This is a genomic window from Thiomonas sp. (assembly GCF_034007205.1).
Lineage (GTDB): Bacteria > Pseudomonadota > Gammaproteobacteria > Burkholderiales > Burkholderiaceae_C > Thiomonas.
This window is the reverse complement of the sequence record NZ_JAVERI010000019.1, coordinates 1-43,084: the sequence shown is the minus strand read 5'-3', so window position 1 is coordinate 43,084 and position 43,084 is coordinate 1. Positions and strand designations below refer to the sequence as shown.

Genomic DNA, 43,084 nt, shown 5'->3' with positions numbered 1-43,084 from the left:
CTGATCGTGGACGATTGAGATACAGTAAACCCATCGCTTGCGCGCACCCCCGGCGCGTCCACGATCAGCCTGAAACGCCGTCCACGATCAGAATGAAACAGGCGTCCACGATCGCTGAAATGCGCAGGATTTCTGGCGCAACACGGCCATGCGTTTCAGATTCCACGCCAGGCAGTCCAGGGTCCACTCACCCTTCACCTGCTCCAAGCCGCGCAGCAGGAACTGGCGAAATCCCATGACCGACTTGATGATGCCAAACACCGTCTCCACGGTCTGCTTGCGCAGCGCGTACAGCTTGCGGCCCGTGCGGGTCTTGAGTTTATGCGCCATCTTCTGCAGGGGCGTGGCGTGGGCGTCCAGCGGCTCAGGCTCGGCGAAGCGTTCACGCCAGCCCGGGTGGTGGTCTTCCCGTGCCACCGCGATGTAGGGCTCGATCCCGGCTTGCTCGCAGGCGGTGATATGGCCTTGGCTGCAAAAGCCGGTGTCCGCGAGCAGGTCGGTGACTTGGCCCAGGGGGGCGGGCAGCGTGGTGATCGTTTGGAGCATCGGCTTGACCTGCTCCATGTCGTTGCCGGCCTGGGTGAGGCCCGTGGCCACGACCAGCAGGCTCTGGGCGGCCACCGCAGCCTGGGCGTTATAGCACTGCTCGAAGCCGCCCCCGGCCACCTTCATAATGCGCGATGCTTCGTCCGTCAGATTGATCTGGTCGGACGGGCACGGGCCCGCCACCGGGGGCTGGGGCGGTTTGCCCCCCGGCTTCCTGCCGGTTTCCCGTTCTCGCGCCTCGCGTCTGGCCAGCTTCTCCTGGTAGTCGGCCTGCTCGCGATCGAAGCGCTCGCGGGCGCGGGCCTCGATCTTGGCTTTGGCTTGTTCCATCGCGGCCAGCCGGTCTTGCCGGCGCTTGATCTCGTCGGGCAGATCGATGCCGTCTGGCAGGTCGGATTGGTCGGACTTCTCGGCCTGCTCGAGCAGGTCTTGCACTTCGGCCTTGAGTTGCACTTCGAGTTGCAGGGTGTGGCCGTGCGAGAGGGCGCTGTGGCGCGAGGCGTTGGCGTGGATCTTGGTGCCGTCCAGGGCGACCGTGGCCAGCTTCTGCCCGCGATAGAGCACGTCGCACTGGTACTCGGCAATGATCAGCGCCAGGCGGTCGATCTCGGCCGGAAAGTCGCGCAGCTCGATGCCGCGAAAGTTGGTGAGCGGGATATCCGACGCCCGGTCCGGCTCGCCGCGCCGCTTGTTGATCTCGGCCTCGATGGCGCGCATCTCCTTGTAGGCGATGACCAGGAAATTGCCGGAGCCGCATGCCGGATCGAAAACCCTGATCTTCGCCATACGCTTGCGCAGATTCAGCAGCATGCGTGCGTTGTCGCCCGCTTCGGCAAGCTTCGCGCGCAGCTCATCGAGGAACAGCGGGTTCAGCACCTTGAGGATGTTGGGAACGCTGGTGTAGTGCATCCCCAGCTCGCCGCGTTCCTCGTCTTCGGCGATGGCCTGGATCATTGAACCGAAAATATCCGGGTTGATTTTGGTCCAGTCCAATCCGCCGACATGCAGCAGATAGGAACGTGCGATCCGGCTGAATCGCGGCACCTCGCTGCTGCCCGCGAACAAAGCGCCGTTGACGTAGGGGAAGTCTTCGGCCCAGCGGGGAATCTTGGCGGCCGCCCGGTCCTCGGGCTTGGTGTTCATGGCGCGAAAGAGCGTGGCGATGACCTCGTGCGTGTTGGATGAGTCCCTGGCGCTCATCTGCGCGACGGTTTCGGTAAAACGCCCCTTGCCGACGAAGATATCGGTGTCCTCGGCGAAAAAGCAGAAGATCAGCCGCGCCATGAAGTGATTCATGTCGTGACGGCGCTCCGCCGTGCCCCATGCGGGGTTGTCTTTCAAGAGTTCGACATACAGCCGGTTCAGGCGGCTGGTGGCCCGGATGTCGAAGGCGTTTTCGCTGATCTGGCGGACGGTGCTGATGCCCGCCAGCGGCAGGAAGAAGCCGAAGTGGTCTGGGAAGTCCTTAGTAGGCGCAGGCGCTGGATGGTCGTGGCTTTGTTCCCGAAGGCTTCAAGGAAGGCGTAGGGGAACTCTGCGGGGTCGAAAGGCTGCTCCGCGAGGTCGGTGATGGCTTGTTCGATTTCTACGGCGTTCATGGACGGGGGCGCGTTATGCACCCTTCCAAGGGTTGATGACCGTCACGCCGGCCGCTTCAAAGGGCGATGTGTCGCGCGATGCCACGATGAAGCCCCGCGATGCGGCAATGGCCGCGATGTAGCCATCTGGGGTCGGGAAGCCACGCCCGCCGCTCTTGGCCGTCACGGCCAGGTCGGCGTAGTGGCGCGCTGCATCCGTATCGAATGGCAGCACCCGATCCTTGAACAGTTCCAGCAGTTCGTTCAGGGCGCGATCGAGCAGGTTCTTGCGCTTGCCTGCCGGCAGCGCCCGGATGCCAAACAGCAACTCGGCCAGCGTCACGCTCGACAGATACAAGGTTTCCGCCGCCTGCTCGTTCAGCCAGTCCCTTACGGCCGTGTCTGGCTCCGGCTTCATCGCCTCGGAAACAACGTTGGTATCCAGGACGATCATTCAGTCGAAACGCAGCGGTTCGGCCGGCGTCTTGTCGCGCACACTCTCGAAGACGGCGAAATCTTCATTGCTCAGTGCGATCTTGCGGCCGATGGCGGCCAGGGCGTCGCCTACACGGACGCGGCTCGAAGGTTTGACCGCGGCCGCCAGAATCTCACGCACCTCCGCTTCCGTGCTGCGGCCGTGCTGGGCCGCACGCACGCGCAAAGCGCGATGCACGTCATCGGGCACATTCCTTACCGTCAGGATGGCCATGATTCAAAACTCCTCATTTGCTTTCCATGACTGCAATCATAGATAAATGCAGTCACCCGCGCAAGCGTCAAGCTCCGCGCCCCTTCCTGCCCTGGCGTCCCGTCCTCTTGGCTTCCATCTGCGCCCGTATCCGGGTCTCGCGCAGCTCCAGCTCGGACGGTGCCGACTTCTGGGCCCTGGCCGGCGTCGGGGCCGAGGTTGTCGGCACTTGCGAAAAGGGCGGTGTGGATGCCATGCGGCGGCGGGTTTGCCGCCCCATAGCCGAAGCTATGGGGCAAAAAGACGCTGCCGCAGGGCGCCGCACCGCCCTTTTGCAGCCCGCGATCCTCAAGTCCGACAGACTCCTAGCGGCCTCCGAAGGAGGCGCGAAGCGCTGTTCTCACTTTTCCCGCCTTGGCGCGCGAACCCTCACCCCAACCCTCTCCCGCAGGGAGAGGGAGCCGATCTGCGCCTTCGCGGACTTGTTGGAAAGTCGGCAGGGGCCTCCGAAAGGGACGCGAGGCGCAGTTCTCACCTCGCCCACTTGCTGGGGGAGGTTGGGAAGGGCGCGCACCTGCCTACAGGCGCAGGCGTCATATTCCTTGCGCTGCCTTTACTCTCGCAACGTCAAGTAGCGCAATGCGCTCTTGGGCAAGCTGCCGCCGCCCTTGGCGCCTTCGCACGGCACCGCAAATTCCACCCGTTTGCGTCCGGCCCGCTTGGCCTGCAGCAGCGCGGCGTCGACGCGCTGATAGACCGCAGCGAAGTCTTCGCCCGGACGCAGCTCGGCCAACCCGGCGCTGAAGCCCAGGGGAATGCGCCGCCCTGCGTCATCCTGCACCAGGGTCTGTTCGCTGAACGCCCGCAGCAAGCGCTGCACCACGACGAGCGACTGCTGCACCGGGGTGTCGGGCAGCAGCAGCATGAATTCCTCGCCGCCCATGCGTGCCACGCGGTCGCTCGGCCGCACCAGTCGCTTGGCTAAAGCAACCAATGCCTTGAGCACGGCGTCGCCGGTGTCGTGGCCGTGGGTATCGTTGACCGCCTTGAAGTGATCGAGGTCGAGCAGCGCCACGGTGAGCGGCTGCCCCTGGCGCGCCAGGCGCGCTTGCATGCGGCTGAACTCGGCGTCCAGCCCGCGGCGGTTGAGCGCGCCGGTGAGCGGGTCTTCCTGCAATTGCTGGCTGACCTGCTCCAGTTCGCCTTCGAGCGAGCGGATGCGTTCCTGCGCCGCCTGCGCCTGCCGCTGCGCCTCGGCCAGATGCACGCCAAGCTCGCCGCTGCGCTGCTGCATATGGCGGCTGTCGTCGAGCACCTCCTGCACCAGCACGCGGATTTCGTTCCATTCCTGGCTGTGCTGCAGCTTTTCCAGGCGATCCTCCATGCGCGCGTTGTATTCGCCGCCCTCTGCAGCGTAATCGCCCAGCTTGCGCACCAGCAGGTCGATCAGCGCCTTGGCGGTGTGGTGCGCGTCTTCCTCGCTCTTGCGCAGCACGCTGTGGCGCACCAGCAGATCGCGCACGGCGTTCTGCGCCTGCTCGATGCGCTCGGGTGCGAGCGGCGGCTGCAATTCCTCGCGGATGGCCGCGGCCTGCACCCCGACCCAGGCCTGCGGCGCCAGATCGCCGAGATGTTCCAGCAACAGTCGCACCAGATCGGCCAGACCGTCGCGCACCGCGTCCTCGGTGGTTTGCTCCCGGTCGATGGCGAGCCAGACTTCACGCGCCCGCTGGCTCAGGTCGGTGGCCTGCGCGTCGGTTTGCGCCGCCGCCATCAGCCCGTGCAGCAGGCGTTGCGCGGGGCCTTGCGCGCAAAACGGCTGCACGCCGAATTTGAGGGTCTGCAACCAGAGTTCGCGCCACGCGTTGCCATCAATTGGCGTTTCGGTATCGCGGATTTCGATGGGGGCGGAGCCGCTTCGACTGCCACTGCGAGCGGGCAGCGCGCTCCAGCGATCGAGCAGTTGCTCCAGCTCGCGCCACTGCGCCTGCGGCGTGGGCAGGGCGGCGAGGTGTTCGATCTGCTGGCGCTTGTGCAATTGCGACAGCCCGCTTTGCGAGCGCTCCCATTGTTCGAGCAGCCGCGGCAGCACACGGCCCCAATCCGGGGTTGGCGGCTGCAGGGACGGGGACGCCTCGCCGCGGTGCAGACTGTCGAAAACGCGGCGGTAATTGTCCGGGGTGGGGGGCAGATTGAGTTCGAGCAAGCGCTTGAGGGTGGCGCGCGCCTGATCGGCGATGGTCGACATGAACAGGAGGACGAAGAGAGTTTGACCGCAATCGTATTGCAGGCGGATCAAGGCAAATGTAAAGACGGCGGCTCCAATAATGGGGGGGACTCATTCGCCCCGGCCCCGGCCTCCAGCCGCCATAGCCAGGCGAGCAGCTCGGCCACGGCGGTGTAGAGCGCCGGGGGAATCTGGCTGTCGAGGTCGACCGCCATGAGGAGCTGCACCAGTTGCGGCGATTCGTGCACATACACCCCCGCCTCCTTTGCCCGATCGATGATGGCTTCGGCCACCCACCCCTGGCCCTTGGCGACGACTTGCGGCGCCCCGGCGGCGTCGGCGTCGTAGCGCAGCGCCACGGCCTGCGGCAACGCGGCGGGACGGGGCACCTTGGGAGTCTGTTCGGCGCTCAAGTGGGCTCTCCAGCGCCAGTCTGGCCAAGCTGCACCCGGCCGACCTCCAGCCCGGCCGATTGCAGCGCCGCGCGCAACTGCGGCAGCGCGGCGTCGATGCGCTGCTGCGCCTGCGGGCTGCGCCGCAACCACAGATCGAGCCGGTTGCCATTGAGCCGCAACCGGGCCTGCACCGGGCCGAGCTGCGGCAGTTCGAGTTCGACCTGGGTGCTCCATGCGCGCTCGGCGACGGGGCCTGGTGTCGCGTGGCCTTCGGGGTCGGGCCGCAGGCTCCAGCGCGCGCTCTGACCCGGCCACAACAGCCCCTCCCAGACGATCTGCCCCTGCATCAGGGTCTGCAACTGTTGCTGCACCACGCCATGCAGTTCGGCGGGCAGGCGCGCGGCCAGTGTGGCCGGATCGCTCGCCGCCTGTGGCCCGGTCTGCACCGCGTTGTAGGCCGCCAGCGCCGCATGGCGCACGGCGGTTGCGGCCTCGGCGGGGGGCGTTGTCATCAAAGTCGCGGCTGCCGCGCCGGTCGGCGCCGTGCCCGGCTGGGCACCGTGCCCGGGGCCGGGGCCACGCGCCGCCGCATCGGCAGTGGCCGCTGCGGTCTGCGGCGTGGCGGCGGTTTGGGCTGCGGTTTGCAGCAGGGGCGAGAGCCTGCCCTGCGGCTGCGTCAGCAAGGCCGACAGCGGCTGCTGCCCCTGTGCCCAGGCGCCCAGATGGCTTTCGTAGAACAACCCGCTTTGCTGCAGCGCGCTGGCAAGCTGTTGCGCGGCCTGCTGGAGCGGCTGGGCGGGATTGGGCCAGACCGGCGTGGCCGCAGACGTTGCGGCGCGGGCGTCGGCGCCCGCGACGCCGGGATTCGCGGACGAGGCGCTTGCGGTTGCCTGCATCTGTTGCAGCAGACCGAGCAACTGCCCCGGACCCGACAACTGCGACTGCGCGGACGTCTGCGCCGCCTGCTGTGGCGCAAGCAGAAACTGCGGCTGGCCGTTCCGCGATCCGAGGTAAATGAGCGGCAGGCGCGCGCCCGGCTGCGGCGCGGCGCCGGGCAGGGTCGCGCTGACCAAGGCATTGCCCAGCCGCAGCAGCACCTGGGTTTGCAGCCGTCCATCGGCGGCAGCCGTCAGGCTTGCTGCACCGGGCTGCGCGGTCTGCACCTGCACCACCTCGGCCTCGAAGGTTGTGCCCGGCGCGGCGGCAAACGCGGTCGGTTCGGCACGTGCCGCGCCTGCACTCCCTGCGGGGTTGACCGAGGCAGCGCCGCTGAGGATTTGCGCCGGGTTCATGGTTTCAAACGGGTCTCGACGAGCGTTCAAACGGGCTTCAAACGGGCTCCTGCCGCAGGTGGATGATGAGCTCGGCCTCGGCCTCGCTCAAACCGCAGCGCTCGGCAATCTCGCGCACCGGCAGGCCCTGACGCGCCAGCGCGCGCACCTGCTCGCCGACGGCCTCTGCAGACGGCATGGCGGGCGGTTCGTGCAGCACGGGCAGATCGGCGGGCTCGGCCTGTTCAGGCGCCGGTGCGGAGGGGTGTTCGGTCAGCGGCGGTTGAGCAGCAGGCGCAGGGGCGGCTTCTGCGCGCACCGGCAGGGTGAACAACGCCGAAGGGGGCGGTCTGGCGGCGTCGCGTTCGTGCTCCAGGGTCTGGATGCGCAGTTGCAGACCGTGAACCTGATCGCGCGTGGCCGCCAGCAGGTCGAGCAGGCGCTTGAGGGTGAGGGTCAGCGCGATCTGCAGCGCCACGATCAGCGCAGCGAAAACCAGAAGGATCAGGGTCATGATGTCGGCAGCGGCAATGGAAGAAGGTCAGAGGGTGTGAATGAATCCGGCGTGGCCGAGCAGCGCGTCCAAACGCCCCCGATCAAGGCGCAAAGCACAGCCGTGCCCGTCGGCACGGCGCGCATTTGCAACGCCGAGCAGGGGTGTTTGAGCGCGATGAGCGGACATGGCGGATTTGTTCACACCTTCTTAAGCACGGTCGTCGATGTGTCGCCCGCGGGTGGCATCGGGATCGGGCGCTTGGGCCGGCTGCGTTTCTGGTGTTGCGGCAGGCGCCGAGCCGGAGGAAGGGCGACTGGCAGAGGGCTGACGCCCACCAGGGGAGTCGCGCCGCCCCCGCCCACCGCCGTCGGGCAGGCGCGGAACCGGATCGTAGGGGCCCACCGGGTTGATCGTCGCATCAATCATCTTCACCTCCTGCCAGACTGTGCCGGATGCAGATCGAGCCAACCCGCCTCAAGACTCCCCACCCCAACCCTCCCCACGAGTGGGGAGGGAGAGAACACTCCTCCCCCACGCCGTGGGGGAGGCTGGGAGGGGGAGACGCCCACCCCAACCCGTCCAAGGGCTGGCTTGCAAGCCAGCCCCGTTGCGGCGGGGCAAAGCCAAGCAGTTGGCTTTGCCTTTTCCGCCTCCACCCCCACGAGTGGGGAGGGAGAGAACACTCCTCCCCCACCTCGTGGGGGAGGCTGGGAGGGGGATTCGTTCGGCATTTCCCTCAGTGCGCGAAGTAGCTCTGCAGCCGACCTTCGATGATGCGGGGGTTCTCGCCCTCGGCAATCGCCACCAGGCCGGCCACCTGCATTTCCTGCAACAAGGCACGATTGTGCACGATGGACTTGAGCTTGTTGGCCACCGGCAGAAAAAACAGGTTGGCCGAGCCCACGCCGTACACCGTGGCGACGAAGGCCACGGCAATGCCGCCGCCGAGCTTGCTCGGATCGGCCAGGTTTTCCATGACGTGAATCAGGCCGAGCACCGCGCCCAGAATGCCCACCGTCGGGGCGTAGCCGCCGGATGATTCGTACACCTTCGCGGCCTGGGTGTCGTGATGCTCGATGGCGCCGATTTCCTGCTCCAGGGTGGAGCGGATTTTTTCCGGGTCGGTGCCGTCCACCAGCATCTGCAGACCTTTTTTCACGAACGGATCGGGCACCGAATCCACCGTGGCCTCCAGCGACAGCAGGCCGTTCTTGCGCGCCGTGTCGCTCCATTCGAGGATTTGCCGGATCGCCGCCTGCGGATCGCCCTTGGGCGGCAGCACGATCCACGGCAGAATCTTGAGCGATTGGATGAACACCTTGAGCGGATACTGCAGCATGACCGCGCCCGTGGTGCCGCCGATCACGATGAGAAAGGCCGTGCCCTGGATGATGGAGCTGACATGGCCGCCTTCGAGCAACTGTCCCAGCAGGATGGCGCCCACCGCGACCACGATGCCGATAACGCTCAGAATATCCATGAATTTCCCCGTCGCTGTATGGCTTGTCCGTTGGGCTTGTCAGGGCGTCGCACGGCGGCTCGCCCCGGCTGCGGGCCGGTGGTGCGCCCGCAGCCGCGCGCGCAGCCGCATGACCGCCTGTTTCATGAGCTGGCTGACCCGCGACTCGCTCACTTCGAGCACCCGCCCGATGTCCTTGAGCTGCAGGTCTTCCTGGTAATACAGCGACAGCGCCAGCTTCTCGCGCTCGGGCAGATCGGCAATGGCGGCCTGCAGATCGCGCTCCAGCTCGGCGTCCTGCAGCAGTTCCTCGGGCAGCAGGCTGGCTTCGTCGGCCTGGCGGTCGGCGTAATCGCCGCCGTCGTCGTGCGTGAGGTCTTCGAGGTAGACCAGTTGCATGCTGGTCTCGGCCAGCGCGTCGTAATACTCGGCCAGATCCCAGCCCAGGTGCGCGGCGAGCTCGCCGTCTTCGGGATGGCGGCCCAGGCGCTGGGTGAGCAAGGCTTCGGCGCGCTCGATCTGGCGCTCCTTGGCGCGGCTGCGGCGCGGCAGCCAGTCGAGCCGGCGCAATTCGTCGTAGATCGCGCCGCGGATGCGGATGGCCGCGTAGGTGGCGAATTGCGCGGGCGACTGCATCTCGCCGCGGTCGATGGCATCCCACAGCCCCATCATGCCGGCCTGTTCCAGGTCGGAGAAATCGATCGAGGCCGGCAGTTGCGCCGCCATCTGTCCCGCGATGCGCCGCACCATGGGCAGATGCCTGGCAAGGCGCTGCTCGCGGGTTTCGGGGGCGGGGTAGAGGCCGGGTTTCATCCGATCGAAAGCCATGTCCTGGGTACAGCGCGTCAGGCGGCCTGCTCTGCCCGCAGCCACTGCTGCATGAAGAATTCGATGCGCCCGCTCGGCCCGTGCGGCAGCGGCCAGTTTTTCACCCGCGCGGCCAGCGCGGCAAAGGCGACGGCCGACGCGCTTTGCGGCGCCGATTCGACCACGGCGCGCTGGCTGCGCACGGCTGCGCGCAGCGCCGCGTCCAGCGGAATGCTGCCCAGCAGGTCGAGCGAGACGTCGAGATAGCGGTCGGCCACGCCGGCGATCTTGGAAAACAGCGCCTGCCCCTCGCGCGCATCGCGCACCATGTTGGGCAGCAGGTGAAAGCGCTTGAGGCCGTACTGCTTGCTCAGCACCTTGATGAGCGCGTAGGCATCGGCCACCGAGGCGGGCTCGTTGTTCAGCACCACGATGAGGTCCTGCGCGGCGCGGCTGAAGGTGAGCACATCGCCCGCGATGCCGGCGGCGCAGTCGACCAGCAGGTAGTCGAGCGGGATGTCCAGGCTGCTGACCGCGTCGATCAGCCGCGACTGCGTGGCGACGTCGAGCGACGCCATCCCGGCCACGCCGCTGGAGGCGGGCAGCACCAGAATGTCTCGCGGCCCGCGCACCAGCACGTCGCCGAGCTGCTTCTCGCCCGACAGCACATGGCTGATGTTGTGGCGCGGCGTCAGGCCGAGCAGGATGTCGATATTGCCCAGCCCCAGATCGGCGTCGAACACCATCACCCGCTGGCCGCCGCGCGCCAGGGTGATGGCCAGATTGGCGACCACATTGGTCTTGCCCACCCCGCCCTTCCCGCTGGCGACGGTGATGACCTTGGTCGGGGGGCGCTGCAGGCGGCGCAGTCCTTCGGCTTGATCCATGATGGCGTCTTTCTGTCGGGTCAAGCGCAGCGGGCGGCCGTCGCAGCGGCCGGGACGGCAGCGAGGGCGGGGGCGGAGTCGAAACGGGTCACGGGGTCGTGTTCGAGCAAAGCCGTGATCTTAGCCAGCGAGGGCACATGCAGGTCTTCGGGCACGCGCTGGCCGTCGGTGTAGAACCACAGCGGCACGCTGCTCTCCACCAGCCATTGCAGCGCTGCGCCGAAGCTCGGGCTTTCGTCGAGCTTGGTGAGAACGGCAGCAGTCACCGGCAGTCGGCGGTACAGCGCCCAGAGTTCGGCATAGGCCGAAGGCGCCAGCCCGGCGCCGACCACCAGCAGGCGGGTGACGCTGTCGCCCAGCGCCTGCAGCCACTGCATCTGCTCGGCCATGCGCACGTCGCGCGGGCTCAGGCCGATGCTGTCGATCAGCACATAGCGCCGGTCGGCGAAGTCGCGCAGGTGTTGCTGCAATTCCTCGCCGTCGCGGGCGACGGCCACCGGCACGCCGAGGATGCGGCCGTAAATCTTGAGCTGCTCCACGCCGCCGATGCGGTAGGTGTCGGTGGTGATGAGCGCCACCGCCGCCGTGCCGTGACGCAGCACCAGGCGCGCGGCGAGCTTGGCAATCGTCGTGGTCTTGCCCGCGCCGGTGGGACCAACCAGGGCGTAGATGCCCGCAGCCGACACCGGATCGGCCGCCACCTGCAGTCCCTTGCCCAGATACGCGGCCAGCGCGCCGCGCAGGTTCAGCGCCTGGCTGCCGAGCTGCCGCGCCCGCGCGGTCGAGAAACCCAAGGCCTGCAACTGCTCGCCCACGGGGGTCAGCGGCCCGGCGTCGGCCAGACCCGACATCTGCGACTCGATCCACTGCCGCAGGTCCTGCAGTTCGTGCCGCATGGCGCCGAGCTCGTCCTTCGGTTCGGCGTGGCGATCGGGCCCGGACGGGGGCGAATCCGCAGCGCGGCCGACAGGCTGCGCGGCAAGCGTCGGCGCGGCGGCCAGCGCGGCGGCGTCCTTCTGTTCCAGGGTGATCGGTGCGTTCAGCGCGGCGACGCGCGCCACGGCGGGCAAGGGCAGGTCGTCGGAAGGTTTCTGAGGAGCGCGGCCCTCCCCCTCCCAGCCTCCCCCACGCGTGGGGGAGGGGTTGACCTGCGCAGAACGCGGTTCGCCCCCTCCCCACTTGTGGGGAGGGTTGGGGTGGGGAGCCGTGGACTGCGCCGTCACCGCCGCAGCCGCGACCTGCGCCGCCGCCTCGGCCTCCTGCTCCTCCGACGGAAACCGGCTGGCGTCGAAGTCCACCGCCGCCATCAATTCGACGCCGCCGACGATTTCCCGATTCGACAGGATCACCGCATCGGCGCCGAGATCGTTGCGGATGCGGGTGAGCACCTCGCGGGTATTGGTTCCGGTATAGCGTTTGATTTTCACGATTCACACTCCAGCATTACGCCCCCAGCGTGGCGGTGATTCTGACCTGCTTCTGGTCGGGAATTTCAGCATAGGACAGCACGCGCAGCCGCGGCGCGCTGCGCGCCAGCAACCGGGCGAGAAACTGCCGCAGCGGTGCGCTCACCACCAGCACGGCGGTGGCGCCCTGCGCTTCCATGCGCTGCATCAGATCGCGCGCCCGGTCCATCAGGCGCTGCGCCAGACCGGGTTCGACCGAAGGTTGCTGTGGGTCGGCGCGCAGGCTGGAAAGCAGAATCTGTTCCAACTGGCCGTCGAGCACCGCGGCGGAGAGTTCCTGACCGTTCGGCGACAGGCTCTGCACGATGAAAGCCCCCAGCGCCAGCCGCACGCGGGCGGTGAGCTCATCGGTGTCGCTCACCTGCGCGCCGTGCTCGGCCAGCACTTCGGCGATGGTGCGCATATCGCGGATGGGCACGCCCTCGCTCAGCAGGTTCTGCAGCACCTTGCGCAGCCGGTCGGCGGAAATGAGCTTGGGCACCAGGTCTTCGACCAGCTTGGGCGAACGCTTGGACAGGTGCGCCAGCAGGCCTTCGACTTCCTCGCGCCCCAGCAGTTCGGCGGCGTGGGTCTGCAGCAGGTGGTGCAAATGCGTGGCCAGCACCGTGCTGGGATCGACTACCGTGTAGCCCAGCGCCTGCGCGCGGTCGCGCTGTTCCTTGTCGATCCACACCGCGGGCAGGCCGAAGGCCGGATCCTTGGTCGGCGTGCCCTGCAACTCGCCCATCACCTGCCCGGGGTTGATGGCCAGGAGCAGGTCGGGAAAGATTTCGCCGCTGCCCACGTCCACCCCCTTGAGCGCGATGCGATAGCCGCCGGGCCGCAGTTCGAGGTTGTCGCGGATATGCACCGAGGCGACGAGAAAGCCCATCTCCTGCGCGAACTTCTTGCGCACCCCGCGGATGCGCCCGAGCAGCTCGCCGCCCTGGTTGCGGTCGACCAGCGGAATGAGGCGGTAGCCCACGTCGAGCGAGAGGGTGTCCACCGGCTCGATCTGCTCCCAGCTCACCTCTTCGGGCTCGGCGGGCGCCGCGACCTCGGGCGCGGCCTGCGCCTGTGCGGCGGCCTGCTTCTGCCTTTTGAGCTGCCACCAGAGCACGCCGCCGAGCACCGCCGCCGCGCCGAGAAACGCCAAGTGCGGCATGCCCGGCACCAGCCCGACCAGCCCCAGAATGCCGGCCGTGATGCCGAGCACGCGCGGCTGATTGAACAACTGCCCGAGCAGTTGCCGCCCCACGTCCTGGCCGGTGGACACATTGCTGATGACGATGCCCGCAGCCATCGAGATCACCAGCGCCGGTATCTGCGACACCAGCGCATCGCCGATGGACAGCAGGGTGTAGTTGTGCGCGGCATCGCCCAGGCTCAGGCCGTGCATGAACACGCCGATGACCAGGCCGCCGATCAGGTTGATGAACAGGATGAGAATGGCCGCCACCGCGTCGCCGCGCACGAATTTGCTCGCGCCGTCCATCGCGCCGTAGAAGTCGGCCTCTGTCGCCACCTCTGTGCGGCGCCTGCGCGCTTCTTCCTGGTCGATCAGGCCGGCGTTGAGGTCGGCGTCGATGGCCATCTGCTTGCCCGGCATGGCGTCGAGGGTGAAGCGCGCGCTCACTTCGGCGATGCGCCCCGCGCCCTTGGTGATGACGACGAAGTTGATGACCACCAGAATGGCGAACACGATGATGCCCACGGCGTAATTGCCGCCGACGACGAACTTGCCGAACGATTCGATCACCGCGCCGGCGGCGCCCTCGCCGTTCTGCCCATGCAGCAGAATGACCCGCGCCGCCGCCACGTTGAGCGACAGCCGCAGCAGGGTGGTGAACAGCAGCGCGGTGGGAAAGGCGGCAAAGTCCAGCGGCCGGGTGAGATACAGCGTGACCAGCATGATGATCAGCGACAACACGATGTTGAAGGTGAACAGCATGTCGAGCACGAAGGTCGGCAGCGGCACCACCAGCATCATCAGGATGAGCACCACCAGAATCGGCGCGGCAAGCAGGCGCCAGTCCATGCGCTGCAGCAGGCTGCGCCAGGCGGTCAGGGTCGATGCGGAAGAAGAAGTCGCCATCTCGGTTTACTCGTTCACGGCAAAGTCGGCGGGAATTTCCCAGTCGATCGGTTCAACCACCATTTGCGGCGCAGCGCGCAACTGAAATACATAGGCCAGCAGCAGCGCCACGGCGTTGTACAGCGCCACCGGTATCTCCTGCTCCAGTTCGGCATGGTGGAACAGCGCGCGCGCCAGCGGCGGCGCCTCGACCACGGGCACGCCATGCTCGGCGGCGATTTCGCGAATGCGCGCAGCCACCAGGTCGGCGCCCAGCGCCAGCACCACCGGGGCGCGGTTCCTGCCCTCCTTGTAGGCCAGCGCCACCGCGTAGTGCGTCGGGTTGGTCACCACCACATCGGCCTTGGGCACCGCGGCCATCATGCGCTTGCGCGCGCGTTCGCGCTGCAGCTCGCGCATCTTCTGCTTGATCTGCGGATTGCCTTCGCTTTCTCGCATTTCGTCCTGCATATCCTGGCGGCTCATCTTGAGCTGCTTGTTCATCTGGAACAACTGCCACGGCACGTCGACTGCGGCCACCAGCAGCGTGCCCGAGGCCATCCACAGAAAGGCGCGCGCGGTGATCTGGCCGAGTTGCGTCTGCGCCAGTTGGGGCTCCACCTGCAGCAGACCGAGCAGCGCGCCGCGCTCGTTCCACAGCACCATGCCGCCAATCACCGCAATCACCACGGCCTTGAGCAGCGCCTTGGCCAGCTCACCCAGGCCGGTGAGGGAAAACAGGCGGCCGATGCCCTTGACCGGATCGAGGCGGCTGAAATCCGGCACCAGCGCCTCGGTGCTGAACACCCAGCCGCCCAGCGCCACGCCGCCGGCCGCGCTGGCCACGAAGGTCAACAACAGCACCGGCGCCAGCACGAAAGCCCCGAGCACCAATACACGGCCTGCGGCCTGCAGCATGGCTGTGGAATCTTGAGAAGCGGCCGCCGAAACGGTCAGCCCGGTCTGCAGCAGTTCGCGCCCCATGTCGTAGAACCATCCCCCGGCAAGGTAAATCACCGCCGCCATGCCCAGCAGCAGCAGACTGGAGGTGAGATCGCGCGAGCGCGCCACCTGCCCCTTCTCGCGCGCCTGCTGCTTGCGCTTTTGCGAGGCGGGTAATTCCTTTTCCTGGGCGCTGTCTTCGGCCATGTCCTGCTCCCGCGCTCAAAGCGCCCCGCCCTGCCGCAACACCTGGCCAGACAGGCTCAGGCCCACGTCGACCAGATGCTGCACCACGTTCTGCATCACCGGCATGACCAGATACAGCGCCAGAAAGCCCAGGATGAAAAACAGCGGAAAGCCCACGGCGAACAGATTGAGCTGCGGCGCCAGCTTGGTCAGCACGCCCAGCCCCAGGTTGGCGATGAGCAGCACCCCGATCACCGGCGCGGCCAGCGCCAGCCCCAGGCTGAAAATCGCGCTTCCGCCCTGCTGCGCCAGCGCCAGCCAGGTCTGCGCGGCCAACCCCAGATTGGGGGCGACCGGCAGCAGGGTGAAACTGCGCGCAATCACGGCCAGCAGGATGAGGTGGCCGTTGACCGCCAGGAACAGCAGCAGCGTGACCATATTGAGAAAACTCGCCAGACTGGTGACCTGCACGCCCTGCACCGGGTCGAACAGCGAGGCGAAGCCCATGCCCATCTGCAGGCCGACCACGCTGCCGGCAAACATCACCGCGCTCAGGATCAGGGTCATCGCCAGGCCGATGGCCCCGCCGATGAGCATCTGCTGCAGCAACAGCATCCACGCCGTGGCGGTGCCGAACTGCACCGGCGGCATGGCGGGCAAGGCTGGCGCGATGGCCACCGCGATGAGCGCCGCCAGACCGACGCGCGCCAGCGTGGGCAGGCTGCCCATGCTGAATACCGGCGCCAGCGACAGCATGGCCAGCACCCGCACGAAGGGCCAGAAAAACGCGCCGATCCATGTCTCGATCTGGGTGCTGGTGAAATGAATCATGACCTTGCAAGCGCGATCAGCCGCCGTTGAGCAGATGCGGAATGCTCTGGAACAGACGGATGGTGAAGTCCATCATCACATGCAGCATCCACGGCCCGGCCAGCACCCCGGCCAGCCCCATGGCCAGCACCTTGGGCACGAAGCTCAGGGTCATTTCATTGAGCTGGGTCGCTGCCTGGATCAGACTCACCACCAGACCGACGACCAGCGCCACCCCCAGCAGCGGCAGCGCCACGAGAAACGTCACCCACAGGGCTTGCTGGGCGAGGGTGGTAATCGATTCGGGCGTCATCTCTTGGCCTTTTCAATGAACAAAGCTCTGCATCAGCGAGCCGATCACCAGTTCCCACCCGCCCACCAGCACGAACAGCATGAGCTTGAGCGGAAACGACACGGTGACGGGCGACAGCATCATCATGCCCATCGACATCAGCACCGCGGCCACCACCATGTCGATGATCAGAAACGGGATGAAGATGACGAAGCCGATCTGGAAGGCGGTCTTCAGCTCCGAGGTGACGAAGGCCGGGATCAGCAGGGTCATCGGCGTGTCGGCGGGCTTGTCCAGCGCCTGGTGGCCCGAGAGCTTGACGAACAGCGCCAGGTCTTCCTGCCGCGTCTGGCCGAGCATGAAGCTGCGCAGCGGCGCGCTGCCGGCCTGCAAGGCCTGCTGCATGGTGATCTGGTTGTCCATCAGCGGCTTGATCGCCACGTCATTCACCTGATTGAGCACCGGACTCATGACGAAAAAGGTGAGAAACAGCGACAGCCCGATGATCACCTGGCTGGGCGGCACCGTGGTCGTGCCCAGCGCCTGCTTGAGCAGCGACAGCACGATGACGATGCGGGTGAACGCCGTCATCATCAGCAGCATGGCCGGCAGGAACACCAGCGCGGTCATGAACAGCAGGGTCTGCACGCTCAAGCTGTATTCGGTGCCGCCTCCCGCTGCGGGTGTAGAGGTAAAGGCGGGCAACACCTGCGCGCTCGCCCACAGCGGCACGAGCAGCAAGGCGGCCGCCAGACCGCGCGGCAGCCAGCGCAACGCAGACCGCAAGGTGGAGCGGATCATGGCCTGGCCTTCCCGCGCTGTTCGACGGCGCGCCGCAGCCAGTCGGGGAAGCTCGGCGGCAGCGCGGCGACCAGACCCTGCCCGGCGGATGGCGGCTGCAATTCCACGGGCGTACTCAGCACATGCAGACAGTTCAAGCCCTGCGCGCTCGATCCCAGCAGCAGTTGCTGTTCTCCCACCTGCACCAGCAGCAGACGCTCACGCGGCGCCAGGCTCAGCGTGGCGAGCACCCGCATCGGCCCGCCGGGCGTGCGCAGCCCGGTCTGAAAACGCTTGAGCAGCCACAGCGCGGCCACCAGCACGACGATGACCACGACCAGGCCGCCGAACACGCGCAGCAGTTCAGTCCAACTCAGCGGATCGGGCAAGGCGGAGGGCGACATGGCGGCGACGATTTCCTGACGTTTGCACGTCCTGCCGTCGGTCGATTGACGCCATCGTGGGGCGAACCCCCTTTTGACCTGATCTCGACCCGTCATGCGGCAGGACTTCTGCCGCTGTCATTGCAATCCGCGGGCCAAGGGCGCGCTTCACGCAGAATGCACTTGTTTCATCATCGAAAGACAGACATGCGACTGATCGGCAACATCCTGTGGTTCATACTCGGTGGCTTCGTCATGGGCCTGGCCTGGTGGTTCACCGCGCTGATCTGCGCCCTCACCCTCATCGGCATTCCCTGGGCGATTGCCGCGTTTCGCATCGGCGCCTTCAGCTTCTGGCCCTTCGGTCGCAAAGTGGCCGACAAACCGGCGGGCACGCTGGGCGGCGGTATCAGCGCCCTGGGCAATCTGATCTGGGCCATCCTGTTCGGTTGGTGGCTGGCGCTGGGACACCTGGTTTCGGCGGTGCTGTGCGCCCTCACCCTCATCGGCCTCCCCTTCGCCCTGCAGCACATCAAGCTGGCCGGGCTGGCCTTCTTCCCCTACGGCAAGGAGATCGTGCCGATTGCGGACTGAGAAAAACAAGCGCATCGCCCTCCCCACCCCAACCCTCCCCACCCGTGGGGAGGGAGTGTTCTCACCTCCCCCACTGCGTGGAGGAGGCCGGGAGGGGGGTGCCCTGCTGGCTGCGATGGCGCCGCTCTCAGCCCCGACCGATGCCGTAGTAGCGCAGGCCGCAGGCGCGCACGAACTCCGGGTCCCAGATATTGCGGCCGTCGAACACCACGCGGTCGCGCAGCGCGCTCGCCAGCGTGGCGAAATCGGGCGAGCGGAAGGCGTGCCACTCGGTGACGACGGCCAGCGCGTCGGCCCCGTTCAGCGTGGCGCGGGCATCGGCGGCGAACTCCAGCGCGGGATGCTCAGGCAGCAGACTCCGCGCCATGCTGACTGCCACCGGGTCCCAGGCGCGCACCCTGCTACCCGCCTGCAACAGGGCGCTGATGAGGTCCAGACTGGGCGCATCGCGCATATCGTCGGTATTGGGCTTGAATGCCAGCCCCCACAGCGCGAAGGTCTTGCCGGCCAGCTCACCTTGATAGTGGTCGCTGATTTTCTCGAACAGGCGCAGCTTTTGCCGCTGATTCACCGCATCCACCGCCTCCACCAGTTCGGCGTGCAGGCCGAGTCCGCGGGCGGTGTGCGCCAGCGCCTTCACGTCCTTGGGAAAGCAGGAGCCGCCATAACCGGCCCCGGCATAGAGAAAATGGCTGCCGATGCGGTGATCCACGCCGATGCCCTTGCGGATCTGCTCGATGTCCGCGCCCACCGCCTCGGCGATGCGCGCCAGTTCGTTCATGAACGAGATGCGCGTGGCCAGCATGGCGTTGGCGGCGTACTTGGTGAGTTCGGCGCTGGCGGCGTCCATCACCATGATTTTTTCGTGATTGCGGTTGAACGGCCGGTACAGCTCGCGCATGGTGGCGATGGCCTGCGCATCGTCGCTGCCCAGCACGATGCGGTCGCCGCGGGTGAAGTCCTCGATGGCCGAACCTTCCTTGAGAAACTCCGGGTTGCTCACCACGCCCAGGCGATGGTTCAGCCCGCGTTCGGCCAGCGCGGTTTCGATCAAGGCGCGCACCTTGCCAATCGTGCCCACCGGGGCGGTGGATTTCTGCACCACGACCAGCGGCCCGGTCATGGCACGCCCGATTTCGGTGGCGGCGCCTTCCACCTGGGAAAGATCGGCCCGGCCATCGGGCAGCGACGGCGTGCCCACCGCGATGAAACACACCTGCGCACCCGGCAGCCCTTCGGCGATGCTCGGGCTCAGGGCGAGGCGGCCCTGTTCGATGTTGCGCCGCACCAGCTCGCCCAGGCCCGGCTCGTAAAACGGCACCTCGGCGCGGTCGCGCAGCGCCGACAGGCGGCCCGGATCGCGCTCGATGCAGGTGACCTGATTGCCCACGTCGGCAAAACACGCCGCGGTCACCAGACCCACATATCCCGCTCCAATCACTGTGACGCGCATACCCGGCTTTCTCGTAGTTTCATGATGGGGTGCTATTTTGCCGGAAGCATTTGATCGGCTGCGTGACGGGTTTGCATTCGGTGCGAAGGCTTGCATCTGCATACCCGGCCGACTTGATGCGCGTCAAGCGCTATGCTGCACTGCGACATTCAAATGGAACGATCTGTGAAGGAGATGCACCATGAGCGAACTCCAGCCCCGGCGCCGCGTGCCCGGAAAGTTGCATACCACCCCATCGCTATCGGCCAAGGCACCGGCTCCGCAAAAATCGACGCTGCGCGCAGCGACGGCGATGCCGCCAGACCAGACGAGTGTCGATGCCGCGTCCCCCACCCCCATCCCTACCCCTTCCACCCCCACCACCCCGGCCACGCCCCGCCCCATCCCCCTGCCCCCAGCCGACGCGCTGACGCTCGTCCCGCCAGACCGCGATCAGGCCATGCGCGAACTGATCGACCGGACGCTGCACGCCTTCACCGCCCGAGCCACGCTCGGCCTGTCGCCCACCGCCCTCGCTCTGGCCTTTGCCGACTGGGGCATGCACTTGGCGGCATCGCCCGGCAAGCAGGCCAGCCTGGCGGTGCTCGCGCTGGAGATGCGCAGGCAATGGCTGCGCTATGCCGCCGAGCTGGGCGCGCATGCCCTGCGCGCCGATCGCACCCCCTGCCCGGACTGCGTCGCGCCCACCCCGAACGACCGGCGTTTTTCCGCCGCCCAATGGCAGCAGTTTCCGTTCAACCTGCTGGCGCAGCGATTTTTGCTGTTCGAACGCCTTACCGCCGCCGCCGCCCATGATGTGCGCGGCGTGTCGCCGCATCACGAGCAGGTGGTCGCCTTCATGGCCCGGCAGTGGTTGGACATGCTCTCGCCCGGCAATTTCTTCTGGACCAACCCCGAAGTGCTGGAGCGCACCGTCTCCAGTGGCGGCAACAATCTGGCGCAGGGCCTGCGCAACTGGATCGAAGACGCCCAGCGCGCGCTCGACAAACGTCCACCCGCAGGCGTGGAACAGTTCCGCCCCGGCCACGAGGTCGCCGCCACACCGGGCGAGGTGGTGCTGCGCAACCGCCTGATGGAACTCATCCAGTACAGCCCGACCACGCCCACGGTGCAGGCCGAGCCGGTGCTCATCGTTCCGGCGTGGATCATGAAGTACTACATCCTCGACCTCTCGCCGCACAACTCGCTGGTGAAGTTCCTGGTCGATCGCGGCCATACGGTGTTCATGCTGTCGTGGAAAAACCCGGGGCCGGACGAGCGCGATCTCGGCATGGACGACTACCTGCGCCTGGGCCCCTTCGCCGCGCTCGACGCGGTGACTTCCATCCTGCCCGGGCGCAAGGTGCACGCCACCGGGTATTGCCTGGGCGGCACCCTGCTGTCCATCGCCGCTGCGGCGCTGGCGCGGCGCGGCGACGAACGCCTGGCCAGCGTCAGCCTGTTTGCCGCGCAGACCGATTTCACCGAGGCGGGCGAACTGAGCCTGTTCATCGACGAGAGCCAGCTCAGCTTTCTCGAAGACCTGATGTGGTCGCAGGGCTACCTCGACACCACGCAGATGGCCGGCACTTTCCAGATGCTGCGCTCCTCCGACCTGATCTGGTCGCGCATGATGCGCGACTACCTCATGGGCGAGCGCGCGCCGATGAACGACCTCATGGCGTGGAATGCCGACGCCACCCGCATGCCCTACCGCATGCACAGCGAATACCTGCACAAGCTCTACCTGCGCAACGCGCTGGCCGAAGGCCATTACGCCGTCGATGGCCGCCCGGTGGCGGTGGAGAACGTGAGCACGCCCTGGTTCGTCGTCGGCACCGAAACCGACCACGTCGCACCGTGGAAGTCGGTCTACAAGATTCACCTGCTGGCCGACTCCGAAGTGACCTTCGTGCTCACCAGCGGCGGGCACAACGCCGGTATCGTCAGCGAGCCCGGCCACCCGCATCGCCACTACCGCTGGGCCGTGCACCCGGGCGGCCGCCCCTACACCGACCCGGCGCACTGGGTGCGAGTGGCGCAGGCCGAAGAAGGCTCGTGGTGGCCGCGCTGGGAGCAATGGCTGGTCGCCAAGGGCAGCGGCCAACAGGTCGCGCCGCCCGCCTGCGGGAGCGTGGACTACCCCCCGATAGCCGACGCACCCGGCGAGTATGTGCTGCAACGCTGAAATCCCTTTCACGAGACTCCGCCATGACCGACACGATCTGCAACCGCACCTTCGACGACATCTCCCTGGGCGATACCGCCACGCTGCAGCGCACCCTGACCCAGGCCGACATTTCCACCTTTGCCGTGCTGTCGGGCGATGCCAACCCTTCGCACGTCGATGAGGAATTCGCCCGCAGCACGCCGTTTCACCAGGTCGTCGCGCACGGCATGTGGAGCGGCATGCTGCTGTCCAACCTGCTCGGCACCGAATTGCCGGGGCCGGGCACGGTGTACGTCGATCAATCGCTGTCGTTCGAGCACCCGGTGGTGTTGGGCGATACGGTCACCGCCTCGGTGACCGCGCGCGAGAAATTCGCCGACAGCCACCAGATCCGCTTCGACTGCCGGGTGGTCAACCAGCGCGGCGAAACCGTCGCCTCCGGGCATGCCCTGGTGCAGGCGCCGACGCAAAAGATCTGCCGTCCGCGCACCCGTCTGCCGCAACTGCATCTGGTCGACCCGGGCCAGCGTCTGCTCGCGCTGGTCTCCAGGGCGCACGAGGGCTGCAAGGGACTCAAACCCATGCGCGTAGCCGTGGTGCATCCAGTCAACGAAATCTCGATCCAGGGTGCGATCGACGCCGCCCAGGCCGGGCTGATCGAGCCCGTGTGGGTCGGCCCGGAAGCCCGCATCCGCGCCGCGGCGGACGCCGCCGGAATCGACCTCTCGCCCTGGCAACTCCTGTCCACCGAACACAGCCACGCCGCCGCCGCGCTGGCGGTGGAACTGGCGCGCAGCGGCAAGGTCGGTGCGCTGATGAAAGGCGCGCTGCACACCGACGAGCTGATGCACGCCGCCTTCGACGCCCAGACCGGCCTGCGCACCGCGCGTCGCGCCAGCCATGTGTTCGTCATCGACGCCCCCGCGGCCGACCGCCTGCTGTTCATCACCGATGCGGCGATCAACATCGACCCCGACCTCGACACCAAGCGCGACATTGCGCAAAACGCCATCGAACTGGCGCAGGCGCTGGGCATCGCCACGCCGCGCATGGCCATCCTGGCCGCGGTGGAAACGGTCAACGCCAGCATGCCCGCCACGCTGCACGCGGCCGCGCTGTGCAAAATGGCCGACCGCGGACAGATCACCGGCGCCATCCTCGACGGGCCGCTGGCCTTCGACAATGCCATGTCGCTGGCCGCGGCCAAGACCAAGGGCATCGACTCGCCGGTGGCCGGTCTGGCCGACATCCTGCTCACGCCCGACCTGGAGTCGGGCAATATGCTGGCCAAGCAGCTCGAATACCTCGGCGGCGCCACCATCGCCGGGCTGGTCATCGGCACGCGCGTGCCCATCATCCTCACCAGCCGCGCCGACGGCGTCGAAGCGCGCCTGGCTTCCTGTGCCCTGGCCGTGCTGCAACGCCAGGCCCTGCTCAAGGCCGCGGGACAGATCGACGGCGCCCACGACTGAGGACAAGACTCGCCATGCCCGCCCCCACCCTGCTCTGCCTCAACACCGGCTCCGCCAGTCTGAAATTCGCCCTGTTCAAATGGGATGACTGTCACGGACCCCGCTTGCCCGAAGCCCTGCTCAGCGGCGAGATCGACAGCCACGACGGCCAGGCCACGCTGCGCTGGACCGACGCGCAAGGCCAGCCCCACCGCACCGCCTCCAGCGATCCCCGAGGCGACATCGCCGCCGAGGTCGACACCCTGCTCGATCAACTCATCATCCCGGCGGGCTGCGGCCCCATCGCCGCGGTGGCGCACCGCATCGTGCACGGCGGCACCACCTTCACCACGGCGCAGCGCATCACACCCACCGTGCGCGCCGCGCTCGACGCGCTGCGCAGCCTCGCTCCGCTGCACCAGGGGCCGGGGCTGGCCGGGGTCGACGCTGCCAGCGCACGGCTGCCCGAGGTGCCGCAGATCGCCTGTTTCGATACCGCGTTTCACGCCACGCAGACCGATCTCGCCCGCCGCTACGCCATCCCGCGCGAGTGGCACGACAAAGGCTTCAAACGCTACGGCTTTCACGGCCTGTCCTTTGACGCCATCACCCACAAGCTGCCGCCGCTGCTGGGCGAACGGGCACAAGGCGCGGTCATCGTCGCGCATCTGGGCGGCGGCTCCAGCCTGTGCGGCCTGCGCGGTCTGCGCAGCGTCAGCACGACGATGGGCTTTACCGCGCTCGACGGCCTGGTCATGTCCACCCGCTGCGGCGCCATCGACCCCGGTCTGGTGCTGCACTGGATCACCGAAGAACATCTGGACGCAGGGCAGCTCACCGCCATGCTCTACCACGACAGCGGGCTCAAAGGCGTCTCCGGCCTCAGCGGCGACATGCGCACCCTCGAAGCCAGCGCCGAGCCCCAAGCGCAGCAAGCCATCGCCCTGTTCACCGCCAGCGTGACTCACCACATCGGCGCGCTCGCCGCCGATATCGGCGGGCTCGACGCCCTGGTGTTCACCGGCGGCATCGGCACCCACAGCGCCCGCGTGCGGCAGGAAGTGTGCAGCGCCCTCTCCTGGCTGGGCCTGCGCCTGGACCCGCTGGCCAACGCCGCGGGCCAGGCCTGCATCACCCACGGCGACAGCAAGGTCCCCGCCTACGCGCTGCCCACCGACGAAGAAGGCGTCATGGCGCTGCAGGCCGCGGCTCTTCTGGCTGTCTGACAAAACCGGCAAGCAGCCTACGGGCAAAGGCCGCGAAACCAGGCTTGGAAAACGGCGAAGTGCCCTGGCGAAGCGCTGAAAATCCCCCTCCCGGCCTCCCCCAGCAAGTGGGGGAGGTGAGAACAGCGCTTCGCGCCTGCTTCGGATGCCCCTCCCAACCTCCCCCACGAGTGGGGGAGAGATAGGCCCCCTCTCCCTCCGGGAGAGGGTTGGGGTGAGGGTTCGCGCGCCAAGGTAATACCCCTCGCTGCCCAGCCGCCTCAAGGATGCGCCTCCCAGCCTCCCCCGCCCGTGGGGGAGGAGTTCTTCCGCGACGATCCGAAAGGAGGTCTCAATTCTGCGTCTGGTTGAGCGTCTGCAGGGTCTGAACCATCGCCGCATATTGCGTGCTCAGCGTGGCCCAGGGATCGGTGCCGCTGCCCTGATCGGTCAAATAGACGTAGCCGATGCCCTGCTGATACAGGCTGCTCAGCGTGGCGGTCTGCACCTGCGGCAGATCGCTCAGCCTGAGGGCAAGGTAAGCGAACTTCTGCGGCGAAATACTGCTCAGGCTCACGGGGATGGGCAAGACCTGCGCATCGGCGCTTTCGTGGATCACGGTGATGTCGGCGACGGCGGCAATCGCACTGTCGGGATAGGCGCCCGGATTGATGGCAACCAACGCGGGCTTGCCGCTGGACGGCTGGATGTCCTGCCGCACGGCCGCCGCGGCATTGGCGTAATAGCTCGCCGTATCAGCGTGAGTGGAAACCTCGTCGAAAAACACGCCATCGACGCCGTAGCACTGCGCATAGGTCTGCACGTCCTGCTGCACCAGAGCCGGATCGCGCTGGCCGTAACTGGTGTGCACATAGCCCAATACGGTCACGCCAGCCGCATGCAGCGCCGCGATGCCCTGCGTGAAGGCGCTCAGCGTGGGCGCTGGCGGCGTGGAACAGGCCACCGGCCCGTTGCTCGGATTGATGATGGCCACCGTGGGCACGGCAGCGGCCTGCGCCGCCACTTCCGCCCACGCCGGGTTGGTCACCGTGGTGCGGGTCGCGCCACTGCCGCTGTAGACCAGCGGATAACCGTACAGCGGGACCAGCACGCCCATCGGCGCGGTGCGGGCGACGACGCTGCCTGCCTGAGGTTGAGCAGTCGAATCGGTCGTGAGCGTCGCGCTCCCGCCTCCGCCGCACGAAGACAGCATCCCAGCCATCAGCAGAGCCGACAGCCAGCTTCTTGCTTTGAATCTCGCCATACACCCCCCTTTGTTTCGATTCTCGCACGCGCCAGAGTCAAAAGGATCGGGCTTGGTCAAAGCCGCCTCAGGCCGAGCGACCCGCGCGCTTGCGCTCGTTCTCGGTGAGGTAGCGCTTGCGCAGGCGAATGCTCTTGGGGGTGATTTCGACCAGTTCGTCGTCTTCGATGAATTCCACGCCGTACTCCAGCGTCAGGTCGATGGGCGGGGTGATCTTGATGGCGTCTTCCTTGCCCGATACGCGGAAGTTGGTGAGCTGCTTGGTGCGGGTGGCGTTGACCACCAGATCGTTGTCGCGGCTGTGGATGCCCACGATCATGCCCTCGTACACCGGATCGCCCGCCTTGACGAACATGCGCCCGCGGTCGTCGAGCTTGCCCAGGGCGTAGGTGAAGATCTCGCCGTCGTCCATCGAGATCAGCACGCCGTTCTTGCGCCCGGCAATCTCGCCCTTGTGCGGCTCGTAGCCGTCGAAGATGTTGGAGATCAGGCCGGAGCCGCGGGTCAGGTTGAGGAATTCGTTGGTGAAGCCGATCAGTCCGCGCGCCGGAATGCGGTATTCCAGGCGCACGCGGCCGCGACCGTCGGGCTCCATATTGACCAACTCGCCCTTGCGTTCGCCCAGCGCCTGCATCACCCCGCCCTGATGCTGTTCCTCGATGTCGACTGTCACCAGCTCGATCGGCTCCTGCCGCACGCCGTCCACATCCTTGAACACCACGCGCGGCTTGGACACCGCCAGCTCGTAGCCTTCGCGGCGCATGTTCTCCAGCAGAATGGTCAGGTGCAGCTCGCCGCGGCCCGAGACCTCGAACACGCCGTCCTCGTCGGTCTCCTTCACCCGCAGCGCCACATTGCTCTGCAGCTCTTTCTGCAGCCGGTCCCAGATCTGGCGGCTGGTGACGAATTTGCCTTCGCGGCCTGCGAGCGGGCTGGTGTTGACGCAGAAGTTCATGGTCAGCGTCGGCTCGTCCACCTTGAGCATGGGCAGCGGCGCGGGGTTGAGCGGGTCGGTCACGGTCACGCCGATGCCGATGTCGGCAATGCCGTTGATCAGCACGATGTCGCCGGGGCCGGCTTCGGTCACCTGCACGCGGTCCAGCCCCTGGAAGGTCAGCACCTGATTGATGCGCCCCTTGAACGACTTGCCCTGCGGCCCTTCCATCACCAGCACGTCCATGCCGGGCCTGATCGTGCCGGCGTTGATGCGCCCCACGCCGATGCGGCCGACGAAGTTGTTGTAGTCGAGCGCCGAAATCTGCAGTTGCAGCGGCGCTGCCGGATCGCCGCTGTGCGGCGGCACATGCTTGAGGATGGTGTTGAACAGCGCCGACATGTCCGGGCCCCACTGCTGCCCCGGCTCGCCCTCTTCCAGCGAGGTCCAGCCGTTGATGCCCGAGGCATAGACCACGGGAAAATCGAGCTGCTCGTCGGTCGCGCCGAGCTTGTCGAACAGGTCGAAGGCGGCGTTGACCACGGCATCGGGCTTGGCGCCGGGCTTGTCCACCTTGTTGACCACGACGATGGGCTTGAGCCCCAGCGCCAGCGCCTTCTTGGTGACGAAGCGCGTCTGCGGCATCGGACCTTCCTGGGCGTCGATCAGCAGCACCACGCCGTCGACCATGCTCAGCGCGCGCTCCACTTCTCCGCCGAAGTCGGCGTGGCCGGGCGTATCGACGATGTTGATGTGCGTGCCCTGCCAGCTCACGGCGCAGTTCTTCGCCAGGATGGTGATGCCGCGCTCGCGTTCGATGGCGTTGTTGTCCATTACCGTGTCCACGACTTTTTCGTGTTCGGCAAAGGTGCCCGACTGGCGCAGCAACTGGTCGACCATGGTGGTCTTGCCATGGTCGACGTGGGCGATGATGGCGATGTTGCGGATGGATTTGCTCATGGGGTGGCGTCCTGATGGAGAGATTCGGCGAGAGATTCGATTCGGGGTTGTGAAATGGGGGGCTGTGTGGCAGCGTTTTTGATGGCAGCGTTCTTGACCGGCGCGAGTTCGTCGAGGCACAGCAGGCGGCGCGGAGACAACACGCCTGCCTCCCACGTGCCAACGCCCAGCAGCACCGCCGGCTCACCCGCCGCCAGAGGCCCGTAAACCCGCACGTCTTCGCCCGGCGCAGCAGGCTGGTCCGGCGACAGGCCGCTCAGGCGCGCGCCGTGCAAAAACCGCTGCGCCGAGGCCAGGTCGAGATTCTGGCGTGGCGAGGACTGCAGCAGCACGTCGGTCGGCAGCAACCGCTCGCGCAGATCGGCAGGGGCCAGCGCCTCGACCTCGTCCAGCGTCAAAGCCTGCTCCAGCGAAAAACCGCCGCTTGCGGTGCGGGTGAGCGCCGCCAGATGCGCGCCACAGCCTAACGCTTCACCGATGTCACGCGCCAGCGCGCGGATGTAAGTGCCCTTGCCGCAATGCACGGCCAGCGTCAATCGGTCGTCCTGCAAGGCCAACACGTCGATCGCATGGATCTGCACCGTGCGCGCCGTCACTTCGACGGCCTGCCCCGCCCGGGCGTAGGCGTAAAGCGGCTTTCCGTCACGCTTGAGCGCGCTGTAAACCGGCGGTGCCTGGGTGATTGCGCCGATGAATCGTGGCAGCACGGCATCGATCTGCGCCCGGCTGCTCTGCACGGCGCGGCGTTCGACGATTTCGCCTTCGGCGTCATCCGTCGTGGTGCGCACGCCGAGCTGCAGCACGGCGACATAGCGCTTGTCGGCTTCGAGGTGGCGCTGGGCGAACTTGGTCGCCGCGCCGAAGCACAGCATGAGCAGGCCGTCGGCCAGTGGATCGAGCGTGCCCCCATGCCCGGCCTTCGCTGCGCGCAGGCGTCGGCGCACGCGAAACAGGGCCTGCTGCGAAGTCAGTCCGCGCGGCTTGTTCAGCAGAAGCACGCCGCTCACCGCCTCCCAGGGCGTTTTGCTTGAATTCATCATGGGGCAAACCCGCGCGCGCCGCGGCGGGTCAATCGTCTTTGGCCTGGTGCGAGACAGCCTGCTTGATCAGCTCGTCCATCTCGGCGGCCTTCTCGGTCGTCGGATCGAACAGGAAATGCAGCGTGGGCACGGTGTGGATCTGCAGGCGCTTGAACAGCAGGCTGTGCAAATAGCCCGCCTTGTCGCTGAGCAACTGGCGCGCCGTCTCGGGCTCGGCGCCGATCACGCTGAAATACACCTTGGCATGGGCGTAGTCGGGCGTGAGCTGCACGTCGGTGAGGGTCACCAGGCCGAGGTGGGGGTTGCGCAGCTCGCGCTGGATCAGCTCGGCCAGATCACGCTGGATCTGGTCGGCGATGCGCTGGGTGCGGTTGGGCGTGGCGCGTTTCATCTCTGTCTGACCGCGGCGTCCCTTACAGGGTGCGCGCCACTTCCTTGATTTCGAACACTTCGAGTTGATCGCCCTCTTGAATGTCCTGATAGTTCTTCAACGACAGACCGCACTCGAAACCTTCCTTGACCTCGCGCACATCGTCCTTGAAGCGCTTGAGCGAATCGAGCTCGCCTGTGTGGATGACCACGTTGTTGCGCAGCAGGCGCACGTGCGCGGAGCGGCGCACCAGGCCCGACAGCACCATGCAGCCCGCCACCGCCCCCACTTTCGGGATGCGGAACACCTGACGGATCTCGACCAGACCCAGGACTTCTTCCTTCTTCTCGGGCGTGAGCATGCCCGACATGGCCGCCTTGATCTCGTCGACCGCTTCGTAAATGATGTTGTAGTAGCGGATATCGATACCGTTGGCCTCGGCCAGCTTGCGCGCGCCGGCGTCGGCGCGGGTGTTGAAACCGATGATCACCGCGTTCGACGCGATGGCCAGGTTGACGTCGCTCTCCGAAATGCCGCCCACTGCCGCATGCACCACCTGCACCTTGATCTCGCTGGTCGAGAGCCTGGTGAGGGCGTGGATGAGCGCTTCCTGCGAGCCCTGCACGTCGGCCTTGATGATGAGGGGCAGATTCTTCGCGCCTTCGTCCATCTGCTCGAACATATTCTCGAGCTTGGCCGCCTGCTGCCGGGCCAGCTTGACGTCGCGGTACTTGCCCTGGCGGAACAGCGCGATTTCGCGCGCCTTGCGCTCGTCGAGCAACACCATGATTTCCTCACCGGCGCTCGGCACCTCGGTCAAGCCCTGGATTTCCACCGGGATCGACGGCCCGGCCTCGGTGACCGGCTTGCCCATTTCGTCGAGCATGGCGCGCACGCGGCCATAGGCCGCGCCGGCGAGCACCACGTCGCCGCGCCTGAGCGTACCCGACTGCACCAGAACCGTCGCCACCGGCCCCCGCCCCTTGTCGAGCCGCGATTCGATCACCAATCCCTTGGCCGGCGCATCGACCGGCGCTTTCAGTTCCAGCACTTCAGCCTGCAGCAGAATGTTTTCGAGCAGTTCATCCACGCCCTGGCCGGTCTTGGCCGACACGGGAACGAAGGGCGATTCGCCGCCATAGGCCTCGGGCACGACGCCTTCGGCAATGAGCTCCTGCGTCACCCGTTCCGGATTGGCGTCGGGCTTGTCGATCTTGTTCAGCGCGACGACGATGGGCACCCCGGCAGCCTTGGCGTGGGCGATTGCTTCCTTGGTCTGCGGCATCACGCCGTCGTCCGCGGCCACCACCAGAACGACGATGTCGGTCGCCTTCGCACCGCGCGCGCGCATCGCCGTGAACGCCTCGTGGCCCGGGGTATCGAGAAAGGTAACGATGCCGCGCGGCGTTTGCACGTGATAGGCGCCGATGTGCTGGGTGATGCCGCCGGCCTCGCCTGCCGCCACCTTGGCGCGTCGGATGTAGTCGAGCAGCGAGGTCTTGCCGTGGTCGACGTGGCCCATGACCGTGACCACCGGCGCGCGCGGGAGTTGTTCCGCGTCGGCCTGCGCGCCTTCACCGCCTTCGGTGAGAAAGTTCTCGGGATCGTCGAGCTTGGCGGCAATGGCGATATGGCCGAGTTCCTCGACCACGATCATCGCGGTTTCCTGATCGAGCACCTGGTTGATGGTCACCATCTGGCCGAGCTTCATCAGGCTCTTGATGACTTCGGCGGCCTTCACCGCCATCTTGTGCGCCAGCTCCGCCACCGTGATCGTCTCGGGCACGTGCACTTCGCGCACGATCATCTCGGCAGGCGCGGCCTGCACGGCCTGGTCATTGCGCCCATCGGTGCGCCCGTCATGGCGGCCGCCGCGGCGTCCCCCGGTGGTCTTCGGCCCACGCCACCCTCCCGGCGCTCCCGTGAGATTGCCGCGGGGCTTGATCGCCGCACCACGCTTTTTCGCGGCATCGTCCGCCCAGGACGACGACAGCTTTTCGGACTTGACCTGCTTGTCGTCCTTTTTCACCGCACTGCCGGGCGCTGCCGCGCTGGTCGCACCCGGCGTTTTGGCGGCGCCTGCAGCCGGCTTGTGGATCGTGCCCTTGATCGTCCCGCTCGCGGGGGCGGCTTCGGCGGTCTTGACCGCAGGCTTGTCGGCGCGCAGCACGGTGCGCGGTCGCGCCATCATGTCGCGTATGGCCGCGGCCTCCGCCTCGGCAGCCTTGCGGCGCTTTTCGATCTGCGCCAGCTTGGCCGCCTCTTGCGCATCCTGCTTGCTCTGCGCGGCGGCGCGCTCGGCTGCCGCGGCCTGCGAAGCAACAGACGATGCAGACGACGCCTCGCTGGCCTGCCGTGCCTGCATGTCTTGCGCTTGCGCGCCCGACTCGGCCGTGACGCCCGCGGGCTGCTGCACCTTGGCCGCGGCCATCTTGTCCGCTGACTGATGCGCGGCCTGGGCCTCGCGGGCAGCCTGGGCTTCGCGCTCGGCCTGCTCGCGGGCTTGCTGCTCCTGGCGCTCCTGTGCGGCCCGCCGCTCCTGCTCGGCCGCGCGCTGAACCGCCAGTTCCTCGGCCTGACGCGCCAGCAGATCGGCCTGACGCTGCGCCTCGGCCTCGCGGCGCAGCAGCTCGGCGTCGTCCACCACCGGCGCCTCCGGCTCGGACAGGGCGTGGGCCTCGGCGCCCATCGCGGATTCGTCGCGCTTGACGAACACGCGCTTCTTGCGCACCTCCACATGAATGGTGCGCGCCTTGCCGGTGGCATCGGCCTGCTTGATCTCGCTGGTCTGCTTGCGGGTCAGGGTGATTTTTTTCCGCTCTCCGCCGGGCGCGCCGCCGTGCGCCGCGCGCAGGTGCTCGAGCAGGCGGGCCTTGTCGGCCTCACTGATGACATCGTCTGCCGCGCGCGCCCCGACTCCCGCCTGTTGCAGTTGCTGCTGCAGCAGGTTCAAGGGTTTGCCGAGTTCTGCGGCGAGTTGTGAGACGGTATGACTGGCCATGGAGGGTGTGTCCTAGTGCGGCTTGAAATGTTTGAAGTGCGGGCGTCAGGTGTGAATGGACTCGGGGAATCGGAGACTCGGCGAATCAGGCGTCGAACCAGTGCGCACGCGCCTTCAGGATGAGATCGGCAGCCCGCGCCTCGTCGGTGCGGAGTATGGCGGTCAGCTCGTCGGTCGCCAGATCGCCCAGATCGTCCAGGGTCATCACCCCGGCCTCGGCGAGCAAGGCCAGATCGTCCGCGCTCAATCCATCGAGCGCCTTGAGCGCCGGATCGACTTCGTCGAGCTTCTGCTCGCGCACGATCTCCTGCGTCAGCAGGGCATTGCGGGCGCGCTCGCGCAATTCGTTGACGGTATCCTCATCGAACGCCTCGATTTCGAGCATTTCGTTGATCGGCACATAAGCCAGCTCTTCGAGGCTGGTGAACCCTTCGGCGATGAGAATGTCGGCCACTTCCTGATCGACGTCGAGCTTCTCGACGAACAGCCTGCGCATTTTCTCGATTTCCTGGGTGTTGCGGGCAACGGATTCCTCGGCGCTGAGAATATTGATTTTCCACCCCGTCAGCTCGGAGGCCAGGCGCACGTTCTGCCCGGTGCGGCCGATGGCCAGCGCCAGGTTTTCCTCGTCCACGGCCACGTCCATGGCATGCTTTTCCTCGTCCACGACGATGGATGAGACATTCGCCGGCGCCAGCGCGCCAATGACGAACTGCGCGGGGTCTTCCGACCACAGCACGATGTCCACGCGCTCGCCGCCGAGTTCGTTGGTCACGGCCGTGACGCGCGAACCGCGGATGCCCACGCAGGTGCCGATGGGATCGACCCGGCGGTCGTGCGACACCACGGCAATCTTGGCGCGCACGCCCGGCTCGCGGGCGCATGACTTGATTTCCAGCAGCCCCTGCTCGATCTCGGGCACTTCCAGGCGGAACAGCTCGATCATGAATTCGGGCGCGGTGCGCGAGATTTCGATCTGCGGGCCGCGCGCAGTGCGGTCGATCTTGGTGATCACCGCACGCACGCGGTCGCCCACGCGCAGGTTTTCCTTCGGAATCAGCTCGCTGCGGCGCAGGCGCGCATCGACCTTGCCCGATTCGACGATGAGATCGCCCTTGTCCAGGCGCTTGACCGTGCCGTTGAAAATCTTGTCGTTGCGCGCCAGAAAATCGTTGAGGATCTGCTCGCGCTCGGCATCGCGGATCTTCTGCAGGATGACCTGCTTGGCGGCCTGTGCCCCGATGCGGCCGAAGGCGATGCTCTCGATCGGCTCCTCGATGTAGTCGCCCACCTCGATATCGGGAATCTGCTCGCGCGCCTCGAACAGCAGGATCTCGCTGTCGGGAAGCTGCAGACCGGCCTCGTCGGGTACGACATGCCAGCGGCGAAAGGTTTCGTATTCGCCCGTTTCACGGTCGATCTGCACCCGCACATCGGCCTCGCCTTCGTATAGCCGCTTGGTAGCGGAAGCCAGCGCAGCCTCGACGGCGCCGAAGACGACATCGCGGTCGACATTCTTTTCACGCGCCAGGGCGTCCACCAGCATCAAAATCTCGCGACTCATTTTCGACCACTCCCAAAATCGACGACGGGCACCAGACGCACCTCGCGCACCTCGGCCAGACTGAAATCCATGACGGACAGAACATCCTCACCCTCGCCCGCAGCGGCAGCGGGCGCCGCAGCGGCTTTGGCCTTTTCCTTGGCCTTTTTCTTCGCGGCGCCGGGCTTGCGCCCGGCATCGGCCTCGGGAGGCGACAAGGCGATGGAAAAACGACCCGGCGCATCGTCCTGCGCCCGCTCGATCAAGACGCCGCGGTATTTCTTCCGCCCCTGAAACGGCACGCGAAGGACGACATCGACTTCCAGACCGGCAAAACGCACAAAATCCTCCGGCCTGCGCAGCGGCCGATCCAGCCCCGGAGAGGAAACCTCCAGGCGGCCATAGTCCACGTTCTCCACCTCGAACACATACTGGAGCTGGCGCGTCACCCGCTCACAGTCCTCCACGGTCACTGCGCTGCCGTCGGCATGATCGATGGTCACGCGCAGCAGGCCTCGCGGCAGGTGCTCCACCTCCACGAGCTCCAGCCCGAGGCCGGTCACGGCAGATTCGATCGCAGCAGCGCCTCCAACATTCATCGTTTCAACCTCGAAATTTCCTCGCATCAAGCCAACGCGCAAAAAAAAAGGGCGATAAAGTCGCCCGAGTATTGCTCGTTGCAGTTGCAGCGCACGCGCCGCCATGTCTTTCAAGCGCTCACGTCTTTCAAGCACTCACGTCCGTCGCCTGCAACCAACCGATCATCCCGCCACTTCACGACATCGCACCGTGCGCAACAGTGGCTCAATGTGGTTATCTCGCCATACTTTCTTGCAGCCGACAAAAAAATGGATTATAGGGATGTTGCCTGCTTTTGGCAACTGCGCCCACAGCCCTGCACCGCAATGCCTGCCATATGGACCTGCCATACGGATACGGGAATACGGGCGCGGCTCGTCCCACGCCGACCCTTGCTTGCCGACCCTCTGCCCATGCCGTTCTTCCTTCGCCGCCCGAGCCCGAGCGTCAACCTTGCGCTGCAGGGCGGCGGCGCGCACGGCGCGTTCACCTGGGGTGTGCTCGACGCACTGCTCGAAGACGGCCGCATCGACTTCGACGGCCTGAGCGGAACCAGCGCCGGAGCGATGAACGCCGTGATCCTCGCCGACGGCCTGCTGCGCGGCGGGCGCGACGCCGCACGCGAGCGGCTGGTGCAGTTCTGGTCGGGCGTGGCCGCGAGCGTGCCGCTGGGCATGGTGATGCCGGTGGGCAGCGGCGACGACGCCGCACTCACGCCCGCCGCGCGGCTGATGCTGCGATGGGCGCAGTTCGTCTCGCCCTACCAGTTCAACCCGCTCAACCTCAACCCGCTGCGCAAGCTGCTCGGCGAGATGGTCGATTTCGAACGGCTGCGCCGGGCCGACGCGCCGCGCCTGTTCATCGCCGCGACCCGGACCGACACCGCGCGGCTGCACCTGTTCCACAACCGCGATCTGAGCGTCGACGCGCTGCTGGCGTCGGGCTGTCTGCCCAATCTGCAGCAGGCGGTCGAGATCGACGGCAACACTTATTGGGACGGCGCGTTCGCCGCCAATCCCGCGGTATTCCCGCTGCTGTTCGAATGCGCCAGCCGCGACACCCTGCTGGTGCTGCTCAGCCCGTCGAGCTTCGGCCCGACGCCGCGCACGGCGCACGACATCCGGCAGCGCTCGCTCGAACTCGCGTTCAACAGCCCGTTCATTCGCGAAATGCACCTGATCGGCCAGGCGCGGCGCTACGCCGCCGAGTCGACGCTGCGCATCGGCCGGCTGGAGCGGCGGCTGATGCGCGCGCGGTTCCATCTGATCGCGGCCGACGGCCTGGCCGGGCGCCTGCCGCCGGAGACGCGGATCACGCCGTATCTGCCGCTGCTCGAACGGCTGCGCGACTTTGGCCGCGAGCAGGCGCGCGACTGGATCGAGCGGCACGGCGGGCGCCTCGGGCGCGAGTCCAGCCTCGACCTGTCAGCCCACTTCAGTTGATGCGCCAGGGACAGCGGACAGATCGGCCGCGGCGATCAGCTCGCGGGTGTAGGGCTGGCGCGGGTCGCGCAGCACCTGGTCGACCTCGCCGGACTCGACCACCCTGCCCCGGTGCAGCACGACGACGCGATGCGCCAGCGCGGCGATCACCGCCAGATCGTGGCTGATGAGCACATAGCTCAGACCATGCCTTTGCTGCAGCATGGCGAGCAGTTCGAGCACCTGCTGCTGCACCGACACATCGAGCGCGCTGGTCGGCTCATCCAGGATGAGCACCCTGGGCTCCAGGATCAAGGCCCGCGCCAGCGCGATGCGCTGGCGCTGGCCGCCGGAAAAGGCATGCGGATAACGCTGCAATTCGGCCGGTGAAAGCGGCAGGCCGACTTCCGCCAGCATTTGCCGTGCACGCGCCCGGCGTTGCCCGGCACTCCACTGCGGGCGATGGATTTCCAGCCCTTCTTCGACGATCTGCGCCACGGTGCGCCGCGGCGACAGGCTGGAAAACGGGTCCTGAAACACGATTTGAGCCTGCGCGCGCCAGGAGCGCAGCGCCGCTGCCGACAACCGCGCCGGATCGTGCCCCAGCAGGTTCACCTCGCCGCCTTGACGCCGCAGCAGCCCGAGCAGCGCCAGCGCCAGGGTCGACTTGCCGCTGCCCGATTCGCCCACCACGCCCAGCGTCTGCCCGGCGGGCAATTCCAGCGAAATGTTCTGCAGCACGGGCAGCCAGCGCTTGCGCCAGAAACCGCTGTTCTGGGCGAAGCGCACTTCGAGATCTCGCACCTGCAGCACTGCGGGCGGGGTGGATGGCCCCCACGCTCCGGCTTCGCCGTCGCTGCCCTTGCAGGGCGCGGCCTCGCCCGAGGCGAAGCCTCTTCGTGCCGTCCAGTCTGGCGCAGGCCAGACTGGAGCCGCGGCACTCAGCCCGGAGGGGGTGCTCCCCACCCCGACCCGTCCAATGGTTGGCTTGCAAGCCAGCCCCGTTCCGGCGGGGCAAAGCCAAGCAGTTGGCTTTGCCTTTTCCGCCTCCACCCCCACGAGTGGGGAGGGGGTGATCACTCCTCCCCCACTTGCTGGGGGAGGTTGGGAGGGGGAGATGCCCGCCTTGGGGCGGCCCGGCGGCGGGGTGGCGTTTTTTTCGGACGCTTGCACCAGCCGATGCGGGCGACTGCGCAACAGCATCTGTGTATAGGGATGTTGCGGCGCGGCGAACACCGCCTCCACCGCGCCGGTCTCCACCACCCTGCCCTGCTGCATCACGGCCACGCGATGCGCATAGCGCCGCACCAGAGGAAGGTCGTGGGTGATGAACAGCAAGGCCAGACCGTACTCCGCTTGCAGGGCATCGAGCAGATCGAGAATCTGGCGGCGCACGGTCACATCCAGCGCCGTGGTGGGCTCGTCGGCCAGCAGCAGGCGCGGGCGGCAGGCCAGCGCCATGGCAATCATCACCCGCTGTCTCTGCCCGCCGGAGAGTTGGTGCGGGTAGTCTGCAGCGCGCCTTGCGGGCTGGTCTACGCCCATCTGTCCCAGCAACTCCACCGCCCTCGCCCAGGCGGCGCGGCGCGGCAGCGCCTCGTGCAGTTCCAGCACCTCGGCAATCTGCCGCCCGACCGGATGCAGCGGGTTGAGCGCGGTCATCGGCTCCTGGAAGATCATGGCGATGTCCTTGCCGCGCAGCGCCCGCATCTGCCGTTCGCTCAAGGCGGAGAGTTCGCGTCCGTCGAATTGCACGCTGCCGGTTTGCTGCGCGCCACCCAGCAACCGCAGCAGCGCCAGCGCCGTCACCGTCTTGCCCGAGCCGGATTCGCCGACCAGCGCGACCTTTTCGCCCGCGGCGATGGCGAGGTCGATGCCGTGCACCACGGTCTGCGCGCCGAAACGCACCCGCAGATCGCGCACCTGGAGCAGGGGTTTCGGGGTTTTCCCGTCCATCATCTGCCCATGCCGGTGTAGCGGGGATCGAGGGCGTCGCGCAGCGCCTCGCCGATGAAGGTCAGCAGCAGCAGAATGCTCACCAGCGCGCCGAAGGCCGCGGCGGAAATCCACCACGCATCCAGATTGGCCTTGCCCTGCGCCAGCAGTTCGCCCAGACTGGGCGTGGGCGGCGGCACGCCCAGACCGAGAAAGTCCAGACTGGTGAGCGCCAGCAGCGCGCCACTCATGCGAAACGGCAGAAAGGTCACGACCGGCGTGAGGCTGTTGGGCAGGATGTGGCGCCACATGATGCGGCCATGCGACAGCCCCAGCGCCTGCGCCGCGCGTACATAGTCCATCTGCCGGTTGCGCAGGAATTCGGCGCGCACATAGTCGGCCAGCCCCATCCAGCCGAACAGCGACAGCAGCACCAGCAGCAAGGCCAGCCCCGGAGCGAACACGGCGGAAAAAATGATCAGCAGATACAGCTCAGGCATCGCGCCCCAGACTTCCATCAGCCGCTGCACCGTCAGATCGATGCGCCCGCCGAAATAGCCCTGCACCGCGCCGATGAGCAGGCCAAGCGCCGTGCCCGTGACCGTCAGCGCCAACGCGAACAGTACCGACAGTCGAAAGCCGTAGATCAGCCGCGCCAGCACGTCGCGCCCGCGATCGTCGGTGCCCAGCCAGTGTCGCGCCGACGGCGAAGACGGAAAAGGCCGCTGCGCGTAGTAGTCGATGGTCGTGGCGCTGTAGGGAATGGGGGGATAGAGCGCGAAATTGCCGGGCGCCGACAGTCTGGCGCGGATATAGGGATCGAGATAGTCGGTCGGCGTGTGAAAGTCGCCGCCAAACGTGGTTTCTGGATAGCTGTGCAGCAGCGGCAGATAAAACCGTCCGTCATACCGCACCAGCAGCGGCCGGTCGTTGCTGAGCACGGGCGCGAGCAGACTCAGCCCGAACAGCAGCGCAAACAGCCACAGGCTCCAGCGCCCCAGGCGATGCGTCTTGAACCGCGCCCATCCCTGCGTCAGAAAGGGATGGCGCGCGGGCGGCGCCAGATCGACTGCGCTCACCGCAGCGCCCCGAACTGAATGCGCGGATCGACCCAGACATAGCTCAGATCGGCGATCAGCTTGGTCACCAGCCCGATCAGGGTGAACAGGTAGAGCGAGCCCATGACCACCGGATAGTCGCGCCGCATCACCGCCTCATACGACAGCAGCCCCAGCCCGGGAAGCGAGAACAGCGTTTCGATCAGCAGCGAGCTGGCGAAAAACGCGCCGACGAACGCTGCCGGAAACCCGGTGACCAGCGGCACCAGCGCGTTGCGCAGCACATGCCGCCACAGCACGGTGCGTTCGCTCAGCCCCTTGGCCCGCGCCGTGAGCACATACTGCTTGCGGATTTCTTCCAGAAAGGCGTTCTTGGTCAGCATGGTGATGATGGCAAAACTGCCCGCGGTGGAGGCCAGCACCGGCAGGGTGATGTGCCAGAGATAGTCGGTGATCTTGTGCCAGAAGCCGAACTGCGACCAGCCGTCGGACACCAACCCGCGCAGCGGAAACCATTGCAGCCAGGTGCCCCCGGCGAACAGCACCAGCAGCAGCACGCCCAGCACGAAGCCCGGAATGGCATAGCCCACCAGCACCGCGATGCTGGTGGACACATCGAAACGGCTGCCATGCCGCACCGCCTTGGCAATGCCCAGCGGAATGGAGATGAGGTAGGTCAGCAGGAAATTCCACAACCCCAGCGAGATCGACACCGGCAGGCGCTCGCGGATCAGCGTCCACACCGCTTCGTGGTGGTAATAGCTGCGCCCGAGGTCGAAATGCGCGAATTGCCACAGCATGTCGAGGTAGCGCTGCAGTGGCGGCTTGTCGAAGCCGTAGAGCTTTTTCAGCTCGGCGAGTTGCTGCGGCGAAATGCCCTGCGCGCCGCGGTAAATGCCCTGCGCCGTCGCCGCCTCGCCCGCCGCCCCACCCTCCTTGCCGCGCAGTTGCGACACCATCTGCTCCACCGGCCCGCCCGGCACGAACTGCACCACGACGAAGGTGAGGGTGAGCACGCCCAGCAGGGTGGGAATCATCAGCAGCACCCGCTTGAGGAGGTAGGCCCAGAGATTCATGCCAGCGCTCCGGAAGCGGGTTTGGAATCAGCCCACCAGCACTGCACTGCCCAACTCTCGGGCTGGTAGTACAGCGGCAGGATTTTCGGCCAGGAAAATTTACGGGCGGCGATCGCCACGCGGAAGGTGTCGCTATACCACTGCGGCACGGAATACCAGCCGCAGACCAGCACGCGGTCGAGTGCGCGGCAGGCGGTCTGCAGCGCTTGCATGGAAGTGGCCGCCACCACGCGCTCGATCAGCGCATCGACTGCCGGATCGCGCAAGCCCCAGACGTTGTCCGAACCCTGCACCGCAGCCGCGCGCGAGCCGAAGCGGTCGAACAATTCGTTGCCCGGGCTGGTGCTGCCGCCGTAGCGGATGGTGGTCATGTCGAAGTCGAAGGTGTCCATGCGCTGCTGGTAGAGGGCGAAATCGACCAGGCGATAGTTGAGTGCGATGCCCAGCCGTTGCAGCGCCTGGGCATAGACGGAAATGATGCGCGACATCGAGCCCTGGCTATCCAGATATTCGATCACCAATGCCTCGCCGCGGGCATTGCGCAGCGCACCATCGCGCCAGTGCCAGCCCGCCTGCTCCAGCAGCGCGCGCGCCTTGAGCAGATTGCCGCGCAGACTGTTCGGCGAAGGTGAAAGCCCCCACGTTCGGTCTTCGCCCTCTCTGCCCTTGCAGGGCGCGGCTTCGCCCGAGGCGAAGCCCCTTCGTGCCGTCCAGTCTGGCGCAGGCCAGACTGGAGCCGCGGCACTCAGCCCCGAGGGGGCGCGCCCCGCCTTGGGGCGGCCCGGCGGCGGGGCGGTCGTCGGCATGCGCGGCAGTTCTCCAAAAACCTCGGCTGACAGCTTGGCGCGCAGCGGCTCCAGCAAGGCCAACTCATCCGGACCAGGCGTGCCATGCGCCTCGAACGGGGTATTGGCGAAATAGCCTTCGATGCGTTTGTAGGCGCCGTAGAACAGCATGCGGTTGAGCCATTGAAAATCGAGCGCCAGGGCCAGCGCCTGACGCACCCGCACGTCCTGAAACTGCGCTCGGCGCAGATTGACCACAAAGCCCTGAAACCCCGCGGGATTGTGGTTGGGCAGTTCCAGCTTTTTCAGCGCACCGCTGTCGAAGCCGGGGCCGCGGTATTGCCGCGCCCAGTTGCGGGCGATGAACTCCTGGATCAGGTCGAACTCGCCCGCCTTGAACGCCTCCAGCCGTGCCGTGCCGTCGAGATAGAGCTTGTAGGTGATCTCGGCAAAGTTGAACTGCCCGCGGCGGGTGGGCAGGTTCCAGCCCCAGTAATCGCTGCGACGGGCGTAGGTGATGTCGCGCTGCTGCGATGTATGGGCGATGCGGTAGGGCCCGCTGGCGATGGGCGCGTCGATCACTTCGTTGAACGCCCGCGAGCCTGCCCACTTGGGCGAAAACACCGGCAGGCCGGCAAGCAGGATGGGCAGTTCGTGATTGCGCTGCCTGAAGGTGAAGCGCACCCGCCGCGCATCCAGGGCTTGCACGCCGGCCACATCGGCGTAGAGGCTGGCGAACTGCGGCGCCGACGCGCTGCTGATGAGGGTGCTGAAGCTGTACGCCACGTCGTGCGCGGTGACTGCGTCGCCATTGGAAAACCGCGCCCGCGGGTCGAGGCGAAACAGCACGGACAGGCCGTCCTGGGCCACGGCGATGTCCTCGGCCAGCAGGCCGTAGACGGTGTTGGGCTCGTCCCAGCTCGGAGTCATCAGGGTTTCGAACACCAGGGTATTCAGCCCCGGCGCCGCGTTGCCCTTGAGGGTGAAGGGGTTGAGCTTGTCGAAGCTGCCGCCCACCGTCGGCGGTGTCAGTACCAGGCGCCCGCCCACGGGGGCCGCGGGATCGACATAGTCGAAATGGGTGAAATCCGGCGGGTATTTCGCTTGGTCGTACAGCGCGAATGCGCCCTGCAGGGGCTGCGCGCCCCACGCCGCCGCCGGGAACAAGCCCGCAGGCAGGCTTTGCAGCAGGCGGCGGCGGGTGAGGGACAGCGAACGAGACAGGGCGTGGGCCATGCGAGAATTCTGCATCAAACCCCATTCCACACCGCATCATCGTTGAAAGCGCTTCAATCATGGCATTCCTCCAAGGCAAACGCATCCTCATCACCGGCCTGCTGTCCAACCGTTCCATCGCCTATGGCATCGCCCAGGCCTGCCACCGCGAGGGCGCCGAGCTGGCGTTCACCTACGTGGGCGAGCGCTTCAGGCAGCGCATCACCGAATTCGCCGCCGAGTTCGGCAGCACCCTGGTGTTCGACTGCGACGTGAGCGACGACGCGCAGATCGAAGCCACTTTCAGCGGTCTGGCCGCGCATTGGCCGCAGCTCGACGGCCTGGTGCATTCCATCGGCTTCGCCCCGCGCGAGGCGATTGCGGGCGACTTCATGGACGGCCTTTCCCGCGAGGGCTTTCGCATCGCGCACGACATCTCGGCCTATTCCTTCCCCGCTCTGGCCAAGGCCGCGCTGCCGCTGCTGAACAAGTCGGTGGAGGCGGGGCAGATGCCTTCGCTCATCACCATGACCTATCTGGGCGCCGAGCGCGTGGTGCCCAACTACAACACCATGGGCGTGGCCAAGGCCGCGCTCGAAGCCACGGTGCGCTTCATGGCCGAATCGCTGGGCCCGCGCGGCATGCGGGTCAACGCCATCAGCGCCGGACCGATCAAGACCCTGGCCGCCTCGGGCATTGCCGACTTCGGCAAGATGCTCAAGTTCAACGCCGACAACGCCCCGCTGCGCCGCAACGTCGATACCCTGCAGGTCGGCAATGCCTCGGCCTTCCTGCTGTCCGATCTGGCAGCGGGCATCACGGCGGAGGTTCTGCACGTCGATGCGGGCATGCACGCCGTGGTCGGCGGCATGGCGGGGCTGGGCGAGTGAGGCCAGCGCCGTGAGCTGAGGGAGGATGGGCCATGCGTCCACGTCTTGCTCCCGTGTTGCGGTTTTCCGCCATCTCGGCAGCGCTCCTTCTGTCGGCATGCGGCAAACCGCCTGAATCCCCCTCCATCGCCGGGACGAGCGGCGTGCCCGACTATCTCGCGGGCGCGACCGCCTACACGCCCGCGGCTGCCTCGGCGCAGCGTCAAACCGTTGCCGTAGCGGCGCATGCGTTCGCTGCCAACTCGGCAGGAACCGATCTACCCATCCTGTCCACCCCGCCGGTCAATACGCCGCCCCAGGGCGCGCTGGTGCTGGTGCAGGTGCTCACCCAGAGCCCGGCCACGCTGCAAGCCATCCGCGACAACAAGGGCAACAGCTACAGACCGATCCACCCGGGACAGACCTATTCCGATCAAAAGGCCGACACGGCCTTGTTCGTGAGTCAAGACGCCCAGGGCGGCGCGGGCCAGGTCTGGAGCCTGGTGAAGGCGCCGGGGCATGAGGCGGACGAAGCCAGCCTCTACGTCGTGGTCGTCGCAGGCGCCCGTCATATTGGCGCCTGGGGTTTCAGCAACACCACGCCTTACGGCCTGCGCACCCCGCTGGAAACCACGGCAGACGACAGCATCGTGGTGTCGTTCTGGGGTCCGGCGGATTAGGGCCTGTTCACCCCATTTCTGCACCCGCGTTGCCCCCAGACGGGGAGGGATGCAAGGCGGAGGGCAGGGGCAAGGCTGGGCGCCTTGCCCCAGCCCGACAACGCCGCAGACGCCCCGTCTGGGGGCAACCCTTCGGGCCGGGGGTCTGGGCGGCGCACTGCCACGTTGCAGTCCGCTTGTGGTGGAGACCACCACGGCGCGGCCTGCGCCTCGCATTGCCTCCGCCCAGACCCCCGG

The 43,084-nt window shown here is 66.9% G+C and carries 35 protein-coding genes and 2 pseudogenes; 7 read left to right on the top strand and 30 right to left on the bottom strand.

Annotated elements, in window-relative coordinates; translation table 11 throughout:
- Positions 1–87 precede the first annotated feature (87 nt).
- The 18 genes and pseudogenes from RBR52_RS13535 to fliO all read right to left on the bottom strand — a co-directional run.
- Positions 88–1,092, bottom strand: a pseudogene (locus tag RBR52_RS13535) (transposase); the annotation flags it as partial.
- Positions 1,084–2,144: pseudogene (locus RBR52_RS13530) on the bottom strand (DNA methyltransferase); the annotation flags it as partial. The pseudogenes RBR52_RS13530 and RBR52_RS13535, both read right to left, overlap by 9 nt.
- Before the next feature lie 13 nt (positions 2,145–2,157).
- Complete coding sequence (locus RBR52_RS13525) at positions 2,158–2,577, bottom strand: type II toxin-antitoxin system VapC family toxin (protein ID WP_320377807.1); 420 nt, start codon at positions 2,575–2,577, stop codon at positions 2,158–2,160.
- Entirely contained in the window at positions 2,578–2,832 is a 255-nt protein-coding gene (locus RBR52_RS13520) for a FitA-like ribbon-helix-helix domain-containing protein (RefSeq protein ID WP_320377806.1), read from the bottom strand.
- A 592-nt stretch (positions 2,833–3,424) separates the two neighbouring features.
- Positions 3,425–5,059 carry a GGDEF domain-containing protein gene (locus tag RBR52_RS13515; protein ID WP_320377805.1) on the bottom strand — a complete coding sequence of 545 codons (1,635 nt, stop codon included), beginning with the start codon at positions 5,057–5,059 and terminating at the stop codon, positions 3,425–3,427.
- A 47-nt stretch (positions 5,060–5,106) separates the two neighbouring features.
- On the bottom strand, positions 5,107–5,451 hold the full coding sequence (locus tag RBR52_RS13510; RefSeq protein ID WP_320377804.1) for an EscU/YscU/HrcU family type III secretion system export apparatus switch protein: 345 nt from the start codon (positions 5,449–5,451) through the stop codon (positions 5,107–5,109).
- Entirely contained in the window at positions 5,448–6,725 is a 1,278-nt protein-coding gene (locus RBR52_RS13505; protein WP_320377803.1) for a flagellar hook-length control protein FliK, read from the bottom strand. Before RBR52_RS13505 ends, RBR52_RS13510 begins: the two co-directional genes overlap by 4 nt.
- A 37-nt stretch (positions 6,726–6,762) precedes the next feature.
- Entirely contained in the window at positions 6,763–7,218 is a 456-nt protein-coding gene (locus RBR52_RS13500; protein WP_320377802.1) for a DUF2802 domain-containing protein, read from the bottom strand.
- 718 nt (positions 7,219–7,936) lie between these two features.
- Positions 7,937–8,680 carry a flagellar motor protein gene (locus tag RBR52_RS13495; RefSeq protein ID WP_320377801.1) on the bottom strand — a complete coding sequence of 248 codons (744 nt, stop codon included), beginning with the start codon at positions 8,678–8,680 and terminating at the stop codon, positions 7,937–7,939.
- A 39-nt stretch (positions 8,681–8,719) separates the two neighbouring features.
- The gene (locus RBR52_RS13490; protein WP_320377800.1) at positions 8,720–9,472 is read right to left on the bottom strand and encodes a FliA/WhiG family RNA polymerase sigma factor; all 753 of its coding nucleotides are present in this window, start codon (positions 9,470–9,472) and stop codon (positions 8,720–8,722) included.
- A 32-nt stretch (positions 9,473–9,504) separates the two neighbouring features.
- Positions 9,505–10,353, bottom strand: coding sequence for a MinD/ParA family protein (locus RBR52_RS13485; RefSeq protein WP_320377799.1), 849 nt, complete (start codon positions 10,351–10,353; stop codon positions 9,505–9,507).
- 20 nt (positions 10,354–10,373) lie between these two features.
- On the bottom strand, positions 10,374–11,780 hold the full coding sequence (gene flhF / locus RBR52_RS13480; RefSeq protein ID WP_320377798.1) for a flagellar biosynthesis protein FlhF: 1,407 nt from the start codon (positions 11,778–11,780) through the stop codon (positions 10,374–10,376).
- A gap of 16 nt (positions 11,781–11,796) precedes the next feature.
- Entirely contained in the window at positions 11,797–13,893 is a 2,097-nt protein-coding gene (flhA, locus tag RBR52_RS13475) for a flagellar biosynthesis protein FlhA (RefSeq protein WP_413818331.1), read from the bottom strand.
- A gap of 6 nt (positions 13,894–13,899) precedes the next feature.
- Positions 13,900–15,021, bottom strand: a complete 1,122-nt coding sequence (gene flhB, locus RBR52_RS13470) for a flagellar biosynthesis protein FlhB (RefSeq protein WP_320377797.1) — start codon at positions 15,019–15,021, stop codon at positions 13,900–13,902.
- Between the two features lie 15 nt (positions 15,022–15,036).
- Complete coding sequence (fliR, locus tag RBR52_RS13465) at positions 15,037–15,831, bottom strand: flagellar biosynthetic protein FliR (RefSeq protein ID WP_320377796.1); 795 nt, start codon at positions 15,829–15,831, stop codon at positions 15,037–15,039.
- Positions 15,832–15,847: 16 nt separating this feature from the next.
- The gene (gene fliQ / locus RBR52_RS13460) at positions 15,848–16,123 is read right to left on the bottom strand and encodes a flagellar biosynthesis protein FliQ (RefSeq protein WP_320377795.1); all 276 of its coding nucleotides are present in this window, start codon (positions 16,121–16,123) and stop codon (positions 15,848–15,850) included.
- A gap of 12 nt (positions 16,124–16,135) precedes the next feature.
- Entirely contained in the window at positions 16,136–16,903 is a 768-nt protein-coding gene (gene fliP / locus RBR52_RS13455; protein ID WP_320377794.1) for a flagellar type III secretion system pore protein FliP, read from the bottom strand.
- Complete coding sequence (gene fliO / locus RBR52_RS13450) at positions 16,900–17,286, bottom strand: flagellar biosynthetic protein FliO (protein ID WP_320377793.1); 387 nt, start codon at positions 17,284–17,286, stop codon at positions 16,900–16,902. The genes fliP and fliO overlap by 4 nt, the downstream gene beginning before the upstream one ends.
- Positions 17,287–17,472: 186 nt before the next feature.
- Between fliO and RBR52_RS13445 the strand changes: the two genes are divergently transcribed.
- Positions 17,473–17,859, top strand: coding sequence for a YccF domain-containing protein (locus RBR52_RS13445; protein WP_320377792.1), 387 nt, complete (start codon positions 17,473–17,475; stop codon positions 17,857–17,859).
- A 127-nt stretch (positions 17,860–17,986) separates the two neighbouring features.
- Here RBR52_RS13445 and RBR52_RS13440 read toward each other — a convergent pair whose 3' ends face one another.
- A complete protein-coding gene (locus RBR52_RS13440) occupies positions 17,987–19,312 on the bottom strand; it encodes a UDP-glucose/GDP-mannose dehydrogenase family protein (protein WP_320377791.1) in 1,326 nt (441 codons plus the stop codon).
- Positions 19,313–19,751: 439 nt separating this feature from the next.
- Here RBR52_RS13440 and RBR52_RS13435 point away from each other — a divergent pair, with 439 nt between their 5' ends.
- Genes RBR52_RS13435 through RBR52_RS13425 form a run of 3 tightly spaced genes read left to right on the top strand, consistent with a single transcriptional unit; the run spans position 19,752 to position 24,138 of the window.
- Positions 19,752–21,479, top strand: coding sequence for a PHA/PHB synthase family protein (locus RBR52_RS13435; protein WP_320377808.1), 1,728 nt, complete (start codon positions 19,752–19,754; stop codon positions 21,477–21,479).
- 23 nt (positions 21,480–21,502) lie between these two features.
- A complete protein-coding gene (locus RBR52_RS13430) occupies positions 21,503–22,933 on the top strand; it encodes a bifunctional enoyl-CoA hydratase/phosphate acetyltransferase (protein ID WP_320377790.1) in 1,431 nt (476 codons plus the stop codon).
- 14 nt (positions 22,934–22,947) lie between these two features.
- Positions 22,948–24,138, top strand: a complete 1,191-nt coding sequence (locus RBR52_RS13425) for an acetate/propionate family kinase (protein ID WP_320377789.1) — start codon at positions 22,948–22,950, stop codon at positions 24,136–24,138.
- 331 nt (positions 24,139–24,469) lie between these two features.
- On the opposite strand, the gene RBR52_RS13420 is transcribed toward RBR52_RS13425, so the two are convergent.
- From RBR52_RS13420 to rimP, 7 genes are all read right to left on the bottom strand, one after another.
- Positions 24,470–25,330: a spherulation-specific family 4 protein gene (locus tag RBR52_RS13420; RefSeq protein ID WP_320377788.1), complete on the bottom strand. Its 861-nt coding sequence runs from the start codon at positions 25,328–25,330 to the stop codon at positions 24,470–24,472.
- Positions 25,331–25,448: 118 nt separating this feature from the next.
- A complete protein-coding gene (gene typA, locus RBR52_RS13415) occupies positions 25,449–27,275 on the bottom strand; it encodes a translational GTPase TypA (protein ID WP_320377787.1) in 1,827 nt (608 codons plus the stop codon).
- The gene (gene truB / locus RBR52_RS13410) at positions 27,272–28,312 is read right to left on the bottom strand and encodes a tRNA pseudouridine(55) synthase TruB (RefSeq protein ID WP_320377786.1); all 1,041 of its coding nucleotides are present in this window, start codon (positions 28,310–28,312) and stop codon (positions 27,272–27,274) included. Before truB ends, typA begins: the two co-directional genes overlap by 4 nt.
- Before the next feature lie 31 nt (positions 28,313–28,343).
- Positions 28,344–28,706, bottom strand: a complete 363-nt coding sequence (rbfA, locus tag RBR52_RS13405) for a 30S ribosome-binding factor RbfA (protein ID WP_320377785.1) — start codon at positions 28,704–28,706, stop codon at positions 28,344–28,346.
- Between the two features lie 22 nt (positions 28,707–28,728).
- The gene (gene infB / locus RBR52_RS13400) at positions 28,729–31,686 is read right to left on the bottom strand and encodes a translation initiation factor IF-2 (protein WP_320377784.1); all 2,958 of its coding nucleotides are present in this window, start codon (positions 31,684–31,686) and stop codon (positions 28,729–28,731) included.
- A gap of 85 nt (positions 31,687–31,771) precedes the next feature.
- Positions 31,772–33,250 carry a transcription termination factor NusA gene (gene nusA / locus RBR52_RS13395; RefSeq protein WP_320377783.1) on the bottom strand — a complete coding sequence of 493 codons (1,479 nt, stop codon included), beginning with the start codon at positions 33,248–33,250 and terminating at the stop codon, positions 31,772–31,774.
- Positions 33,247–33,828, bottom strand: coding sequence for a ribosome maturation factor RimP (rimP, locus tag RBR52_RS13390; RefSeq protein WP_320377782.1), 582 nt, complete (start codon positions 33,826–33,828; stop codon positions 33,247–33,249). Before rimP ends, nusA begins: the two co-directional genes overlap by 4 nt.
- Positions 33,829–34,221: 393 nt before the next feature.
- Here rimP and RBR52_RS13385 point away from each other — a divergent pair, with 393 nt between their 5' ends.
- Positions 34,222–35,250 carry a patatin-like phospholipase family protein gene (locus RBR52_RS13385; RefSeq protein ID WP_320377781.1) on the top strand — a complete coding sequence of 343 codons (1,029 nt, stop codon included), beginning with the start codon at positions 34,222–34,224 and terminating at the stop codon, positions 35,248–35,250.
- Here RBR52_RS13385 and RBR52_RS13380 read toward each other — a convergent pair.
- From RBR52_RS13380 to RBR52_RS13365, 4 genes are read right to left on the bottom strand one after another with little or no spacing between them, the layout of a single operon-like run.
- Positions 35,233–37,185 (bottom strand): ABC transporter ATP-binding protein, encoded by a 1,953-nt coding sequence (locus tag RBR52_RS13380; protein ID WP_413818333.1) that lies wholly within the window; start codon positions 37,183–37,185, stop codon positions 35,233–35,235. The genes RBR52_RS13385 and RBR52_RS13380 overlap by 18 nt on opposite strands.
- A complete protein-coding gene (locus tag RBR52_RS13375) occupies positions 37,185–38,279 on the bottom strand; it encodes an ABC transporter permease (protein WP_413818332.1) in 1,095 nt (364 codons plus the stop codon). The genes RBR52_RS13380 and RBR52_RS13375 overlap by 1 nt, the downstream gene beginning before the upstream one ends.
- Positions 38,240–39,298, bottom strand: a complete 1,059-nt coding sequence (locus RBR52_RS13370; protein WP_320377778.1) for a microcin C ABC transporter permease YejB — start codon at positions 39,296–39,298, stop codon at positions 38,240–38,242. Before RBR52_RS13370 ends, RBR52_RS13375 begins: the two co-directional genes overlap by 40 nt.
- Entirely contained in the window at positions 39,295–41,319 is a 2,025-nt protein-coding gene (locus tag RBR52_RS13365) for an extracellular solute-binding protein (RefSeq protein WP_320377777.1), read from the bottom strand. Before RBR52_RS13365 ends, RBR52_RS13370 begins: the two co-directional genes overlap by 4 nt.
- Positions 41,320–41,378: 59 nt before the next feature.
- On the opposite strand from RBR52_RS13365, the gene fabI reads away from it, so the two are divergent.
- Positions 41,379–42,188 carry an enoyl-ACP reductase FabI gene (fabI, locus tag RBR52_RS13360; protein WP_320377776.1) on the top strand — a complete coding sequence of 270 codons (810 nt, stop codon included), beginning with the start codon at positions 41,379–41,381 and terminating at the stop codon, positions 42,186–42,188.
- A gap of 32 nt (positions 42,189–42,220) precedes the next feature.
- Positions 42,221–42,847, top strand: coding sequence for a hypothetical protein (locus RBR52_RS13355; protein WP_320377775.1), 627 nt, complete (start codon positions 42,221–42,223; stop codon positions 42,845–42,847).
- Positions 42,848–43,084: the final 237 nt, after the last annotated feature.

Excerpts from the sequence above, each read along its gene's own strand:
- RBR52_RS13365 (WP_320377777.1), bottom strand. The coding sequence starts at position 41,319 with ATGGCCCACGCCCTGTCTCGTTCGCTGTCCCTCACCCGCCGCCGCCTG.
- RBR52_RS13520 (WP_320377806.1), bottom strand. The coding sequence starts at position 2,832 with ATGGCCATCCTGACGGTAAGGAATGTGCCCGATGACGTGCATCGCGCT.
- RBR52_RS13440 (WP_320377791.1), bottom strand. The coding sequence starts at position 19,312 with ATGCGCGTCACAGTGATTGGAGCGGGATATGTGGGTCTGGTGACCGCG.
- RBR52_RS13425 (WP_320377789.1), top strand. The coding sequence starts at position 22,948 with ATGCCCGCCCCCACCCTGCTCTGCCTCAACACCGGCTCCGCCAGTCTG.
- RBR52_RS13485 (WP_320377799.1), bottom strand. The coding sequence starts at position 10,353 with ATGGATCAAGCCGAAGGACTGCGCCGCCTGCAGCGCCCCCCGACCAAG.
- fliO (WP_320377793.1), bottom strand. The coding sequence starts at position 17,286 with ATGTCGCCCTCCGCCTTGCCCGATCCGCTGAGTTGGACTGAACTGCTG.
- rimP (WP_320377782.1), bottom strand. The coding sequence starts at position 33,828 with ATGAATGTTGGAGGCGCTGCTGCGATCGAATCTGCCGTGACCGGCCTC.
- RBR52_RS13445 (WP_320377792.1), top strand. The coding sequence starts at position 17,473 with ATGCGACTGATCGGCAACATCCTGTGGTTCATACTCGGTGGCTTCGTC.
- RBR52_RS13525 (WP_320377807.1), bottom strand. The coding sequence starts at position 2,577 with ATGATCGTCCTGGATACCAACGTTGTTTCCGAGGCGATGAAGCCGGAG.
- RBR52_RS13490 (WP_320377800.1), bottom strand. The coding sequence starts at position 9,472 with ATGAAACCCGGCCTCTACCCCGCCCCCGAAACCCGCGAGCAGCGCCTT.
- RBR52_RS13500 (WP_320377802.1), bottom strand. The coding sequence starts at position 7,218 with ATGACCCTGATCCTTCTGGTTTTCGCTGCGCTGATCGTGGCGCTGCAG.
- RBR52_RS13355 (WP_320377775.1), top strand. The coding sequence starts at position 42,221 with ATGCGTCCACGTCTTGCTCCCGTGTTGCGGTTTTCCGCCATCTCGGCA.
- nusA (WP_320377783.1), bottom strand. The coding sequence starts at position 33,250 with ATGAGTCGCGAGATTTTGATGCTGGTGGACGCCCTGGCGCGTGAAAAG.
- RBR52_RS13370 (WP_320377778.1), bottom strand. The coding sequence starts at position 39,298 with ATGAATCTCTGGGCCTACCTCCTCAAGCGGGTGCTGCTGATGATTCCC.
- RBR52_RS13420 (WP_320377788.1), bottom strand. The coding sequence starts at position 25,330 with ATGCTGTCTTCGTGCGGCGGAGGCGGGAGCGCGACGCTCACGACCGAT.
- flhA (WP_413818331.1), bottom strand. The coding sequence starts at position 13,893 with ATGGCGACTTCTTCTTCCGCATCGACCCTGACCGCCTGGCGCAGCCTG.
- RBR52_RS13385 (WP_320377781.1), top strand. The coding sequence starts at position 34,222 with ATGCCGTTCTTCCTTCGCCGCCCGAGCCCGAGCGTCAACCTTGCGCTG.
- RBR52_RS13430 (WP_320377790.1), top strand. The coding sequence starts at position 21,503 with ATGACCGACACGATCTGCAACCGCACCTTCGACGACATCTCCCTGGGC.
- infB (WP_320377784.1), bottom strand. The coding sequence starts at position 31,686 with ATGGCCAGTCATACCGTCTCACAACTCGCCGCAGAACTCGGCAAACCC.
- fabI (WP_320377776.1), top strand. The coding sequence starts at position 41,379 with ATGGCATTCCTCCAAGGCAAACGCATCCTCATCACCGGCCTGCTGTCC.
- RBR52_RS13495 (WP_320377801.1), bottom strand. The coding sequence starts at position 8,680 with ATGGATATTCTGAGCGTTATCGGCATCGTGGTCGCGGTGGGCGCCATC.
- truB (WP_320377786.1), bottom strand. The coding sequence starts at position 28,312 with ATGAATTCAAGCAAAACGCCCTGGGAGGCGGTGAGCGGCGTGCTTCTG.
- RBR52_RS13505 (WP_320377803.1), bottom strand. The coding sequence starts at position 6,725 with ATGAACCCGGCGCAAATCCTCAGCGGCGCTGCCTCGGTCAACCCCGCA.
- RBR52_RS13435 (WP_320377808.1), top strand. The coding sequence starts at position 19,752 with ATGCGCGAACTGATCGACCGGACGCTGCACGCCTTCACCGCCCGAGCC.
- fliR (WP_320377796.1), bottom strand. The coding sequence starts at position 15,831 with ATGATTCATTTCACCAGCACCCAGATCGAGACATGGATCGGCGCGTTT.
- fliQ (WP_320377795.1), bottom strand. The coding sequence starts at position 16,123 with ATGACGCCCGAATCGATTACCACCCTCGCCCAGCAAGCCCTGTGGGTG.
- RBR52_RS13380 (WP_413818333.1), bottom strand. The coding sequence starts at position 37,185 with ATGGACGGGAAAACCCCGAAACCCCTGCTCCAGGTGCGCGATCTGCGG.
- RBR52_RS13515 (WP_320377805.1), bottom strand. The coding sequence starts at position 5,059 with ATGTCGACCATCGCCGATCAGGCGCGCGCCACCCTCAAGCGCTTGCTC.
- rbfA (WP_320377785.1), bottom strand. The coding sequence starts at position 28,706 with ATGAAACGCGCCACGCCCAACCGCACCCAGCGCATCGCCGACCAGATC.
- typA (WP_320377787.1), bottom strand. The coding sequence starts at position 27,275 with ATGAGCAAATCCATCCGCAACATCGCCATCATCGCCCACGTCGACCAT.
- flhB (WP_320377797.1), bottom strand. The coding sequence starts at position 15,021 with ATGGCCGAAGACAGCGCCCAGGAAAAGGAATTACCCGCCTCGCAAAAG.
- fliP (WP_320377794.1), bottom strand. The coding sequence starts at position 16,903 with ATGATCCGCTCCACCTTGCGGTCTGCGTTGCGCTGGCTGCCGCGCGGT.